General features: G+C 70.1%; 49 protein-coding genes and 3 tRNA genes (1 of these 52 running past the window's edge). 7 read left to right on the top strand and 45 right to left on the bottom strand.

Annotated elements, in window-relative coordinates:
- The 3 genes from VM938_09340 to VM938_09350 all read right to left on the bottom strand — a co-directional run.
- Window positions 1-351, bottom strand: a 351-nt coding sequence (locus tag VM938_09340) for a GTP-binding protein (GenBank protein HVF75243.1), incomplete at its 3' end; no start/stop codon positions are given.
- A gap of 33 nt (window positions 352-384) precedes the next feature.
- Window positions 385-461 (bottom strand) — tRNA-Met (locus tag VM938_09345).
- A gap of 11 nt (window positions 462-472) precedes the next feature.
- A tRNA-Thr gene (locus VM938_09350) sits at window positions 473-545 on the bottom strand.
- Between the two features lie 52 nt (window positions 546-597).
- Between VM938_09350 and VM938_09355 the strand changes: the two genes are divergently transcribed.
- Window positions 598-1,089 carry a GNAT family N-acetyltransferase gene (locus VM938_09355; protein ID HVF75244.1) on the top strand — a complete coding sequence of 164 codons (492 nt, stop codon included), beginning with the start codon at window positions 598-600 and terminating at the stop codon, window positions 1,087-1,089.
- Between the two features lie 61 nt (window positions 1,090-1,150).
- Here the strand turns inward: VM938_09355 and VM938_09360 are convergent, their stop codons facing one another.
- From VM938_09360 to VM938_09370, 3 genes are all read right to left on the bottom strand, one after another.
- Window positions 1,151-2,896, bottom strand: coding sequence for a CapA family protein (locus VM938_09360; GenBank protein HVF75245.1), 1,746 nt, complete (start codon window positions 2,894-2,896; stop codon window positions 1,151-1,153).
- Between the two features lie 71 nt (window positions 2,897-2,967).
- A complete protein-coding gene (locus VM938_09365) occupies window positions 2,968-3,453 on the bottom strand; it encodes an inorganic diphosphatase (GenBank protein HVF75246.1) in 486 nt (161 codons plus the stop codon).
- Window positions 3,444-3,932: a methylated-DNA--[protein]-cysteine S-methyltransferase gene (locus VM938_09370; GenBank protein HVF75247.1), complete on the bottom strand. Its 489-nt coding sequence runs from the start codon at window positions 3,930-3,932 to the stop codon at window positions 3,444-3,446. Before VM938_09370 ends, VM938_09365 begins: the two co-directional genes overlap by 10 nt.
- 31 nt (window positions 3,933-3,963) lie before the next feature.
- On the opposite strand from VM938_09370, the gene VM938_09375 reads away from it, so the two are divergent.
- Window positions 3,964-4,983, top strand: coding sequence for a heparan-alpha-glucosaminide N-acetyltransferase domain-containing protein (locus tag VM938_09375; GenBank protein ID HVF75248.1), 1,020 nt, complete (start codon window positions 3,964-3,966; stop codon window positions 4,981-4,983).
- A gap of 25 nt (window positions 4,984-5,008) precedes the next feature.
- Here VM938_09375 and VM938_09380 read toward each other — a convergent pair whose 3' ends face one another.
- The gene (locus VM938_09380; protein ID HVF75249.1) at window positions 5,009-13,735 is read right to left on the bottom strand and encodes an Ig-like domain-containing protein; all 8,727 of its coding nucleotides are present in this window, start codon (window positions 13,733-13,735) and stop codon (window positions 5,009-5,011) included.
- Between the two features lie 259 nt (window positions 13,736-13,994).
- On the opposite strand from VM938_09380, the gene VM938_09385 reads away from it, so the two are divergent.
- On the top strand, window positions 13,995-14,276 hold the full coding sequence (locus tag VM938_09385) for a hypothetical protein (protein HVF75250.1): 282 nt from the start codon (window positions 13,995-13,997) through the stop codon (window positions 14,274-14,276).
- Here VM938_09385 and VM938_09390 read toward each other — a convergent pair.
- The 7 genes from VM938_09390 to icmF all read right to left on the bottom strand — a co-directional run bounded on the left by VM938_09390 (window position 14,269) and on the right by icmF (window position 27,314).
- Window positions 14,269-14,643 carry a GNAT family N-acetyltransferase gene (locus VM938_09390; protein HVF75251.1) on the bottom strand — a complete coding sequence of 125 codons (375 nt, stop codon included), beginning with the start codon at window positions 14,641-14,643 and terminating at the stop codon, window positions 14,269-14,271. The two genes, VM938_09385 and VM938_09390, sit on opposite strands and share 8 nt — an antisense overlap.
- Before the next feature lie 104 nt (window positions 14,644-14,747).
- Window positions 14,748-15,437 carry a hypothetical protein gene (locus tag VM938_09395; GenBank protein ID HVF75252.1) on the bottom strand — a complete coding sequence of 230 codons (690 nt, stop codon included), beginning with the start codon at window positions 15,435-15,437 and terminating at the stop codon, window positions 14,748-14,750.
- 2 nt (window positions 15,438-15,439) lie between these two features.
- Window positions 15,440-15,967, bottom strand: coding sequence for a tail fiber protein (locus tag VM938_09400; GenBank protein HVF75253.1), 528 nt, complete (start codon window positions 15,965-15,967; stop codon window positions 15,440-15,442).
- A 7-nt stretch (window positions 15,968-15,974) separates the two neighbouring features.
- Window positions 15,975-16,445, bottom strand: a complete 471-nt coding sequence (locus tag VM938_09405) for a tail fiber protein (protein ID HVF75254.1) — start codon at window positions 16,443-16,445, stop codon at window positions 15,975-15,977.
- A 38-nt stretch (window positions 16,446-16,483) separates the two neighbouring features.
- A complete protein-coding gene (locus VM938_09410; protein HVF75255.1) occupies window positions 16,484-16,996 on the bottom strand; it encodes a tail fiber protein in 513 nt (170 codons plus the stop codon).
- 15 nt (window positions 16,997-17,011) lie between these two features.
- Window positions 17,012-23,965 (bottom strand): Ig-like domain-containing protein, encoded by a 6,954-nt coding sequence (locus tag VM938_09415; protein HVF75256.1) that lies wholly within the window; start codon window positions 23,963-23,965, stop codon window positions 17,012-17,014.
- 154 nt (window positions 23,966-24,119) lie between these two features.
- Entirely contained in the window at window positions 24,120-27,314 is a 3,195-nt protein-coding gene (gene icmF, locus VM938_09420) for a fused isobutyryl-CoA mutase/GTPase IcmF (GenBank protein ID HVF75257.1), read from the bottom strand.
- Between the two features lie 64 nt (window positions 27,315-27,378).
- Between icmF and VM938_09425 the strand changes: the two genes are divergently transcribed.
- Window positions 27,379-27,864 carry a MarR family transcriptional regulator gene (locus tag VM938_09425; protein ID HVF75258.1) on the top strand — a complete coding sequence of 162 codons (486 nt, stop codon included), beginning with the start codon at window positions 27,379-27,381 and terminating at the stop codon, window positions 27,862-27,864.
- On the opposite strand, the gene VM938_09430 is transcribed toward VM938_09425, so the two are convergent.
- Genes VM938_09430 through VM938_09460 form a run of 7 tightly spaced genes read right to left on the bottom strand, consistent with a single transcriptional unit; the run spans window position 27,827 to window position 33,234 of the window.
- Complete coding sequence (locus VM938_09430; protein HVF75259.1) at window positions 27,827-28,636, bottom strand: hypothetical protein; 810 nt, start codon at window positions 28,634-28,636, stop codon at window positions 27,827-27,829. The two genes, VM938_09425 and VM938_09430, sit on opposite strands and share 38 nt — an antisense overlap.
- Window positions 28,633-29,421: a SagB/ThcOx family dehydrogenase gene (locus VM938_09435; GenBank protein ID HVF75260.1), complete on the bottom strand. Its 789-nt coding sequence runs from the start codon at window positions 29,419-29,421 to the stop codon at window positions 28,633-28,635. The genes VM938_09430 and VM938_09435 overlap by 4 nt, the downstream gene beginning before the upstream one ends.
- Window positions 29,418-30,548, bottom strand: a complete 1,131-nt coding sequence (locus tag VM938_09440) for a YcaO-like family protein (GenBank protein ID HVF75261.1) — start codon at window positions 30,546-30,548, stop codon at window positions 29,418-29,420. The genes VM938_09435 and VM938_09440 overlap by 4 nt, the downstream gene beginning before the upstream one ends.
- A complete protein-coding gene (locus tag VM938_09445; protein ID HVF75262.1) occupies window positions 30,545-31,144 on the bottom strand; it encodes a hypothetical protein in 600 nt (199 codons plus the stop codon). Before VM938_09445 ends, VM938_09440 begins: the two co-directional genes overlap by 4 nt.
- On the bottom strand, window positions 31,141-31,734 hold the full coding sequence (locus VM938_09450) for a hypothetical protein (GenBank protein HVF75263.1): 594 nt from the start codon (window positions 31,732-31,734) through the stop codon (window positions 31,141-31,143). The genes VM938_09445 and VM938_09450 overlap by 4 nt, the downstream gene beginning before the upstream one ends.
- Entirely contained in the window at window positions 31,731-32,468 is a 738-nt protein-coding gene (locus tag VM938_09455) for a TOMM precursor leader peptide-binding protein (protein HVF75264.1), read from the bottom strand. The genes VM938_09450 and VM938_09455 overlap by 4 nt, the downstream gene beginning before the upstream one ends.
- Window positions 32,452-33,234: an RDD family protein gene (locus VM938_09460; protein HVF75265.1), complete on the bottom strand. Its 783-nt coding sequence runs from the start codon at window positions 33,232-33,234 to the stop codon at window positions 32,452-32,454. The genes VM938_09455 and VM938_09460 overlap by 17 nt, the downstream gene beginning before the upstream one ends.
- Before the next feature lie 30 nt (window positions 33,235-33,264).
- Between VM938_09460 and VM938_09465 the strand changes: the two genes are divergently transcribed.
- Window positions 33,265-34,122 carry a hypothetical protein gene (locus tag VM938_09465; GenBank protein ID HVF75266.1) on the top strand — a complete coding sequence of 286 codons (858 nt, stop codon included), beginning with the start codon at window positions 33,265-33,267 and terminating at the stop codon, window positions 34,120-34,122.
- On the opposite strand, the gene VM938_09470 is transcribed toward VM938_09465, so the two are convergent.
- From VM938_09470 to VM938_09505, 8 genes are all read right to left on the bottom strand, one after another.
- A complete protein-coding gene (locus VM938_09470) occupies window positions 34,100-35,317 on the bottom strand; it encodes a DUF58 domain-containing protein (protein HVF75267.1) in 1,218 nt (405 codons plus the stop codon). The genes VM938_09465 and VM938_09470 overlap by 23 nt on opposite strands.
- Before the next feature lie 2 nt (window positions 35,318-35,319).
- The gene (locus tag VM938_09475) at window positions 35,320-36,294 is read right to left on the bottom strand and encodes a MoxR family ATPase (protein HVF75268.1); all 975 of its coding nucleotides are present in this window, start codon (window positions 36,292-36,294) and stop codon (window positions 35,320-35,322) included.
- On the bottom strand, window positions 36,287-37,414 hold the full coding sequence (locus VM938_09480; GenBank protein HVF75269.1) for a DUF4350 domain-containing protein: 1,128 nt from the start codon (window positions 37,412-37,414) through the stop codon (window positions 36,287-36,289). Before VM938_09480 ends, VM938_09475 begins: the two co-directional genes overlap by 8 nt.
- On the bottom strand, window positions 37,411-38,352 hold the full coding sequence (locus VM938_09485; GenBank protein ID HVF75270.1) for a DUF4129 domain-containing protein: 942 nt from the start codon (window positions 38,350-38,352) through the stop codon (window positions 37,411-37,413). The genes VM938_09480 and VM938_09485 overlap by 4 nt, the downstream gene beginning before the upstream one ends.
- Window positions 38,349-39,116, bottom strand: coding sequence for a hypothetical protein (locus VM938_09490; GenBank protein HVF75271.1), 768 nt, complete (start codon window positions 39,114-39,116; stop codon window positions 38,349-38,351). Before VM938_09490 ends, VM938_09485 begins: the two co-directional genes overlap by 4 nt.
- Before the next feature lie 45 nt (window positions 39,117-39,161).
- Entirely contained in the window at window positions 39,162-39,617 is a 456-nt protein-coding gene (locus tag VM938_09495) for a YdeI/OmpD-associated family protein (protein ID HVF75272.1), read from the bottom strand.
- Window positions 39,617-40,198 carry a DUF3105 domain-containing protein gene (locus tag VM938_09500; GenBank protein HVF75273.1) on the bottom strand — a complete coding sequence of 194 codons (582 nt, stop codon included), beginning with the start codon at window positions 40,196-40,198 and terminating at the stop codon, window positions 39,617-39,619. The genes VM938_09495 and VM938_09500 overlap by 1 nt, the downstream gene beginning before the upstream one ends.
- A gap of 1 nt (window position 40,199) precedes the next feature.
- Window positions 40,200-40,281, bottom strand: a tRNA-Tyr gene (locus VM938_09505).
- 29 nt (window positions 40,282-40,310) lie between these two features.
- On the opposite strand from VM938_09505, the gene VM938_09510 reads away from it, so the two are divergent.
- Entirely contained in the window at window positions 40,311-40,799 is a 489-nt protein-coding gene (locus VM938_09510; protein ID HVF75274.1) for a YajQ family cyclic di-GMP-binding protein, read from the top strand.
- Between the two features lie 6 nt (window positions 40,800-40,805).
- Here VM938_09510 and VM938_09515 read toward each other — a convergent pair whose 3' ends face one another.
- The 3 genes from VM938_09515 to VM938_09525 all read right to left on the bottom strand — a co-directional run bounded on the left by VM938_09515 (window position 40,806) and on the right by VM938_09525 (window position 43,788).
- On the bottom strand, window positions 40,806-42,086 hold the full coding sequence (locus tag VM938_09515; GenBank protein HVF75275.1) for a M23 family metallopeptidase: 1,281 nt from the start codon (window positions 42,084-42,086) through the stop codon (window positions 40,806-40,808).
- Between the two features lie 197 nt (window positions 42,087-42,283).
- Window positions 42,284-43,144, bottom strand: a complete 861-nt coding sequence (locus VM938_09520; GenBank protein ID HVF75276.1) for a M48 family metalloprotease — start codon at window positions 43,142-43,144, stop codon at window positions 42,284-42,286.
- Window positions 43,141-43,788, bottom strand: a complete 648-nt coding sequence (locus VM938_09525) for a TetR/AcrR family transcriptional regulator (protein HVF75277.1) — start codon at window positions 43,786-43,788, stop codon at window positions 43,141-43,143. Before VM938_09525 ends, VM938_09520 begins: the two co-directional genes overlap by 4 nt.
- Before the next feature lie 45 nt (window positions 43,789-43,833).
- On the opposite strand from VM938_09525, the gene VM938_09530 reads away from it, so the two are divergent.
- Window positions 43,834-44,286: a hypothetical protein gene (locus VM938_09530; protein HVF75278.1), complete on the top strand. Its 453-nt coding sequence runs from the start codon at window positions 43,834-43,836 to the stop codon at window positions 44,284-44,286.
- Here VM938_09530 and VM938_09535 read toward each other — a convergent pair.
- The 13 genes from VM938_09535 to nuoB form a co-directional block, all read right to left on the bottom strand.
- Window positions 44,277-44,768: a hypothetical protein gene (locus VM938_09535; GenBank protein HVF75279.1), complete on the bottom strand. Its 492-nt coding sequence runs from the start codon at window positions 44,766-44,768 to the stop codon at window positions 44,277-44,279. The two genes, VM938_09530 and VM938_09535, sit on opposite strands and share 10 nt — an antisense overlap.
- The gene (acs, locus tag VM938_09540; protein ID HVF75280.1) at window positions 44,769-46,715 is read right to left on the bottom strand and encodes an acetate--CoA ligase; all 1,947 of its coding nucleotides are present in this window, start codon (window positions 46,713-46,715) and stop codon (window positions 44,769-44,771) included.
- A 63-nt stretch (window positions 46,716-46,778) separates the two neighbouring features.
- Window positions 46,779-47,735 carry an SAM-dependent methyltransferase gene (locus VM938_09545; protein ID HVF75281.1) on the bottom strand — a complete coding sequence of 319 codons (957 nt, stop codon included), beginning with the start codon at window positions 47,733-47,735 and terminating at the stop codon, window positions 46,779-46,781.
- A gap of 146 nt (window positions 47,736-47,881) precedes the next feature.
- The gene (locus tag VM938_09550; protein ID HVF75282.1) at window positions 47,882-49,363 is read right to left on the bottom strand and encodes an NADH-quinone oxidoreductase subunit N; all 1,482 of its coding nucleotides are present in this window, start codon (window positions 49,361-49,363) and stop codon (window positions 47,882-47,884) included.
- A 4-nt stretch (window positions 49,364-49,367) separates the two neighbouring features.
- Window positions 49,368-50,885 (bottom strand): NADH-quinone oxidoreductase subunit M, encoded by a 1,518-nt coding sequence (locus VM938_09555; GenBank protein ID HVF75283.1) that lies wholly within the window; start codon window positions 50,883-50,885, stop codon window positions 49,368-49,370.
- Between the two features lie 13 nt (window positions 50,886-50,898).
- Window positions 50,899-53,034 carry an NADH-quinone oxidoreductase subunit L gene (locus VM938_09560; GenBank protein HVF75284.1) on the bottom strand — a complete coding sequence of 712 codons (2,136 nt, stop codon included), beginning with the start codon at window positions 53,032-53,034 and terminating at the stop codon, window positions 50,899-50,901.
- An 8-nt stretch (window positions 53,035-53,042) separates the two neighbouring features.
- Window positions 53,043-53,342, bottom strand: a complete 300-nt coding sequence (nuoK, locus tag VM938_09565) for an NADH-quinone oxidoreductase subunit NuoK (GenBank protein HVF75285.1) — start codon at window positions 53,340-53,342, stop codon at window positions 53,043-53,045.
- A 2-nt stretch (window positions 53,343-53,344) separates the two neighbouring features.
- Complete coding sequence (locus tag VM938_09570; protein HVF75286.1) at window positions 53,345-53,836, bottom strand: NADH-quinone oxidoreductase subunit J; 492 nt, start codon at window positions 53,834-53,836, stop codon at window positions 53,345-53,347.
- 10 nt (window positions 53,837-53,846) lie between these two features.
- The gene (locus VM938_09575) at window positions 53,847-54,308 is read right to left on the bottom strand and encodes an NADH-quinone oxidoreductase subunit I (protein HVF75287.1); all 462 of its coding nucleotides are present in this window, start codon (window positions 54,306-54,308) and stop codon (window positions 53,847-53,849) included.
- 18 nt (window positions 54,309-54,326) lie between these two features.
- Window positions 54,327-55,352, bottom strand: a complete 1,026-nt coding sequence (gene nuoH, locus VM938_09580) for an NADH-quinone oxidoreductase subunit NuoH (protein ID HVF75288.1) — start codon at window positions 55,350-55,352, stop codon at window positions 54,327-54,329.
- A gap of 31 nt (window positions 55,353-55,383) precedes the next feature.
- The gene (locus tag VM938_09585; protein ID HVF75289.1) at window positions 55,384-56,556 is read right to left on the bottom strand and encodes an NADH-quinone oxidoreductase subunit D 1; all 1,173 of its coding nucleotides are present in this window, start codon (window positions 56,554-56,556) and stop codon (window positions 55,384-55,386) included.
- Window positions 56,553-57,302: an NADH-quinone oxidoreductase subunit C gene (locus tag VM938_09590; GenBank protein HVF75290.1), complete on the bottom strand. Its 750-nt coding sequence runs from the start codon at window positions 57,300-57,302 to the stop codon at window positions 56,553-56,555. The genes VM938_09585 and VM938_09590 overlap by 4 nt, the downstream gene beginning before the upstream one ends.
- On the bottom strand, window positions 57,286-57,671 hold the 3' portion of the coding sequence (nuoB, locus tag VM938_09595; protein ID HVF75291.1) for an NADH-quinone oxidoreductase subunit NuoB. 118 nt of this gene lie beyond the right edge of the window; the window shows 386 of its 504 coding nt (coding positions 119-504); its start codon lies beyond the right edge, outside the window — the gene reads right to left on this strand; it ends in the stop codon at window positions 57,286-57,288. Before nuoB ends, VM938_09590 begins: the two co-directional genes overlap by 17 nt.

Consider the following 57,671-nt stretch of genomic DNA (forward strand, 5'->3'; position numbering starts at 1 on the left):
GGGCATGGGGCCGTCGGCCGCGCTCACCACCAGGATGGCGCCGTCGACCTGGGCGGCGCCGGTGATCATGTTCTTGATGTAGTCGGCGTGGCCGGGCATGTCGACGTGCGCGTAGTGCCGGTTGGGCGTGGCGTACTCGACGTGGGCGATGTTGATGGTGATGCCGCGCTGGCGCTCCTCGGGGGCCTTGTCGATCATGTCGAAGGCCGTGAACGAGTTGCCCTCGTTCGGGTAGCGCTCGGCCAGGGTCTTGGTGATCGCCGCGGTGAGGGTCGTCTTGCCGTGGTCGATGTGGCCCATCGTGCCGATGTTGAGGTGCGGCTTGTTGCGCTCGAACTTCTGCTTCGCCATATGTCGTCGTTCTCCCGAGGAAAGTGGTGCGGGTGGTAGCGGCGGTCGGACTCGAACCGACGACCACACGATTATGAGCCGTGTGCTCTGACCAACTGAGCTACGCCGCCAAGAAATACCGAGCCCTCTGTGGGAATCGAACCCACGACACCAGCCTTACCATGGCTGTGCTCTGCCGACTGAGCTAAGAGGGCGCGACCGGACATGATAGCGGCGGCCGGCCGAGGGGCGCCTAGGGTCGATCGGATGGACGTGGCGGTGCGCTTGGCCGGGCTGGAAGACGCCGAGGCCATGCGGGAGATCTACAACCGGGAGGTCGCCGGCTCGACGGTCACCTTCGACCTGGTGCCTCGCACGGCGGAGGAGCAGCATGCGTGGCTGGCCGAGCACGCAGGCGCCCACCCCGCCATCGTGGCCGTCGACGGTTCGCGAGTGCTGGGCTTCGGGTCGCTGACGCCGTATCGGTCGCGGCCTGCGTACTCCACCACGGTCGAGGACTCGGTCTACGTCGACGAGTCGGCCCGGGGGCGTGGCGTGGGGCGACTGCTGCTGGCCGAGTTGGTGCGGCTGGCCGAGGTGCACGGGTTTCACGCCGTGATGGCGCGCATCGTGGGCGGGCACGAGGTGTCGATCGCCCTGCACGAGGCGTGCGGGTTCGAGGTCGTGGGCGTGGAGAAGGAGGTCGGGCGCAAGTTCGGCCGGTGGCTCGACGTGGTGCTGATGCAGCGCCTGCTCTAGAGGTTGCGTAGGAATCGCGCCGGAAAACGGCGCGATTCCTACGCAACTTCGGCGGTGGGGGTCAGCAGCGGCCGGCGCCGGGGGTGAGGCTCGCCACGTGGCGGCGGATGTCGTCGGCGGTGGCGCCGCCGACGGGCTGGGGGCTGCCGTTGCCGTCGATCAGCGCCGGTGTGATCTCGTGGCCGACGACGCCGTCGGTGCCCAGCTCGACCGACCACAGGGCGGTGCGGTTCGAGGGCGACTGGTTGTGGTACCAGACGAAGTTCCCCAGGCTGTAGTCGATGATCCCCCGGCCCCGGCGCTCGATGCCCTGGAGGACGTGGGGGTGGCCGCCGGCCACCACGTCGGCGCCCGCGTCGATCAGCCGCAGGCTGAAGTCGCGCTGCTTGGCCGTCGGGCAGTCGGCCAGCTCGACGCCTGCGTGCACCATGACGACCACATGGTCGGCGTGGGCCCGGGCGTTGCGCACGGCGTTGACGGCGGCGTTGACGTCGTAGGCCGAGGCCACGCCGGGGCTGCTGTCGGTGGCTGCCCATCCCGCTTGCACGACCTGGCTGAAGCCGAGGAAGGCGACCGTGCCGCCCGGGGTGGTGACGATGGCGGGGCGGTAGGCCTCGGCCCGGTTGGCGCCCGCGCCCACCACTTGCAGCCCGGCGTTGCGGCTGTGGTTGATGGTCTCCAACAGGGCGCCGTGGCCGTAGTCGAGGCTGTGGTTGTTGGCCAGGTTGACCACGTTCACGCCTGCGGAGCGCAAGCGGTAGACGAGCTCGGGCGGCGATTGGAAGGTGTACTGCTTGGAGGCCGGGCTGCCCGATGAGCCCACCGCGGTCTCCAGGTTGGCGATGTTGGCTTCGTTGGCCGCGAAGTACGGGCGCATGCCGGCCAGCGGGTCGCCGCCGCGGGCCATGTGGGCGGCCACCCGGCCCACGCCGTGCACGTCGCCGGTGAAGCCGATGCGCACGGCGGCGGCCACGGCGAGCACGTTGTAGCCGTTGCCGGTGGGGCTGTTGACGATCACCGCCGCGGTGCGACCGGCGCCGAGCTTGCCGACGCCGGAGCCGTGGAAGGGGGCGTCGAAGGAGAACACGCCGCCGTCCGACGCCAGCAGCCAGTAGCCGGTGGGTGCGGGCGTCATGGAGACGATGGGGCGGTTGAGGCGCTGCCCGCCGGTCGAGCCGTGGAAGGGGGCGTTGAAGGCGAAGATGCCGCCGTCGGAGGCGACCATCCAGTAGCCGGTGCCGGTCGGATGCGCCGCCATGCCGACGACCGGGCGGTTGAGGGGCTTGCCGCCCATGGAGCCGTGGAAGCCGGCAGTGCCGAAGGTGAAGATGCCCCCGTCGGAGGCGACGAGCCGGTAGCCGTTGCCGTCGGAGGTGGCGGCCATGCCGACGATCGGCTGGTTCAGCGGGGTGCCGCCCATCGAGCCCAGAAAGCGGGCGGTGCCGAAGGTGAAGATGCCCCCGTCGGAGGCGACGAGCCAGTAGCCGTTGCCGTCGGGCGTGGCCGCCATGCCGACGACCGGGCGGTTGAGGGGCTTGCCCCCCATGGAGCCGTGGAAGCGGGCCGTGCCGAAGGTGAAGATGCCGCCGTCGGAGGCGACGAGCCAGTACCCGCTGCCGTCGGCGGTGCGGGCCATGCCGACGATGGGCCGGTTGGGGCGGAGGTCGGACGGGTTGCCCGGCGCTTGGGCGTCGCCGAAGGCGAGCACGGCGGGGCCGGTGGTGGCGCCGGAGGCCGAGTTCCCGATGCCGGGCAGGGCCAACAGGGCGGCGAGCAGGACGAGGCGGGCCCAGCGGCTGGAGGTCACCCTGCCGAGGATACGGTTCTGGTCCGTAAATCCGGCACGTACGTGCCGGATTTACGGACCAGAACGGTGGGTCAGGCGGGGGGTGGGTAGGCGGCGCGGGCTTCGGCCACGGCAGCTTCGGCGGCCTCACGGCCCTCCCACCCGCGGGTCTCGGTGGCCTTGCCCGGCTCCAACTGCTTGTAGACGTCGAAGAAGTGGCCGATCTCGTCGAGCAGGTGGGGCTGCAGGTCGCCGATGTCGTACACGCCCGCCCAGCGCGGATCGGTGGCGGGCACGCACAGGAGCTTGGCGTCGGCGCCCTTCTCGTCGCGCATCCAGAAGACGGCGACGGGGCGGGCCAGGATGTGGCAGCCGGGGAACGTGCGCTCCTCAAGCAGCACCATGGCGTCGAGGGGGTCGCCGTCGTCGGCCAGCGTGTTGGGCAGGTACCCGTAGTCGGCCGGGTACTGGGTGGCGGTGAACAGCATGCGGTCGAGCCAGATCTCGCCGGTGTCGTGATCGGCTTCGTACTTGTTGCGCGATCCCTTGGGGATCTCGACGACGACCTCTATCTCCATCGGCGCACACCTTCCAGTTCGAGGAGCTGCAGCTTCATGGGGAGGCCGAAGGCGTAGTGGCCGACGGCGCCGTCGGTGCGCACCACCCGATGGCAGGGGACGGCCACCGGCACCGGGTTGCGGCCCAGCGCCGAGCCGACGGCCCGCACGGCGGCGGGACGGCCGATCTCCTGGGCGATCCAGCCGTAGGGACGCACCTCGCCGAACGGGATCTCGCCCGCCGCGGCCAGCACGTCGCGGGCGAAGGGGGTGAGGCCGCGCAAGTCGACGTCGAGCTCGACGTGCTCGCCCCGCAGGCGGCGGTCGAGGGCGTCATGCAGGTCGGCGGGCAGCCGCTCGACCGGCGTGGGGGTGCGTCCGCCGAGGCGGGGCACCAAAAGGTCGGGCGGCGCGATCCCGGTCACGCCGCCGCTCCCCCACGACACGAGCAGCGTGCCCACCGGCGTCTCCCACGGGGCGCACTGTTCCACGGCTCCCATACAACTCCCTTTCGGCGGGTACGTCTCGCTCGTGCTGGTCACTCGGGCCCCCGAGCGCCTGCGGCGGCTGACGTCGCTCGACGTGCTTCGTGGTGCCACGGTGGCCCTCATGATCGTGGTGGAGAACCAGGGCAGCGGCGAGCACCCCTTCCCCGGGGCCGGGCACGCGGCGTGGAACGGGTTCACCCCGGCCGACTTGGTCTTCCCGCTCTTCCTCTTCGTCATGGGCGCCTCGCTGGCCCAGTCGGTCGACCGGCTGACGTGGGCCCGGGCGCTGCGGCGCACCGCCGTGTTGTTCTTCCTCGGGCTGGTGCTGAACGGGCTGGGGCGGGTGCCCCTCGACTCGCTCAAGTTCTTGGGGGTGCTTCAGCGCATCGCCCTTTGCTACCTGCTCACCGTGGCCGTGGTGAAGCTGCTGCCGCCCCGGCGCCAGTGGCAGGTCGGCGCCGGCGTGCTGCTGGCGTGGTGGGCGTTCCTGTCGCTGGGGCCCCTGACGCCCGAGGGGAACATGTCGGGGTGGCTCGACCGGTTGCTGCTCGGCACCGAGCGCCTGTACGGCGACGGGTCGTACGACCCATCGGGGTTGGCCTCGACCCCCGCGGCGGCCGTCAACGTGCTGGCGGGCTTCTGGATCGTGCAGTGGCTGCGCCAGGAGGGCCGTGGCTTCGTGGCCCGGGTCGGCGTGTTCTGCGTGGGCAGCGGCCTGCTGTGGGCGATCGTGTACCCGGTCAACAAGCGGCTCTGGACGAGCTCGTTCGTGGTGCTGACGGTCGGGCTCTCGGCGCTGGCCTTGGTGGCGGTGGGCGAACGCCACCGTTTCGCCTGGGCCTTCGAGGTCTTCGGCCGCAACGCCATCGTGTTGTACGTGGCGTCGGAACTGGTCTCCGACGTGCTCAAGGACACCGGTGCCCGCGACTGGCTGTACCACCACCTGTTCGTGCCCTGGGCAGGCCTGCACGTCGGCTCGTTGGCCTACGCCTTGGCCTTCGTGGGCCTGTGGTGGCTCGTGCTCTACGGCATGTGGCGACGCCGCTGGTTCGTCAGCGTGTGAGCGAACCGGCGACGCCGCCTAGGCACTACAGGACTGTGACACTGCGCACGATCTCCATGGTGCTGCCGCCCGCGTTGGTCACGATGAAGGTGATCGTGCGGTTACCCGGCAGCATCGGGAGGTCGGGCTGCCACGACCAGGTGGCCGACGGCGTGCCGCAACTGGGGCAGGTGACGTCGGCATCCGACGGCGTGCCGTTGTCGATCTTGACCTCCACCTTGGCCACGTTCACCCCGGGCAGGCCGCCCGTCGCCGACCCGGTGTAGGTCGGCAGCGGGTTGGTCTCTGTAGCCGGGGTGGCGCCACCCGAGAGGGTGGGCGACACCACGGTCTCACTGGCTGCCGTGTTGCCGACGGCATCGGCCACGCCGCTGACCAAGGTGACCGCCACCCGCTCGCCTTCGGTAGGCGAACCGGAGAGGGTGAGGGTGGCCACGGTGCCCGAGCATGCCACCGAGGTCACCGACTGCGGACGGGTGGTGGTTGTGCCGCTCACCGTCTTGTTGAACGAGGCGGCGAACTTGGCCGACGTGCAGACGACGGCCTCGCTGAAGTTGGCGGTGACGGTGGTGCGGCCCACCTGGCCACCCACCGTCGTGAAGTCGGGCCTGGTGCCGTCGTAGGTGACGCTGTTGTCGCCGGTCGACGCCGCGTTGGCGTTGCCTGCCTCGTCGGTAGCCACGCCCGCGGGCACCGTGGCCGTGACGGCCCCGTCGCCCGTGATGGGAACCACCACCTTGAACTCGGTGCCGTCGGTGCCCACCGGGGTTAGCGTGGGCGTGCCTGCCGGGCCGGACGTCTGGATGTCGCCGACCACGAAGCCGACGGCCTTCTCGGTGAAGACCACCTTGAACTCGGCGGACGCCACGTTGGTCGGGTCGGCCTGGCCGGTGGCCTGGTCGACGGTAACCGTGGGCGCCGTTGTGTCGCGCACCGTGGTGAACGGGCCCGCGGCCGAGCTGGCGTTGCCGGAGCCGTCCTCGGCGGCGCCCGCGGCCACCGAGACGACGACCGTGCCGTCCTGGTTCATGCCGGTGACGCTCACGGTGTACGTGTCGTCGTCACCGGTGACGCTGTGGTCCTTCATCAACGCCAGTTCGCTGAACGCCGTGCCCGAAACGGTCACGTCTTCCTTGGTGAAACCGGAGACGGGCTCGTCGAAGGTGACGGTGAACACGATGGGACTGGCCTTGGTGCGAGCGGCGCCGGTGATGGTAGGCGTCGGCACGTCACGGTCGACGGTGACGGTCTGGGCGGCGCCCAGCAGGTTGCCGTTGCCCGCACCGTCGACGGCCACCCCTGCGGGGACTTCGAGGATTACGGTGCCGTCGGTCGTCACGGGGACGGCCACGTCGTACGTCTTGGCGTCGGCGCCCTGGGTGATCGTCGGCGTGCCGCGGGTGGCGTTGCCGGTGAGGGTGAGGTCGCCGGGCACGTCGTCGAAGTCGGTGACGTCCTCGGCGAAGGTCACGGTGAACCGGGCCGAGCTGCCGTTCTCGCTGGCGTCGACGGCAGCCACGCTGGTGGCCGGGCCGACGCTGTCGCGGGTGACGGTGTTGTCGGTCGAGGTCGAGGCGTCGCTTCCGTTGCCTGCCTCGTCGACTGCTGCGCCCGCGGCGAGCGACAGCTTCACCTCGCCTTCGCCGCTGACCGGGATGGTCACGGTGTAGTTGGCATCGCTGCCCGTCAGGGTCGGTGTGCCGAGGGTGGCGATCGAGCCCGTGGTGTCGAGGTCGGCAACCGTCAGCCCCGTCACCTTCTCGCCGAAAGCAATGGCGTACTTCACCGACGAGCCGTTGGTCGGATCGGCCTGGTCGGCTGCTTGCTCGACGCTCACGGCCGGGCCATCGGTGTCGCGGGTGGCGGTGAACGGACCGCCCGCGGTGTTGCCGTTGCCGGCTGCGTCAGTCCCTGCACCTGCGGCCACGGAGACGACGATGGTGCCGTCCTTGTCCATGCCGGTGACGTCGAGCGTGTAGACGTCGTCTGCGCCGCTCACGGTGTAGGACTTGTTGAGGCTTGTGGCGTTGAAGGCGGTGCCTTCCACGGTGATGTCGTCGTTGGCGATGCCGGTGACGTCCTCGCTGAAGGTCAGCGTGAATGTCACGGTGGCGGCCTTGGTGCGGACGGGCCCGGTGATGGTCACCGTCGGTGCGGTGCGCTCCACCGTGACCTGCGGGGTCTCCAGGGCGGCCGTGTTGTCGTTGCCCGCGACGTCCTTGGCCGCGTTGGCGGCAACCGTGAGCGTGACCGTACCGTCGGCGGTGACCGGCACCGACACGTCGAAGACGATGTTGTCGGTCGAGGTGATCGAAGGCGTGCCACGGGTGGCGCCGCCCCCGAGCACGAGGTCGTCGTTGCCGAAGCCGGTGACGGCTTCGCTGAAGGTCACGGTGAACTCGGCGGCCGAGCCGCTGGTGATGGCGTCGTCGGCAGCGACTGACACCGACGGCGCCGCGACGTCGTAAGTGATCGACTCGTCGCCCCCGCTGGATGCGGCGTTGTCGTTGCCTGCTTCGTCGGTGGCCACGCCTTCGCCGATGCTCAGCGTCACCGGGCCGGAGGCGGTCACCGGCACAGCGACCTCGAACACCGAGGCGTTGCCCGAAGGCGTGATGGTGGGTGCCGCCGAGTTGCCCGACACGGTGAGGTCGGCGGCGGTGAATCCGACGACCACCTCGTTGAAAGTCACCACGAAATTGACCGGCGAATCCTTGGTTGGGTCGGCCTGGCCCGCCTTCTGGGTGACCGTCACCGTGGGATCGGTCGTGTCACGCACGACGGTGAACGGGGAGGAGGCGGTGCTGGTGTTGCCTGCGACGTCGCTGCCCGCGCCGTCCTTGACCGTGGCCACGATCGTGCCCTCACGGGTCATGCCGGTGATGGCGACGTTGTAGTGACGGGCGTCGACGCTGGTTACCTCGGCCTTGCGCAGCGCCTCAACCTGGAAGGCGGTGCCGCTCAGCTCGATGTCGTCGGCCGCGATGCCGGTGACGTCTTCGGTGAACTCGAGGGCCAGCGTCACCGTCTCGGCGTTGCTCCGCGCCGGCCCCGTGACCGTGACCGTCGGGCGCACGTTCTCGATCACGAGGGTGCGGGTAGCGGCAGGCGAGGTAACGGTGGCGTCGTCGACGGCCATGAAGCGGAACGTGTGGGTGCCGTCCGCCAAGGGCGCGGTCGGCGTGTACGACCACGTCGCCGAGGCCGTGTTGCAGTTGGTGCACACCACGCCTGCGGTCGAATACGGGCGGGTGCCGACCGACACCATGACCCGCGTCACCAGGCCGTCGAGGTCGGACGCCGTACCGGTGTAGGTGGGCGTGGTGTCGTTGGTCCTGGCGTTGTCGGCCGGCGACGAGGCATCGACGGTGATCGCCGGGGCCAGGCTGGAGTCGTTGCTGCGCTGGGTGGGCGCGGCCACGTTGCCCGCCAGGTCGGTGACGGTGCCGGTCAGGTTGATTACCACTTGATCGCCGTCCTGCGGCGTCTCCGACAAGGTGAGGGTGGCGTCGTTACCCGAGCACGACACTGCGGTGACGACGGCGTTCTCACCGCCCACGGTGATGGCGAAGTCGTCGTCGTCGATCGTCGAGCACAGCATGGCTTCGCTGAAGTGGGCCACCACATTCGGGTCGGCGGCGGGCGCCGAGATCCCGTCGAAGGTGGGCGGGGTGTCGTCGTAGGTCACCGAACGGTCGGCGGACGTGGAGGCGTCGTTGCCGTTGCCTGCGTCGTCGGTCACCTTGTCGACAAGCACCTGGAGGAGCACCACGCCGTCACCGGTCACGGGGACTGTCACGGTGTAGGCGGGGGCGTTGGCGCTGTCGATGGCGACGACGCCGAGGGTCGCGGTGGTGCCGGTGAAGTCGAGGTCGTCGGTGCCGAAGCCGGTGACGTCCTCGGTGAAGGTCACCGCGTAGGTCACCGGGCTCACGTTGGTGGGGTCGCCTGCACTCGACTGCTCCACGGTCACGCCCGGACGCCCGAGGTCGACGTTGAGGTCACGGGTGCGGGTAGCGGACGCTTCATCGAGCTCGTCGACCGCCCGGAAGACGAACGTGTAGGAGCCCGACGCCAACGGCGTCGTCGGCGTCCACGACCACGTAGCGGACTGCGTGCCGCAGTTCGTGCAGGTGACGCCGGCGGTGGAGAACTCGCCCGTGCCGACCTTGACCTCGACCTGCTTCACCTTGTTGTTGCCATCGGTCGCCGTGCCGCTGTAGGTGGGCGATGCGTTGTTGGTGAGGGAGTCGTCGGCCGGGCCGGCGGTGATCGACAGCGTCGGGAGCTGGTTGGTCACCACGGTGTGCGACACCGGGGCGTCGGCCTCGTTGCCTGCCGTGTCGGCTACCTCGCCGATGAGGGTCACGCGCACGGTCTGGCCGGGCGTGGGCGCAGTGCCCACGGTCAGGGCGACGGCGCCGTCGGTGCACGGGGCAGCCGAGATCGGGGTGAAGACGCCGTTGACGGTCACGGCGAAGTCGTCGGACGTGGCCGTGGCGCAGTCGAGGGCCTCGCTGAAGACAGGCACGACCGTGGTGCTGCCGTTGGTGGCGCTCACCGACTCGAAGGCCGGCTTGGTCCCGTCGTAGGTCACCGAACGGTCACCGGTGTCGGGCGACGCCGTGTTGGGGTTGGTCGCCGCGTCGGCGGCGCCCCCCGCGGCGATGCTCGCGGTCACGGTGCCGTCCTCGGTCAGCGTGACGCTGACCTCGTAGGCGGCCCCTGTGCCGCTGACCACGGGGGTGTCGTGGGCAGCGCCGGCGACGGTCACGTCGGTGGCGTCGAACCCGGAGACGTCCTCGCTGAAGGTGACGGTGAACTTCACCGTTGCTGCCGTCGTCGGGTCGGCCTGGTCGCTCTTCTGGGCGATGGTGACGGACGGGGCGACCTGGTCGACGGTCACCGCGCGGGTCACGGCCGGGTCGGTGGCCTGGCCGTCGTTGTCGACGGCGACGAAGGTGAGGTTGTAGGTGCCGGGGGTGAGGGCGGTGGTGGGCGTGTAGGACCACGTGGGCGAGGCGGCGGGGCAGCCTGTGCAGGTCACGCCTGCCGCGCTCGGCTCAGCGCTGTCGATGCCGACCAGGACGGCCGAAACGGTTCCGTCGGTGTCGGCTGCCGTGCCCTTGTAGGTCGGGGTGGTGCTATTCGTCGCCGTGGCCGGGCCTTCGGTCACGGTCAGCGTCGGCAGCCCGTTGGTGGTGTCGGTCTTGGTGGTCGGGACGGCGGCGATGTTGCCCGCCTCGTCGGTCACAACGCCCACCAGCGTGACCGAGACGACGGTCGACGGGGTGGGAGCGCTCGCGAAGGTCAGCTCGATGGTGTCGTCCTCGGTGCCTGTGCAGTCGACACCCTCGACCACCACGGGCGTGGTGCCGTAGGCGGCAGTGAAGTCGACGGCGGCAACCGTCGAGCACAGTACGGGCTCCCTGAACATCGCGGTGGCCAGCTTGCTGCCGCTGGTGGCGGTGACAGCGGTGAAGGCCGGGTCGACGTTGTCGAAGGGAATGGTCTCGGTGTTCGACGCCGTGTTCTTGTTACCGGCGGCGTCCGAGGCGCGGTCGACCAGGACGGCGAGCGTCACATCGCCCTCGCCGGTGGCGGGCACGGTCACCTTGTAGACGGAGGTGCTCGTGGAGGAGACGGTGGCGGCGCCGTTGGCGGCCCCCCCGCCCACGGCCACGTCGTCGGCTGCGTCGAAGCCGGTGACGGCCTCGTTGAAGGTGACGGTGAACTCGACCGGCGAGTCGTTCGTCGGGCCGGTGCCTTCGGCACGGGCCACGGTCACCGACGGGCGCGTGATGTCGTAGGTGACGGTGGCGGGCGACGTCGACCCGTTGTTGGTGTTGGCGGCGTCATCGGAGGCGCCGCCTGCGGGAACTGCGACCGTCACGGTGCCGTGGCTGGTGACGGGCACGGAGACCTCGTAGGTGGTGCCGCTGCCGGTCACCGACGGCGTGCCTGCCCCGGCGCCCGTCGCGGCGACGTCGGAGGCGGTGAAGCCGGTGACGGCCTCGGTGAAGGTGACGGTGAACAGGACCGGCGACGCATTCGTCGGGTCGGCCTGGCCCGCCTTCTTGCTCACGGTGACATCGGGCCGCGTGGCGTCGTACTCGACTGTGGCGGGCGCGGTGGAGACGGTGTTGGTGTTGCCCGCCGCGTCGGACGCGCCGCCTGCGGGGATCGAGGCGGTGAGGTTTCCGTCAGTGGTGACGGGAACCGACACCTCGTAGCTGCTGCCGCTGCCGGTCACGGTCGGCGCTCCGGCGCCGGCGCCCGAGGCGCTCACGTCGGCGGCGGTGAAGCCGGTGACGGCCTCGCTGAAGGTGACGGTGAACTTCACGGGCGAGGTGTTGGCCGGGTCGGCCTGGCCGTCGGCCTTGACGATGGTGACGCCGGGAGCGCCGGTGTCGACCAACAGGTCACGGCTGGCGACGACCGAGGTGCCGCCTTGGTTGTCGACGGCCCGGAAGGCGATTGTGTGGGCGCCGTCACCCAGCAACGTCAGGGGCGTATACGACCACGTGGCCGACGCGGTGTCGCAGTCGGTGCACGTCACGCCACTGGTGGCGAACTCGCCGGTGTCGACCTTCGCCTCCACGCGCTTCACGGTGCCGTCGCCGTCGCCGGCGGTGCCGCCGTAGGTCGGGGTCGTGTCGTTGGTGGAGCCGTCGTCGGCCAGGCCGCTGGTGACGGCGAGGACCGGCGCGTCGTTGGTGTCGACCGTGCGGGTGGTGTCGGCCACGGTGTTGCCCGCGGCGTCGGTCAAGGCTCCGAGGGCGCGGACGGCGACGGTGGTGTCGGTGCCGGGTGCTTCGCTCAAGGTGATCTCGACGGTGTTGTCGGTCGGCGCCGTGCAGGCGGCGGCAGTGACGGACTTGGGCGACTCGCCCACGGTGGCCTCGAAGTCGCCCGTGCCCACAGTCGAGCAGAGCAGGCTCTCGCTGAAGGTGGCGGTGACCGTCGGGCTGCCGGCGGTAGCGGCGATCGAGTCGAAGGTGGGACGGGTGGCGTCGTAGGCGACGGCGTTGTCGGTCGACGTCGACGCTGCGTTGTCGTTGCCTGCGACGTCCTTGGCGGCCGCGGCGGGAACGGTGGGCGTGACGGTGCCGTCGGCCGTGAGCGGGATGGCCACGTTGTAGGTGGTGCCGCTGCCGGTCACCACGGGGGTACCGCGGGTAGCCGTGTTGCCGCTGCCGGTGGCGAAGGTGAGGTCGGCGGGCGCGAAGCCGGTGACGGCCTCGCTGAAGACGACGGTGAACTCCACGGGCGAGGCGTTGGTGGGGTCGGCCTGGCCGGCCTTCTGGTTGATGGTGACGGTGGGCGCGGTGGTGTCGATGCGGACCGTGCGGGTGACCAGCGGCGAAAGCATCCCGCGGTTGTCGGTGGCTCGGAAGGTGAAGCTGTGCGACGGGCCGGCCGACAGCGCTGTGCTGCGGGTGTACGACCATGTGGCGCAGCTACCGGAGCAGACCTGGCTGTAGGGGGTGTTGTTGACGCTGACCTCGACCTTGGAGACCGAGCCGTCACTGTCGGAGGCCGTGCCGGAGTATGTCGGGGTGGCGTCGTTGCTGTCGGTGTTGTTGGCGGGCCCGGCCGTGACCGCGACGGTGGGCGGGGTGTTGACCGTGATGGTGACGGTGGCGAGGTTCCCGAAGTAGTAGGCGTCGTCGACGAGATAGGTGAAGGTGTCCGTGCCGCTGAAGCCGGAATCGGGCAGGTAGGTGAAGGAGCCGTTGCGGCCGAAGGCCTCAAGGGTGCCGTGGGCCGGCTCGTCCCACAGGGTGGCGCCGAGGGTGTCGCCGTCGGCGTCGCTGTCGTTGGCGAGCACGCCGGGCGCGGGCGCGGTGAGCCTCGTGCCGACGCTTGTGACATAGGCATCGTCCCGGGCTTCGGGGAGGTTGTCGAGGAAGGTGGTGGCGGCCATGCCCACCACCGGCTGGTTCAGCGGCTGCCCGCCGAGCGAGCCGTACGACTCCGCCTCACCGAACTCGTAGATCTCCCCGTCGGAACCGACCAGCCAGTACCCGAATCCCCACGGATCGGCAGCCATGCCGACGACGGGAGCGGCAAGCTCCTCCCCGCCCATCGAACCGTGGAAGTCGGTGCCGAAGGCGAAGATGCCGCCGTCGGAGGCTACGAACCAGTAGCCGTCACCGAAGGGATCGGCGGCCATGCCGACGATGGGCTCGTTCAGGTGGCTGCCGCCGATGGAGCCGAAGAAGGTGGCGTCACCGAAGGAGAAGATGCCGCCGTCGGAGGCTACGAACCAATAGCCGTTGCCGCTGTTGGTCGAGGCCATCCCGACGATCGGGCGGAACAGGTACTTGCCGCCCATCGAGCCGAAGAATCCGGCGTCGCCGAAGGTGAAGATGCCGCCGTCGGCTGCCACCAGCCAGTAGCCGTTGCCCGAGGGGGTGGCGGCCATGCCGACGATCGGCGAGTTGAGCGGGAGGCCGCCCATGGAGCCGAAGAAGCCGGCGTCGCCGTAGGTGAAGATGCCGCCGTCGGAGGCCACGAACCAGTAGCCGCGGCCGCTCGGCGTGCCCGCCATGCCCACGATGGGCTTGTTGAGCGGCTGGCCGCCGCGGGAGCCGTAGAAGCCGGCGTCGCCGAAGCTGAAGATGCCGCCGTCGGACGCCACCATCCAGTAGCCGTTGGCGGGCGCGGCGGCCTGCACGGCATGCGCCGGCAGGAGCCGGGCGCCCGCGACCAGCACGGTCGCCGTGAACAAGAGTGCAAGCGCGAGCACGCCACGCTTGGTGAATCGATGCGCCGCCGATCCCATCGAACCCATGTGTCTTCTCTCCGATGCCCTAGTTCCGCGTGTAGTGCTGCAACACCGGGGAAGGACGAGCCGCCCCCTGCATGTCGACGGCGCAGGCTTCACAAAGAGCTAGCCCGCGACGTTGACACGTGCGGCCTTATCGACCGAGGTGCGGCGCGTCTGACTCAATCGGGAAATAACTTCGGAAAACGTCCTCCACGGGAGCGTTTTAGGCTCTGTGTCCGTGCTGGCCGATCCCACTCCCGACACCTTCCGCCCCCATGTGGGCACGCCGTTCTCCATCGAGGTGGAGGGCGGAGACCCGCTCGTGCTGACGCTCGAGGAGGTGCAGGCGCACGCCGGCGGGCACGAGCAGCGGGCGGAGCCGTTCACCCTCGTCTTCAGTGGCCCGGCGGACCGGCAGGCCCCGCAGGCAACGCTTCGGCTGACCCACCAGGCCATCGGAGCGTTCGACCTCTTCATCGTCCCTACCGGCGTCGGCCGTTACGAGGCCGTTTTCAACTGAGCGGCAGCCGCTCCATTGCGAGGTATGCGCCGTCGTCGGCCACCACCTCGAAGCCCAGGCGGGCGTAGAGGCGTTGCGCCGGGTTCCACTTCCCCACCGACAGCGACACTCGCTTGCCATGGCCGATGATCCACTGGAGCAAGGCCCCACCGATCCCGTGGCCGCGATGCTCGGGAAGCAAGGCGACGTCGAGCACGTGCAGCGTGGTGTCGTCTTCGGCCAGGTACAGCCGGCCCACGGCAGCACCGCTGCGTTCGACCACGAGGGTCCTGGATTCGGGGAAGCGACGTCGGTAGTCAGCAGCTTGCGCGTCGAATTGTTGGTCGAAGAAGGCCAGGCGGGTGGGCTCGTCCCACGAGACCCCCATCAGTTCCGCCTCCCGGGTCGACCTGTATACGAGGCGCAGAAAGGGCTCGTCGGCAGGAGTCGCGTTCCGAAGGGCAAGACCGGCAGCCACGGCGGCTGCGGTTGTCATGCCGCGGCGACGGTGACGACGAGCGACGTGAGCCCGGCCCACGACGGATCGCCGGCGGGCGGCAGGACTCGCGAGCGCGCCCACGCCTGCCGGTCGAAGCCGAGGAGGTAGGTGCCGGGGCGCAGCTTCGGCAGCCCGCGGTCGCGGCCGCCGGTGAAGACCGCCGTCGACTCCTGCCAGTTGCCGCGGCCGCCGAGGCGGAAGGCCAAGCCGAGCGACGGCTCGTTCTCCACTGCGGTGACAAAGGAGGCGGGGCCGCTCCCAGCGCCACCCGCCTTCATCGTCCATGCGTAGAACGGCAAGGGCGACGATCCTGCGCCGCGAGGTGGCGAGACCAACGTGTCGAGCTGTGCCGCCTGCTCGACGGCCGCACCAGGGGTCAGGCTGTCGACGCGTACGGCTGCCAGCCCGCCGACGAGCTCCTTGGCGCCGCTGCGCAGCGACGAAGCCGGGGTGACGCGGGTGCCAGATGCGGTGAGCAGGGCGCGCGCCTCACCCAGGTCGAGGCCGGCGCTGCCTTCGATATAGCCGAGCGACAGGCGGGGGCCGTTCGCGGCAGCGAGACGAGCCAGTGCACCAGGGCGCGGGAGCCCGTTGGGGCCGAGCAGCAGGGCAGAGCCGAGGACGGCGCCCGTCCCGGTCAGGAAGGCACGGCGGCTGAGACCGGTCGGGGGGGCGTCGGTCATGGTCACGGCCTTTGCGGGAATATGCCTTGGAGGGCGATGCAGAAGTTGACGGTCAGGTAGGGCATCAAGTTGTTGTGCGGCAGGCTCGCACCGGCCAACGCCACGGCGCCCTCGTCGAGCGTCACAAGCGAGCCCCCTGAACCCGGGGCGTAGAGAAGCCCACCGCCGAAAGGACGAGCCAACAGGCGCGTCGCCGGGTCGTTGGACGCGCCGAAGCCGGCCATGGCCGCCTCCGTGTGCGCGTGGACGGGCATTTCGGATTGGAGCAGGGTGATGTAGGGCGAGCCACCGGTCTCACCGACCGTCCGTTGGCTCAAGCCCGATCCCGACCCGGCCGCCACGGGCACGCCGCCCTGCAGGTCGGGCAACGCGAACGTGCTCTTGCCGTCGCCGCCGTACATGGTGCCGAGCAAAGCGAAGAGGGCGGTGTTCTGCGACAACGGCATGAGCTGGCCGTTGCACTGTGCCCACCCGGTCGGAGCGAAGTTGAAGCCGAAGACACGGATCTCTGCGAGGAACGGATCTGACATGTCGCTCCTAGGTGGGTTGAGGGTAGAGGCCGTAGAACGAAATGATGAATGTCACGACCGTGAACGGCTGCATGTTCTCGTGCGGCTGGCTGCCGCCCGTGGGCAGGATGGCCGAGGGCGACATCGCCGTGGTCGTGCCCGGGCTCACGTAGAAACGCTTCGCCGCCTCGGCGGGGACGTTCCCGCTGACGGTGACAGTGTCGGCGACGCCCTCCGATGCCAGCAACGCGTGGTTGTGCACCGGCATCTGGTTGGTCGTCAACGTGACGCTCTCGACGCCCGCCATCTCGCCCATTGTCGGGACGGATGCCATGTGCATCGGCACCCGGCCGGAGAGGTTCGGCACCGCGAAGGTGGTCTCCCCGTCGCCCCCGTAGCGGGTGCCGATCAACGTGAACAGCGTCTCGTTCTCCGAAATGGGGTACAGGGCGCCGTCGCAGAACTCCCACCCCACAGGGGCCCAGTTCCCGGCGAACATGCGGATCTCTCCTACGAATGGTTGGCTCATGTGAGCTCCTAGTTCCGGCTCGGGAAGATGCCTTGGAGGGCGATGCAGAAGCTGAGGACGGTGTAGGGCTGGCGGTTCTCGTGGGGCTGGCTGCCGCCCGCGTTCCCCAATGCGTTGGGCGCCATGGCGGCCAGGCCGCTGCCGCCGTTGTAGGCGGCGCCGAACGTGGTGTTGTCGACCGTCGCCAGGAGGTTTCCGGTGGGAACGGCCGACGACGCCGGGTCGGACGTGCCCTGGGCGAAGTGGATGTGCTGCGGCAGCTCCTGCGTCGTCACCGTGTGAGCGGCCTCACCGCCGGCCGTCCCCTGCGCGAAGCCGGCCCCCACGTGCAACGGAACCTTGCTGCGCAGGTCGGGCAGGGCGAACGTCGTCTGGCCGTTGCCGCCGTACATGACCCCCAACAGGGAGAACAGCGCTTGGTTCTGGTTGATCGGCAGAAACTGGCCGTTGCAGTACGCCCACCCGCGCGGCGGGTAGTCGAAGGCCATGATCCGGATTTCGCCGAGGAACGGTTCACCCATTGCAATGCTCCTTGCTCATGGCGTTGTGCACGTGGTGCCGTTGGAGAACTCGGCGTCCGTGTTGAACAGGTTGCCGAACGTGGTGCCCGGGTTGAGCGAGTGGATGTAGGCCTGCGTCACGTCGCCCGTTCCGGACGTGTCCGGGCTCTCCTGGAACTTGAAGCTGCCGACGCCTCCGTTGTCCTGGAGGTAGATGTCGAAGTAGGTGCCGGCCGGCCCCGGCGTCCCGCTGACGCTGTTGCCGCTGACGGCAGCGCACGTGGTGTCGCCGTCGCCGTCGAAGTTGAAGATGCCGATCCCACCGACGAACGCCACAGCTCCGTTGCCGCTGTGCCCGCTGATTGTGTTGTTGCGCACGATGAAGTGGGCCGTGGACACCGAAGCCGCCGGGCTGTCGTCACCAAAGTTCGTGAGTTGGATGCCGTCGCCGCCTGCATTGGAGATCGAGTTGTTCTCGATGAGCAGACGGGTGTCGGCGGTCTCGTCAACGAAGCCGGTGATGGCATGGCCCGCCGGGTTCGTGAACGTGTTGTTGGTGATCGTTCCGCGGAGCAGCGAGTTGTCGTTGGTGTCCGTGCTCACCACGCCGTTGCCGCCTGCTCCGGTGAAGGTGTTGCCGTTCACCGTCAACACCGTCGTCGTGTTGTCCTGGCCGCTGGCGACCAGGCCGCCTGCGAACCCGGCCGCGCTGTTCACCGTGTTGCTGGTGAAGGCCACCGTGCTCGTGCCACTCCCAAGGCCGTTGGCGGCGCCCACCAGCAAGGAGTTGCCCTTGATGTTGGTGAACGTCGTTCCGTTGACCGTCGCCGTGATGGCGGATGAGCCGTCCGGGGTGAACTGGATGGCCTGGCTGGCAAAGGTGCCGCCGACGCTCGAGAACGTGGTGCCACCTGTGACGTTGACGGTGACGTTGGTGTTGTTGTTCTCGACCAGCAGCAGCGTCTCGGTGGCGTCGCTGTAGGTGCCGCCGGTGATCGCCAGCGTGCCTGCCTGGTTCGACAGGTAGACGCCGTGCTCGTTGTCGGCATCACCTGCGCCCGCCACCTGGGCCCGGGTGAGGGTCAGGTTGGTGACGGCCGAGCCGCGGATGCCGTGCCCGTTGGCGTTGGTGACGTTGACGTTGGCCAGCGACACGTCGCGCGTGTTGGTGAGCGAGATGCCGTCGCCGCTCGTGTTCTGGATGGTGCCGCCGGAGCCGAGCGTGGAGCCCGTGCCGGTGACCGTGAGGTTGCCGGAACTCCCCGTGCTGTTGAGCACGATGCCGTTGGTGGCGCCGTTGGCCGAGATGCTCTGGAACGTCAGGTCACTGGCGCCGATCGTGGTGTTGACCACGTTGAGGGCCGTGCCGGTCGTGCTCGACAGGGTGTTGGTTGCGCCTACCACCGTCACCGTGCCGCCGCCGGTGGCGGCGAAGGCCGGGCTGGTGGCCGAGGTGAGGTTGACGCCGCCGTTGAAGGCGATGGTGGCGCCCGTGTTGGTGGTCAGCGAGACGCCGGCACCGGTGGTGTCACTCACGGCGCCGTTGAACGTCACCGTGCCGCCCGTCTTGTTGGCGATCGACACCGTCGTGCCGGTGGCATTGGCCACCGTGCCTGCGTAGGTGAAGGTGCCGGTGCCGCTGACGACCTGGAAGCCCTCCGCCGCCGCGCCCGAGAGGGCGCCGGTGCCGAGCGAGGTCGGCGTGGTGGTGTTCACCGCGGAGAGGTACACGTTGTCGGTGCCCCCGCTCGACGTGGTGGAGACGAAGTCACCGGTGATCGTGCCGGTACTCAGGCTCAGCGCCTGCCCCGCGCTGTTGAGCACCACGTCGGCGGCGCTGCCGACGCCGGTGGTGAGCGTGCCGAAGGACGTGCCCGTGAGGGCGTTGGCCCCCGTGAGGGTGAGGCCGCGAACGACGTTGTCGGTGCCCAGGGTGACCGTGGACTGCACGGTCGGGTTGGTCCCGTTCACCGCGGGGCGGGCAACGGTGCCCGCGGGCGGGGTGATGCCCATGAGGTCGTCAAACGACGTCGCCTTGGCGCCTGCACCGACCAACCACTCGTTGTTGGGAAGCGAGATGCCCGCGGCGTAGGTGCCCGAGTGCACGAAGACCCGGTGGCCCGCAGCGTCGACCGTGGCCACCTTGGTGAGGGTGGCGAAGGGTCGGGTGAGGGTGCCCGTGCCCGTGGTGTCGTTGCCCGAGGCAGCATCGGCGTACCAGATGACCGGGCCGCTCACTGTGAAGGTGATGGTCTGCGGCGCACTGGCCACACCCGGCGCCGGGTGCCCGCTGTCGACCACCGTGTAGGTGACCGTGTAGTCACCCGTGCCGCCTGCGGGCGGCTCGAAGTCGAAGCTGCCGTTGGCGTTGTCGACGTTGGAGATTGTGCAGCCGACGCAGCCTGCACCGGCCGTGACGCTGCCGAGGGTGTACGTCGGGGACCATGCCGCATCACCGGCGACGTCGTTGGGGTCGGTGGCGCCTGCGAGCAAGCCGGAGATCGACCGCTTCATGTTGGTCTCCACGTCGAACGACTTGGCCGCCGCCACCGGGGCGTCGTTGACGGGGTTCACCGTGATGGTGAACGTCTGGGCGTCACTGGTGTCGTCGCCGCCGTTGGCGGTGCCGCCGTTGTCGGAGAGCGAGATCGTCACCGTGGCCGACCCGTAGATGTTCGGTGCCGTCGTGTAGGTCAGGGTGCCCGTGGGGGTGACGCCGGGCTGCACCGAGAACAGGGCGTTGTTGTCGTTCGAGGTGGTGAACGAGAGGGTCTGGGCCGACTCGTCGCCCGGACCCTTGCTGATGGCCGAGGCCCAGTTGCTGATGCTCTGCGCACCGGCGTCTTCGTTGACCGTCTGGTCGGAGCCCTTGGTGAAACTGGGGGTGTCGTTGACGGCGGTCACCGTGATGGTGAACGTCTGGGTGGCGCCCGTGTCGTCGCCGCCGTTTGCCGTGCCGCCGTCGTCGACCGGCGTGACCGAGACCGTGGCCGAGCCGTTGGCGTTGGCTGCGGCCGTGTAGGTCAGGTCGCCCGCGCTGTTCACGACAGGCAGGGCGGAGAACATCCCGTCGTTGTCGGTCGTCACCGTGAAGGTGACGGCCTGGACCGATTCGTTAGCCGGGCCTGCGCTGACGGCCGTGGCCCACCCGTTGACCGTCTGCGCCCCCGCGTCCTCGTTGACGGACTGGTTGTCGCCCTTGGTGAAGGTGGGCTCGTCGTTCACCGGGTTGACGGTGATGGTGGCGGTGGCGGGGGCCGAGTCGATGGTGCCGTCGTTGACGGTGTAGGTGAAGCTGTCGCCGCCGTTGAAGTTGGCGCTGGGCGTGTAGGTCACCGTGGCCGTGCAGGTGCTGGGCGTGTTGGTGTCGCAGCTGGTGCCGCTCGGCACGGTCACGAGGCCGTTGGAGGCCGTGCCCGCGGTGAACGTCAGCGCGTCGCCGTCGGCGTCGTGGCCGGTCAGGGTGACGGGGATGGCGCCGCCGTCCTCGTTGCCACTGGCGCTGGTGGCGTCAGCGGTCGGGGTCGCGTTCGGGGGCATGACGTTGATCGTCACCGTGCCGGAGTCGGTAGCAGTCCCGTCGCTCACGTCGTAGGTGAAGGTGTCTGTGCCGGTGAAGAACGTGCCGGGGGCGTAGGTGAACGAACCGTCGGGGTTCAGCGTGACCGTGCCGTTGGCGGGGTCACTGGCGTTGCCGGCAGTGAGCGCCTGGCCGTCGGCGTCGGTGTCGTTGGCGAGGACGCCAGGCGCGGCCACTGTCAGGTTCGTGTTCTGAACGCCCGCGTAGGGGCCGTCGTCGACGGCCACCGGCGCGTCGGCGATCGGGTTGACCGTGATCGTCACGGTGGCGATGTTGCTGTCGAGGCCGCCGTCGTTGGCCTTGTAGGTGAACGTGTCGGCGCCGTTGAAGTTGGGATTGGGCGTGTAGCTGAAGGAGCCGTCGGCGTTGAGGGTGAGGGTGCCGTTGGCGGGCCCGTTGACCAGGACTGCGGTGAGGGCGTCGCCGTCGGCGTCGGTGTCGTTGGCCAGCACGCCGGGAGCGACGACGTTGCGCGTCACGTCCTCGTCTGTGGCATAGGAATCGTTCGTCGCCACCGGGGCGTCGGCCACCGGCGCCACCGTCACGGTGACCGTGCCCGAATCGGTGAGCGTGCCGTCCGACACCGTGTAGTCGAACGACGCGATGCCGGTGAAGTTGGCTACAGGCGTGAAGGTGAACGAGCCGTCGGGGTTGCCGGTAACGGCGCCGTTGACCGCGTTGCCGAAGGTCGTGGCGGTGAGCGGGCTGCCGTCAGCGTCGGTGTCGTTGCCGAGCACGCCCGGTGCGGTCACGACGAGCGGGGTGTCCTCGTTGGTGTTGTAGGCGTCGTCGGCAGCCACCGGGGCGTCGTTGACGCTGTCGACGGTCAGGGCGACGGCGCCGGTGTCGGAGCCGCCGTTGCCGTCGGCCACCGTGTAGGTAAACGCGTCCGGCCCGTTGTAGCCGGCGGTCGGGGTGTAGGTGAACGACCCGTCGGCGTTGAGTGCAAGGGTGCCGTGGTCGACGTCGTCGAGCACGGTTGCCGTCAAGGTGTCGCGGTCGGCGTCGCTGTCACCGAGCAGCACGCCCGGAGCAGCGACGACAAGCGGGGTGTCCTCGGCGACGTTGTAGGTGTCGTCGTCGGCCACGGGAGCGTCGTTGACCGGGTTCACCGTGAGGTTCACGGTGGCCACGTTGCTGTCGCTGGTGCCGTCGTTGGCCTTGTAGGTGAACGAGTCCCCGCCGGCGTAGTCGGCGTTCGGCGTGTAGGTGAAGCTGCCGTCGGCGTTCAGTGCCAGCGTGCCGTTGGCCGGGCCGGTGCCCAGCACCGCGGTGAGCGGACTGCCCTCGACATCGCTGTCGTTGGCCAGCACGCCGGGGGCGACGACGGCGAGCGGCGTGTCCTCGGCCGTGTTGTAGGCGTCGTTGACGGCCACGGGGGCGTCGTTGACGGCGTTGACCGTGAGGGTGACAGCGCCGACGTCGGTGCCGCCGTTGCCGTCGGCCACGGTGTAGGTGAAGGCGTCGGGGCCGTTGTAGTTGGCGGTCGGCGTGTAGGTGAACGAGCCGTCGGCGTTCAGCACCAGGGTGCCGTGGTCGACGTCGTCGAGGACGGTGCTCGACAGGGAGTCGCCGTCGACGTCGCTGTCGCCGTCGAGCACGCCGGGAGCGTTGCCGGTGAGCGGAGTGTCCTCGTTGGTCGAGTAGGAGTCGTCGTCGGCCACGGGAGCGTCGTTGACCGCGGTGACGGTCAACGTGACAGTGGCCGTGTTGCCCTCCGCGGTGCCGTCGTTGGCCTTGTAGGTGAAGGAGTCGGCGCCGTTGTAGTTGGCGTTCGGCGTATACGTGTAGGAGCCGTTGGGGTTGAGGGTCAACGTGCCGTTGTCGACGTCGTCCACCAGCCCGGCCGTCATGGGGCTGCCCTCGACGTCGCTGTCGTTGGCCAGCACGCCGGGGGCGGGAACGTTGAGAACAGTGTCCTCATCGGTGCTGCCGACGTCGTTGACGGCGACGGGGGCGTCGTTGACCGCGGTGACCGTCAAGGCCACCGTCACGGTGTTGCTGTCGGCGGCGCCGTCGTTGGCCTTGTAGGTGAAGGAGTCGGCGCCGTTGTAGTTCGCGTTCGGGGTGTAGGTGTAGGAGCCGTTCGGGTTGAGCGTCAGCGAGCCGTTGCTCGGGCCGGCCACCAAGACGGCGGTCAGCGGGTCGAGGTCGATGTCGGCGTCGTTGGCGAGTACGCCGGGAGCGGCGACCACCAGCGCGGTGTCCTCGCTCGTGGCACCTGTGTCGCCCACGGCCACGGGGGCGTCGTTGACGCCGCCCACGTTGATCGTCGCCGTCGCCGTGTCGGAGGCGTCGTTGCTGTCGGTGGCGCGATAGGTGAACGAGTCGGTGCCGTTGGCGTTGGCGTTCGGGGTGTAGGTGAACGAGCCGTCGCCGTTGAGGGTAAGGGTGCCCTTGGTCGGGCCTGTCACCAACGAAGCCGTCAGCGGGTCGCCGTCGTCGTCGGTGTCGTTGGCCAGCACGCCTTCTGCGGCCGACTTGGTCAGGACGGTGTCCTCGGTGGCGCTGTAGGTGTCGGCGTTCGCCACGGGAGCTTCGTTGGCCAGGCCGAGGATGGCGATGAGCGGGCGGGGCACCTTGGTGCCGCCGAGCGACCCGGCGAAGGGAGCGTCGCCGAAGGCGAACACGCCGCCGTCGGCGCCGAGCAGGTTGTAGCCGTCGCCGGTGGAGCTGGGGGCGGCGTCGGTGATGGGGGCGTTCAACTTCATGCCGCCCAGCGAGCCGTAGAAGGTGAAGCCGTTGAAGGTGAAGATGCCGCCGTCGTCGGCGATCAAGGCGTAGCCGGGGCCTTCGTCGGCCATCATGATCTCGACGACCGGGCCGTTGAGCTTTGTGCCCGCCATGGACCCGCCGAAGCTGGTGTTGCCGAAGGTGAAGACACCGCCGTCGCCTGCGGTGAGGATGTAGCCGTCGTTGGCCTTGTTGAGGGCGCCGTCGACGATCGGCTTGTTGAGCTTCATGCTCCCCAGCGAGCCGCGGTAGGGGGCGTCGCCGAAGGTGAAGACGCCGCCGTCGGCGGCGAAGAGGATGTAGCCCCCGCCCGTGCGGGTGACGTCGACGCCCACGATGGGGGCGTTCAGCTTTGTGCCCGCCAGCGAACCGAAGAACGGCGCATCGCCGAAGGTGAACACGCCGCCGTCGGACGCAGCCATGACGTGGCCCAGCCCGGTGGGCGTCGATTCGGCATCGACGATCGGTGCCCGCAGCTTGGCGCCCGACAGGCTCCCCGCTGCTGCGGCATCACCGAAGCCGGTGGTGACGCCCGCGTTGTCGACCAGCACGTAACCGCGCTGGGCCGCCGAGGCCTGGACCGTCCCTTCGGCTGCGGTTGCCGGTGAGCCGAGGCCCGCCAGCGCTACCAGCATCCCGAACGCCAACACGAGCACCGCTCGTACGCGCGTCGACACAGGAATCCCCCCACTGCAAACGTTGTCCGCCACGATCTGCCTTCCGTTGTCCCCCGGTAAACATCGGACGGTACACGCAGAACTGAAGGACGAGAAGGACTAAACGGACAGGACTACGCCTGTCGTAGTCATCTACGCACTGCGATGACCGGCCTCACACGTTGCGGCGGTAGCGGCCTCCGACCTCGAAGAGGGCGCCCGTGATCTCACCCAGCGAGCACACCCGTACGACGTCCATCAGCACCTCGAAGAGGTTCTCCCCGGCCAACGCGGCCTGCTGCAACCGCTCCAGGGCGGCGGGCCGTTCGGCGGTGTGCCGGGCCTGGAACTCCCGCAGCCGGCCCAGTTGGCCCTGCTTCTCCTCCTCGGTGGAGCGGGCCAGTTCGACGACCTCAGGCGTGGTGTCGCCCTTGGGGTTGAGGAAGGTGTTGACCCCGACGAGAGGCAGCGAGCCGTCGTGCTTGCGCTGCTCGTAGAGCATCGACTCGTCCTGGATGCGACCGCGCTGGTAGCCGGTCTCCATGGCCCCCAACACGCCGCCCCGCTCGCTGATGCGCTCGAGCTCGGCCAGCACGGCCTCTTCCACCAGGTCGGTGAGCTCTTCGACCACGAACGACCCCTGCAGCGGGTTCTCGTTCATGGCGAGGCCCCACTCCTTGTTGATGACGAGTTGGATGGCCAGGGCCCGGCGCACCGACTCGCCCGTCGGCGTGGTCACCGCCTCGTCGTAGGCGTTGGTGTGGAGGCTGTTGGCGTTGTCGTAGATGGCGCACAGGGCCTGCAGGGTGGTGCGGATGTCGTTGAACGCCATCTCCTGGGCGTGCAGCGACCGCCCGCTGGTCTGCACGTGGTACTTCAGCTTCTGCGAGCGCTCGTTGGCCCCGTAGCGCTCCTTCATGGCCACGGCCCATATGCGCCGGGCCACCCGGCCGATGACCGTGTACTCGGGGTCCATCCCGTTGGAGAAGAAGAAGCTGAGGTTGGGGGCGAAGTCGTCGACCTGCATGCCCCGGCCCAGGTAGGCCTCGACGTAGGTGAAGCCGTTGGCCAGGGTGAAGGCCAGCTGCGTGATGGGGTTCGCGCCCGCCTCGGCGATGTGGTAGCCGGAGATCGACACCGAGTAGAAGCGACGCACCTCGTGGGCCACGAACCACTCCTGGATGTCGGCCATCATCCCCAGCGAGAACTCGGTGGAGAAGATGCAGGTGTTCTGGCCTTGGTCCTCCTTGAGGATGTCGGCCTGCACCGTGCCCCGCACGTTCTTCAGCACCCAGGCCCGCACCTCGGCTGCGTCCTCGGCGGTGGGCGGGCGGCCGTTGTCCTGCTCGAAGCGGTCGAGCCGCTGGTCGATCGCCGTGTTGAGGTACATGGCCAGGATGGTGGGCGCCGGGCCGTTGATCGTCATCGACACCGACGTCTTGGGATCGCACAGGTCGAACCCGCCGTAGAGCACCTTCATGTCGTCGAGGGTGGCGATCGACACGCCCGAATTGCCCACCTTGCCGTAGATGTCAGGGCGTTCGTCGGGGTCGAAGCCGTAGAGGGTGACCGAGTCGAAGGCCGTCGACAGGCGTGTGGCGGGCAGCCCCTCGGCCAGCAGGTGGAACCGCCGGTTGGTGCGGAACGGGTCGCCCTCCCCCGCGAACATGCGGGCCGGGTCCTCCTCCTCGCGCTTGAGGGGGAAGACGCCTGCGGCGAACGGGAAGCGGCCGGGCACGTTCTCGCAGCGCAGCCACCGCAACAGTTCGCCGTGGTCGGCGTAACGGGGCAACGACACGCGGGAGAGGTCCGTTCCGGCCAGCGATGTGCGCTTGGGCACCGCCGCGTACTCGGCCACCACGGCGTCCCAACCCTCGAGCAGTGATCGAGAGTGAGGGTCGAGGGTCGCCGCCAACTCGGTTTCCAGTTGGTCGAGGGCGTCGACTTCCGCACCCCGCTCCACCAAGGCTGCCCGGGTCTCTCGCACCTGTTGCAGGCGGCGGGCAATGTCGACCTGCTCGGCCGTCTCCGCGTGGTAGGCCCGCACCGCCTCGGCGATCTCGGCCAGGTACCGGTTGCGGTTCGGCGGCACCACGACCTCGGCCCGCGACGACACCTTGCTCTCGACAACCGGCAGCGTGCCCGCCGAGGTGCGCAGGCCGTGCTCGGCCAGGCGCCCCCGCAGGTGCTGGTACAGCGCGGTGACGCCGTCGTCGTTGAAGCGGGCGGCGATGGTGCCGAAGACCGGCAGGTCGTCGAGTGCCACGTTGAACTGCTCGCGGTTGCGGGCGACCTGGCGGCGCACGTCGCGCAGGGCGTCCTCGGCGCCGCGCCGCTCGAACTTGTTGATGGCCACGGCATCGGCGAAGTCGAGCATGTCGATCTTCTCCAACTGGGAGGCGGCGCCGAACTCGGGCGTCATCACGTAGAGCGACACGTCGACGAAGGGCACAATGCCCGAGTCGCCTTGGCCGATGCCCGGGGTCTCCACGACGACCAGGTCGGCCCCGGCCGCTTTGCAGGCGTCGACGGCGTCGGCCAGCGCCTCGGGCACCTCGGAGGCGGCGCCCCGGGTGGCCAGCGAGCGGAAGAAGGCCTGGGGCGTGTCGATGCTGTTCATGCGGATGCGGTCGCCCAGCAGCGCCCCGCCCCCCTTGCGTCGGGTGGGGTCGATGGCCAGCACCGCGATGCGCAGCTTGTCCTCCTGGTCGAGGCGGAAGCGCCGCACCAGTTCGTCGGTGAGCGACGACTTGCCCGAGCCGCCGGTGCCGGTGATGCCGAGTACGGGCACGTTGCGCCCGGCGGCGGTGGCTGTGACCTCGGCCCGCTGGGCCTCGGGCAGGACGCCGGCCTCCAGGGCGCTGATGACGCGGGCGAGGGTGGGGCGGTGCCAGCCGTAGAGGGGGTCGAGCGAGGCGGGCAGGTCGGCGGCAGGCGGTAGGTCGCACTCGCGGATCATGGTGTTGACCATGGCGGCCAGGCCCAGGCGCTGGCCGTCGTCGGGCGAGAAGATGCGGGCCACGCCGTAGGCGTGCAGCTCGGCGATCTCTGCCGGCACGATCACCCCGCCGCCGCCCCCGTAGACCTTGACGTGGCCGAGGCCCTCGTCCCGCAGGCGGTCGACCAAGTACTTGAAGAACTCCATGTGCCCGCCCTGGTACGACGAGATGGCGACGCCCTGCACGTCCTCGTCGACGACGGCGGCCACCACCTCGTCGACCGAGCGGTTGTGGCCGAGGTGGATGACCTCGGCCCCCTGCGATTGGAGGATGCGCCGCATGATGTTGATGGCGGCGTCGTGCCCGTCGAACAGCGCCGCGGCGGTGACGAAGCGCACGGGGTGAACGGGCCGGTGGAGCTCGGCAGTCATGCCGACCAGCGTACCCATTTCCAAGAGTGCTCATTGAATGTGCGCTCTTAGTACTCTGTTGCCCGTGGCCTTCGACCCCATCCACGAGGCTCGGCAGCAGTGGGAGGCGCATCGGCTCGACGAGCCCATCGCCATGGCGGCAGCCACCTCGGTCATGCGGGCCCAGCAGTTGGTGTCGACCGCGGTGGAACGGGCGCTGCGGCCCCACGGGCTGTCGTTCGCCCGCTACGAGGTGCTGATGCTGCTGTCGTTCACCCGCAAGGGGTCGCTCCCCATGACGAAGATGGGCGACCGCCTGATGGTGCACCCGACGGGCATCTCCAAGCTGGTCGACAAGCTGGAGGACGACGGCTTGGTGCAGCGGGTGCCCGACCCCGGCGACCGGCGCCGCACCCTCGCCACCATCACCCCTGCGGGACGGCGGTTGGCGGCCAAAGCCACCAAGGCGGTCACCGCCGTGCGCTTCGGCGTCGACTTGGGCGACGAAGAGCTCGAGCGGTTGATCGACGGGCTCACCCACCTCCGCCATGTGGCGGGCGATTTCGACTGACCGGTTGGAGGCGGCCGGTGAGCCGCACCACGCCTGCGCTGAACTCCCGGTCGAGCTCGGCCTGCCGCGCCGGGTCCGCCACGATCACCTCCACGACGACCTGGCCCCGTACTTCGTCGACGGCGCCGCTCAAGAACTGTGACCCGAGCCGCTCTGTGAGGCGATGCTGGATTGTGCGCAGTTCGGTCCGGGACTTCTGGTCACGCTCCACCAGGCACAGCGGGCCTGGGAACGTGCGCCGGATGTCCTCCTTGACGCGGGCGCCTGCACCAGGCCGCACGACGACGTTCACGGCCCGCGGCTCGTAGGTGACCCAGAGGGCGGCAACATCGGGGTCGCTTTGGAGGCCGGGGTCGCCCCACTCCTCGAACGACGCCGTGGGGTCGATGGCCTCCGGTGTGGGGCACGCGGGCGGGAAGGACGAGGCGCCGCTCGACGGGGTGCCTGCAGCGGGCGGGTGGTCGAGGACGGCCGTCACCGTGAAGGCGTGGCCGTCCCAGGTGCCGCGCAGGTTGACGTCGGCCCACGTCACCCCGGCCTGTGTCTCCTTCTGCGGCGCCTTGGCCCAGTGCCAGTTGCGCACCGGTGGGCCGCCGCAGCCGGGCGGGAGCGAGGCCAGGATGGGGCCGAGGCAGAGCACCGGCCCGTGCCCCTCGGCCTCCAGCACCATGGCGGCGGCCTCGTACTCCTCGCCTTTGGGGATCACCGCCGAGTTGCCGTTGCAGGCGCCCGTCACCATGGCCACCAGGATGGCGGCCGACCACCTCCTCATCGCCCGCCCCTCCGGAAGTTGCGGAGGAAACGTGCCGTTTTCCGGCGCGTTCTGTACGCAACTTCGGGGTGGAGGCCGCAGGCGTAGCCGAGGGCGACGAGGACGGCCGGGTCGTCGAGGCCCAGCAACCGCTTGACCGTACGGTCGTAGGTGCCGCCGAGCTCGCAGCCCGCCAGGCCCGAGGCGCCCAGGCGCAGGGCCAGGTTCTGGGCGGCGTGGCCGACTTCGACCAAGGCGAAGCGGCCGCCTCGGTTGCCGTATTTGGCCTGCATGGCGCCGGGGTCGAGCACGAAGAGCACGACGACCTGCGGCGCGCCGGTGAGGGCCATGCCCCCCAGCGGCTCCTGCACCTCCGCCCACGACGGCGCCGGCCCGACGTCGGTCAGCCCGTGGGTGTCGGGTTCGTAATGCACGGCCCGCCCGTCGAGCGGGTGGTCGACGGCCAGCAGCAGGGCGAAGACCTCGAGCGGGTACAGCCCGCCCGCCGACGGCCACGCCCGGCGCCGAGCGGCGCCGTCGGCGAAGGCGCTGAAGACGGCACCCAGCGCGTCGGCGGGCAGCGGGCCGGGGGCAAAGTCCCGTGTCGAGGCGCGGGCGGCCTGAGCCTCGGCCAGCGCGTCGGTTGGTCGCGGCAAGGCATGGTCGGCCGCCGCGTAGGTGAACCGGCCCGGGTAGTCGGACGGCGGCACGGCGTCGTTGATGCGTTCGCCGAAGGCAGGGCCGGTGGCAGGCGACAGTTCGCTCGCCAACCAGAAGTCGCGCCAGGGCGTGAGCTCGTCGGTCATCCCAGCGGGTGCGGTGCCGGGTTGGGGAACACCGTGCTTGTCGCCTGCGGGTACCGGCGCGCCATGTCGGGTGCGGTGCCGCCTAGGTGGGGCCGGCGGTGGTCGCCGTGGATGGGGACGAGGTCGGGGGCCAGCGCCCGCACCACCCGCAGGCCCACGGCGGCGGCATCCACGGTGGTGAGGTCGCGGTAGTAGGTGTCGACACCGTTGGCAGCCAACGTGGTGGCCAGGTGGTGGAGCTCGTCGGCGGGACGGCCGACCACGGCGGCGTCGGGCGGCCGCTCCCCGACCGGGCCGCCCCACAGCGGCAGGTCGGCCCACCGCTCGGGGTGCAGGGTGTAGTAGGCGGCGTGGCGGTCGAAGTCGGTCACCTCGTCGGGCTCCAGTCGCAGCCCCGGATAACGCGAGCGGTACATGCCCGCGAAGATCACGCCTTGCGCCCATTCGGCATACGCCTTCTCCACCGCATCGTCCCACCGGGCGCGGCAAGCGAGGCCCAGCGACAGGCGGGGCCGGCCCCGCTGGGGCAGGTTCCCGGCCACCGCGGCCACCGGGTGCGGGCTGTAGGCAGGGGTGATGTCGAAGCACACGGCGTCGCCGCCACGCGCCCGCACCGGTCCGGCCAACCGCTCGGCCAGTGGCACTTGGCGGGCGGCCACGCCGTGCAGCCAGGTGACCATCAGGGCGTCTCGCTCGACCAGTTCCTGCACGGCCCGCAGCAGGGCGCGCAACGGCGAGCCGTCGGCGGCCAGGCCCGACGAGGTGGAGACGGTGCTGCGGGCGGGGTCGAGGGTGACGAGGGAGACGGGCGCCGCCCACGCGCTGCCGTCGACCACCGAGTAGACGTCGGTGGTCGGGCCGCCGGCGTCGAACGGGAGCCGGCTGGTGGCCGAGGCAGGCGGCAACGCGCACACCACAGCCACATACCGCTCGACCGCTTCGGCGATGGCCGCGCAGCGGGCGGCCACGGGATCGCTTGACACGCCGCCTGCGCTGGAGTCGCCGGTCACCGGCGTCAGCGTCGCCACCCGGTTGGCGAGGGGGAGATCGGCCAAGGTCACGGGGATGTCGCCGACATCGGCCACCAGTCCGTGGCGCCAGCCCACTGCCTGGTCGAGCAGGGTCATTCCTCGCTCGACGGTGGCCGGGGCAACGGCGGGGGCGGGCTGCCCGGCCGTTGCGGGGCTGCGGGGCCGCTCGGGCCTCCCCCGCCCTCGTGCAACTGCCGGGTGTGGAACCTGACCACGCCGACGCCCGCCAGGATGCCGACGATGGCGTAGCCGATGCCCGCGGTGGCGAGGATGCCGAAGGCGCCCACCACCACCTCCACGGCGAACGCCGCGAGGAACGCCACGGTCGTGGTAATCGAGCGCACGCCTTGGCCGAACGGGGCGTAGGCCACCCCCAGCACCGCCACCAGTGAGAGCGCCACGGCGACGAGCACGAAGGTGAGGTCTTGGGAGGCGCGCGCCGCGACGATGCCGACCAGGACGGCCACTACCGGGGCCAGCCCGGCCAGCATCTTGGAGGTGGTGACCCGGTCGCGCGGCACGGCCGGCGCTTGGCGGGCCATCAGTTCGACCCGCATGGGGAGCACGATCGACGACGTGATCAAGGTGCTGACGCAGCAACAGCAGCAGCAGCACGAGCAGCACGTCGGCGTGGCCGCCATCGGCGTGTCGCGCGACGGGCGGAACTGGTCGGGCATGCGCACGAGGTTCACGAGGGGTCACCGTTCGAAGGCGGGCGCGGGACGGGAGGAGGCGCTGGTGCATCGACGGCCTGAAAGGCCGGTCGGGTTCCCGCCAATTGCCGCCGGTGGAAGTTGACGACGACGACGGCGCCGAACACGGCGACGGCGAGATAGCCGATGCCGGCGGTGGCCAGGATGCCGACAAGGCCGACCGTGAACTCGGCCACGAAAGCCGCAGCCAACACCGCCGTCACCTTCAGGGAACGCAGCGGCGAGCCGAACGGCGCGAACACAACGGCCAGTGACGCCATCGTCGCCACCAACAAGACGGCCGTGAATGCCGCAGGTTCTCCCCACCGCCAGACGACGAGCAGGGACAGGGCGAAGGAACCCAGCGGGGCGGCGACCGCCACTGTCTTCGATGTCGTGACGCGAGCCGGGGCGACGGAAGGCGCCTGCCGGGCGAGGAGCTCCACGCGCATGGGCAGGACGATCGACGCGGTGATGACCGTGCTCAGGCAGCAGCAACAGCAGCAGCACGTCGGCGTGGCCGCCATCGGGGTGTCGCGCGACGGCCGGAACTGATCGGGCATGCGCACGGCGGCGCCGGTCGGCGTCATGCCCACGGCAACGACAGTCGGCCGTCGTCGGGCCAGTCGGCGCACACCGCGCAGGCCGACGAGCGCCACAGCGGCTCGCGTCGCGTCGCGAACGTCAGCAGGTCGAAGGTGACGGTGGCGTTGACGAGCGGCGCTCCCCCGTCGTGTTGGTTGGCGAGCAACCGGCGCGTCAACGCGGCGGCGAGGGCGGCGTCCGCCGCGGCGCGGGGCTCGGCGGGCGGCTCGGGGTCGCCCCAGCGGGTGCCCACCCGGCCGGCCAAGCAGGCGAGGCAGGCCGTGTCGCCGGGCACCACGTGGGGGCCGAGCACGATCGAGTGGTGGAAGGCCACGTCGCAGAGCACATGGGGCGAGCGCAGGTCGGCGGCCACGTCGATGAGCGCCCGCAGTGGGGCGTTGGTGCGCAGCACGATCGTGAGGTCGGCCACGCCGTCGGCCGCACCGAGGGCATCGGCGAACGCGGGCAACGGGGAGCCGACGACCACGAGGCCGACCGAGGTCGGCGCGGCCGACAACGCTGCGGGCCGCAACGCACCGAGTCCCGCCAAGTGCTCCACCACCGGGCGGGCTTCGGCGGGCACGTCGGCGGGGGGCGCGTCGCTCCAGTAGCGCGCCACCACGTCGGCCACCGAGGCGGGCACGTCCTCCAACAGCCACACGGCGTCGGCGCCGGCCGTCACCACCAAGTGGCCTTCGTCGGCGACGACGCGCCAGGCCGGGTCACCGACGAGCGCCATCGTCCTCCTCGGCGCCGGACAGCCGACCGAGCACGGCGCCCTCCAACAGTGCTTCCGACGGCAAGTCGGTGGGCGCGCCGACCAGCTTGGGGCCGACGCGGCGAGCCAGTTCGTCGGCGGCCCACGTGCGCAGCCCGGGCGGCAGGGTGGCCCGGCGTTCGAGGAAGCGGCGCACCGCCCGCAGGTCGTCGTCGGCCAAGCCCGCGGTGTCCCAGATGCGGGGGTCGACGGTCGTGCGCGACGCCGCCCATCCCAGGGCGGTGGCGGTGGGCGGAGCCAACGCCGCCGTATCGACGGCGATCTGGCGCACGACGACCGTGCCCGCTGCCAGGTCGCCGAGGCGTTGGCCCCGGTCGCTCACCACGGCAGCGGCCAGGCCCACGCCGTAGGGGAAGGGCAGGGCATCGACGACGCGCAGCACGTTGCGCACGAGCAGAGCTTGGGCGGTGAGCAGGCCGCCGTCGCCCGCCACCACTCGCAGGCCGAGCAGGGTCTTGCCCGGCGTGGCGCCCGCGAACAGCAGCTCGCTCGCCAAAGGCAGGCCGACCACCACGGCGAGCACGGCGAAGGCCGGACCGGAACCGAGCCACCAGGACGACAGCTCGCCCTGCCACATGGCGAGGCCGCCGGTCAGTGCGAAGATGGCCATCGTGCCGAGCGCGAGATCGATGGCCGCCGCCAGCGCTCGGGAGGCAACGCCTGCGATGCGAAGCTCGACGTGGGCACCTTCGGCCAGGCGCAGCACCAACCGCGATTCGAGCCCCACGCGATGACGGTAGCCGGTCAGGTCCGTACGGTGGACGAGTTCCGAGCCGCTCGCGCCGACGCGTGGGCCGAGCTCGCTCGGCTCACCACGGCGACCAAGCGGCGCCGCGGCGACCAGGTGCTCCGCCTGTCGCGCCTGCACCGGGAGGCGGTGGCCGACTTGGCGCTGGCCCGGCGGCGCTGGCCCGGCGAGTCGCTGGTCGACGCGCTGGAGGACTTGGTGGCGGCGAGCCATGCCGAACTTTTCGCTCCGGGGCGAAGCGAGCCCGACCGACTGGTGGCGTGGCTGCGGCGGGGGTGTTGGGAGGCGATGGCCGAGTCGTTGCCGTGGGCGCTGGCTGCCGTTGCCGTGCTGGCCGTCGCCGCCGTGGGGGGCGTGGCCGCGGGCGCCGACGTGGCCCCGGTGGCGTTGCGGCGCGACATCGTCGAGGGCGCGTGGACGTTGCCCGTGGGGCCGTTGGCCGCGGCGTTGGCCTTTGCCGCGGCGTGCGCAGGGCTCGTGCCCGCCGCGGTGGTGCTCGCCTGGGTGGGATTGGAGTCGGGGGCCACGGCGGCCGCCGCCTGGCAGGCAGGCGACGAGCGCACGGCGGCGGCCGTCGCGGTGGCGGCGTTGCCGTTGGCGACGGCCGTGGTGTTTGCCACCGCCGCGGGGGCGTCGGCCGGGTGGGCCGTGGTGCGCGGCGAGCGCGGCGAGGCGACCCGCCGCTTGGCCCTCGGCGCCCAGGTGCTGCTCACGTTGGTGCCGTTGCTCGTGGTGGGCACCGTCGTGCGCGACGCCGCCCGTACGTCGCCGGAGACGGCCGCCGCCATTGCTGCCGTCCTCACTCTGGCGTGGTGGACCGCGGTACTGACGCGAGGCTCCGCAGTCAGGCGCGGGCGCGGGTCTTGAGGTCGAGGTAGCCGGCGCACGCCGCGGCAGTCAGCCGTTCCGGTGACGCCGCCACCACCCGGGCCGCAGCCCGGCGCAGCATGGCTGCGGCCCGGTCGCGTTCCTCCAGCAACGACGCAGCCGCAGCGGCTCGGTAGGCGGCACGGCCACCCTCGGCACCAGCCGCCACCATGGCAGCCAGCATCGGGTCGTCGGGCGCCACGACGAGCACCTGATGGCGCCGGCTGAGCACGGGCACGGCCCGTTGCAGGGCGGCTGCGGCAGCGTCGTCGACCAAGTCGGTCAACACGATGGCCACGGCCCTTTTGGTGGGCAGGGCGCGGAAGGCAGTCTCGAAATCGCTGTCGACCGACGTGGCCTCGATGGCGGCCATGGCCGCGGCCACGGCGCGGCCCCCGCCTGCCCTCGGCGCCAGGCGCACGAGGGGCCGGTCGGCGAAGGCGATGAGGCCGCAGCGGTCCCCCACCGCGTCGACGGTGAGCGCCAAGGCGGTCGCCGCGTCGACCGCAACATCGAAGACGGTGGGCGCAGGCGGCGGGCCGGTGACGGCGGTCATCAAGCGGCCTGCGTCGAGCAGGATCACCACGTCGCGCGACTGCTCCAGTCGGAACTGGTTGACCACCGGGCGCCCGGCCCGAGCCGACGCCTTCCAGTTGACGAGGCGCACGTCGTCGTCGGGTTGGTAGTCGCGCAACGACTCGAACGACGTGCCGAGGCCCAGCGGCCCGCGTGCCCGCCCTGACTCCTCGTCGAAGGTGGCCTGCTGTGCGGCGCGGGCCAAACGGCGAGCAGCCAGCACGTCAGGGTGCACGACGAGCTCGGCTGGGGCGGTGACCGGGCCGGTCCACTGGCCCAAGCCGAGGCGGCCCCGGCACCGCGCCACCACCGGTGGGAGGACGTGTCGGCCGCGGCGTCGCGCGGTGACGGTCGTGCCGTCGACGTCGAGCGCTTCGGTACCGGGTTGTGTCACCTCGCCCGTCCCCTCGACCAGCAGCCGCAAGGCGCCGGGCACGCCGCGCACGAGGAATGGCGGCGCGGTGCGCGTCACCCGAGGGCGGGGCGCTTGCAGTGCATCTATCGCGGCAGCAGCGACCACGGCGATGACCGCGACGACGCCGAGCACCGGTGCCACCAAGCACAGGACGGCGGCCGCGGCCACCAGCGCCGCGCACCGGCCGGTGGGCTGGACGGGCACGATCAGCGGGGCACGGCCACGTCGGCCAAGGCCGCCTCGACGGCGTCGACGGTGGTGTAGCGGTCGAACTCCGCCTCGGGCCGCAGTTGCAGGCGGTGGGCCAGCACGGGCACCGACATGGCGGCCACGTCGTCGGGGGTCACGTAGTCGCGGCCGGCCAGCGCGGCCGACGCCTTGGCCGCGGCCAACAGGTGCACGGCGGCGCGGGGGCTGGCCCCGAGGGTGGCGCTCGGCAGCCTGCGGGTGGCCTGCACGATGGCTGTCACGTACTCGAGGATCTCGTCGCTGGCCTCGGTGGCCTCGACCGCCTGGCGGGCCCGACGCAGGACGGCGCCGTCGGCCACCACCTCCACGTCGTCGAGGCTGGCCACTTCCACGCCGAGGTGGGCCAGGCGCAGCATGGCCATCTCCGCTTCGGGTTCGGGGTAGCCGATCTGCACCCGCACGTGGAAGCGGTCGAGCTGGGCCTCGGGCAACGGGTACGTGCCCTCGTACTCGACGGGGTTCTGGGTGGCGATCACGAAGAACGGGTCGGGCAGCGCGTGGGTGGTGCCGTCGACCGACACTTGGCGTTCCTGCATGGCTTCGAGCAGGGCGGCCTGCGTCTTGGGCGGCGTGCGGTTGATCTCGTCGGCCAAGAGCACGTTGGTGAAGATCGGGCCGGTGCGGAAGCGCAGTTCCTCGCCCCGCAGCACCGAGGTGCCGGTGAGGTCGGACGGGAGCATGTCGGGGGTGAACTGGGCCCGGCGGAAGTCGAGGTCAAAAGCTCGGGTGAAGGCCCGGGCCAACAGGGTCTTGGCCACGCCCGGCACGCCTTCGAGCAGGACGTGCCCGCCCACCAGGGCCGCCGCCAGCAGCCGGTCGACGGCTTCGCTCTGGCCCACCACCACTTTGGCGACCTCGTCGCGCAACCGGTCGCGCAAGGCGCCGAGGTCGTCGGACGTACGGGGCTTTCGTCGGGAGCGGGGTTCAGGCATCACGTTCCTTGGGTCGAGGAGGTTCGAGGCGGGCGCAGGCGGCCATTACGCGGCCTGCGGCGGTGGCAGCAGCACGGTCGTCGCCACCGGTGGCGAGCACGAGACGCACGTCGTCGTCGGGGAGGCCGAGGCGGGCGGCGGCGGCCCGCAGTTCTTCGGCCGGCGCGGAGGGAGGCACGCCTGCGGCCGCGGCGATGGCGCGGCGCGCCGCGGCCCGCACGGCGCTCGCCGCTTCGTGGCGGGGGGCGGCTGCCAAGCGTTCGGCCACCGCATCGGCGTGGGCGCTGCGGGGGTGGTCGACGTTCGTGGCGGTGGCTGCGGGTGCCGAGCGGCGGCGGGCGAGCAGGGCGAGGAGGGCGGCCAGGAGGAGGACGGCGAGGGCGAGCTGCCAGCGGGCGGGCAGGGCGGCCAAGCCGCTCGGGGCGCCGAAGCCGTGGAGATGTTCGAGGAACACCACGTCGCGTTGCACGCCGCCCGCCGCGGCCACGGCGAAGGCGGCGTTCTCCCGGGCGCCCAGCAGGTAGTTCTGGAACACGGCGTCGTCGCTGACCACCACGATGCGGCCGCTTCCCAACGTCGCCACCGCGACCAGGGTGACGCCGTTGCACCCGAGGATCGGCAGCGCCCGACCGGTATAGGCGTAGCCCGCCTCTCCGCTCGATTCGACGTAGGCCACCCCCGCGGTTTCGGGCACCGTGGCCAGCGGGCGGCACGCCACGAGGCTGCCGCCCCGTTGCAGCGAACCCACCAGCGGCTGCAGCCACTCGTCGGCCTTCTCGTCGCCTGCCACCACCAAGCGGCCGCCGGTCTCCACGAACGAGCGCAGGGCTCTGACCTCTTCGGGCTCGGGCCGCTCGCCGCCGAGGATGACGACGGTGTCGGCCGGGTCGGGCCGCTCCACGTCGACGGGAATGCGCTGGCGGCGCACGTCGTGGCCGCCCCGTTCCAGCAGCCGCGCGTACGACCGGGCGCCGCGTTGGCCGGCGGCGTACGACGACGACTCGGGGCCGCGGGGCGGCCGGCGCAGGAGGGTGACGACGACGAAGCCGACTTCGAGGGCGAGGGCGATCGACACGGCCACGGCCACCGTGCGCCAGACGGCCTTCTTGTCGGCCGTCACGGTTTGGAGGCACCGACGATGTCGGCGAAGCCGGCCTTGATGCGCTCGACGTCTTCGGGCGAGGGCGGGCGGCGGCCGTAGACGATCTCGTCGAAGGTGGCGCTGGCTTGGCCGAAGGCGCGGCGGTTGCGGCCCTGCGCCAGGCGGCGGGCGATCCACGACGACGGGAGCGACTCGTCGTAGGCCACAAGGCCCGCCCGGTCGAGGTCGAGCAGGCCGGCGACGAAGGCCTCTCGCACCCGGGCTTCGAGGTCGTCGTCGACGGGACCGGTGCGGCGGCGGGTGCGAGGTGCGGCGGCCGCTTCGCCGGTCGTCGATGCGGGGTCGCGGGGCTTGCGGCGCATGGCGTAGGCCGCTGCCGCGGCGGCGACGAGGAGGAGCAACAGCAGCAACGGCCACGGCAGGGCGGCGCTCTCGGTGTCCTCGATGTCGTCCTTGGTCACCTCGGCGGCGGCTTCCGACGGCGGGACCGTCGGGGCCGGTTGCGCCTCGTCGCCTTGGTCCGTGCCGCGCCCCGGGCCGGTGACGGGACCACTGCCGCTGCTCGGCGCGCCGCCGTCCGGTGCGCCGCCGCCTGCTGCGCCCGTTCCGGTGCCGGCGCCCGAGCCGGACCCTGCGCCAGTGCCGGTGCCAGTTCCCGCGCCGGAGCCCGCCGCACCGCCTGGTTCGCCTCGGCCGCCGGAGTCCTGCAAGGTGAAGGTCGCCGGGCCACCGTCGCTCGGGACCGGCTGCGACAACGCCTCCTGCCGCCCCGCCATGTCGTTCGGCGTGGCGGGCGCCACGAACCTCGACGGGCCACCCGCCAGGACATCAGGGCAGACCGCATCGAGGCCCGGTCGCTCCGGCGCCGCCTCTCGTGCCCGCACCATCGGCACCACGAGCAGCGGCACGAGCACTACCGCCAAAGCGGCAGCGAGCAACGCAGCGCGCGACCTCATGCCGCGGCCGCCGGCGTCAGCAGGTAGAGCAAGTCGAGCGCCTCCTTGCGGATGCGAGCGTCGACATAGGCCGCCATGCTCACCGCTGCGAACAACGGGATTACGAGCACGCAGACGGCAAGCTGCGCAGCGGCCACGCCGACCAACAACGGCGCATCTCGTCCGCTGCCGATGACCGAGGCCACCACCACGGGCTGCACCAGGATCAGCACCAGAGCAACCACCAGTGCCAGCGCCGCCAGTAGTGCGCCGAGGTGGGCGGCGCGGCGGTCGAGCGAGAGGACGGCGGCGCGGCGCACGGCGTTGCCCGGGGAGATGCGTTCGAGGACCATGGCGGGCACGGCGGGCACGAGCCCCAGGGCAGCCCAGACCCCGGGCACCACGAAGGCGAGGGTGAGCACCGCCACCTTGACCCCGCCCGTGAGCCACAGCCCGACCACGGCGGGGGCTCGCCGCCACGTGGTGCGAATGGCCGGTGCCGCCGCCGGCGTCCCGCCGAACCAGTCGTCGCCCACGACGTGCACGCACCCGGCGTGGGCCAACGCCAACCCGATTGCCAGCACCACGACGCCGACGACGGTGGTGAGCGGCGTCCCGACGGCGAGCACCAGCCAGAAGAGCGCACTGGCGGGCAGGGCGAACGCCAAGGCAACTGCGGCCAGGACGAGGAACGAGCGGCGACAGGCGGCGACGGCGACGTCGGCCAACTCCATGGCCGAGCGGGGCCGGAGGTCCCGTTCCTCAGGAGGCGCGCCGGCGGGCATGGTGCGTCCATTGTGGGACATCCACGGCGGCGCCGTCCGGCGGGATCAGCGCTGGCCGCGTCCTTCGGCCAGGCGAGCCACCGCCTGCTCGATGCGGCGCTGTCGCGTCTCGGGCTTCTTGGCGCTCTCGATGCCTTCCACGAACCACCGCTGTTGGCTGTACGACAGCCCGGCGAAGAACGCCTGCGCCGTCGGTTCGGCGGCGAGTGCCGCTGCGAAGTCGTCGGGCACCGCGACCTCGCGCACATCGGTGTCGAGTTCGAGCGACACGTCCACTTCGTGGCCCGCCGCCACGCCGGCCTTGGCCCGCACCTCCGCGCTGACGCCCAAGAGGAACCGTCCGCCCATCGAGCCCACGCTCGACCGGTAGGTGTAGCCGTTGACAGTGGCTTGGACCTTGGGGCGCTTGCTTTGTCCGAGCGCCTCCACCACCGCGGCCGGCACCTCGATGCCCGTGGCCGACTTGCCGTGGGATTCGATCACCGCCCGGAAGGCGGGCATCAGACGGGGGCGCCCTTCTCCGGTGCGTCCTTGTCGGCGTACGTGCGCACGAAGTCGGCGAACACCTGCCCTGACACACGACGGCAGCGCTGCGTGTGCCCCCACGCGGTGAGCACGACGTGGCGCCCGTCGGCGAACGCGGCCCGGTTCCAGGGCACGACGACGAAGCGGTTTGTGGGAACGGCGTCGGCCACCTGGCGCAGCACCTCGACCTCGTCGCCGGGCAGCTCGCGGTCGTACCAGGCCACGACGATGCCGTGCTCCAGGTCATGCACCGCCCGCTCGGGCGGCGGGTCGACGTCGCGTTCGTAGAAGCGAGGAGTGATGCGCAACGTCTGGGCGTGGTGCTCGCCGCTGTCGGGCGGGACGACCGGCCAGTCGAGTGTGCCGGTGCGGTGCGGCGGGCCCTGGGGCACGGGACGCGTGCTCGCCACGGGCAGGCAGTCGGCCGCCGCGGGCGTGGCCCCCACGGTCGTGAGCTCGACCGGGACCTCGACGGGGGCGTCGTCGTCACCGAAGACGACGCCGACCACGACGAGCACCACCACCACGCCGACGACGGCGAGCAGGACCTTCTTCAAGTGGGCCGGGGAGGATTCGAACCTCCGAAGGCGATGCCGGCAGATTTACAGTCTGCTCCCTTTGGCCACTCGGGCACCGACCCTTGGAGCCGGTCAGGATAGCTTCTCCCGCATGCCCACCTTCGACGTCGTCTCCCAGGTAGACATGCAAGAGGTCCGCAACGCGGTCGACCAAGCCGCCCGCGAGGTGACCACCCGCTTCGACTTCAAGGACACCGGCTCCTTGATCGAGCTCAGCGGCGACGAGATCCGGCTGGCGTCCTCGACCGAGGACCGCCTTCGAGCGCTCACGCAGGTGCTCGAAGAGAAGCTCGTGCGCCGCAACGTGTCGCTCAAGTCGCTCGACCGAGGCAAGGTCGAAGAAGCCACCAAAGGCACCGTGCGCCAGACCGTCAAGCTGAAGGCGGGCATCTCGTCGGACGAGGCGAAGAAGCTCAACGTCTTCATCAAGAACCTGAACCTGAAGGGCATCTCGTCGCAGACCCAGGGCGACCAGCTCAGGGTGTCGGGCAAGAAGCGCGACGACCTGCAAGCGGTGATCGCTGCCCTCAAGGGCGAAGACTTCGGCCTGCCCCTGCAGTTCGAGAACTTCAGGGATTAGGTCGGGTCAGCGAAAGGCCGGCGGGCCGTAGCCGAGGGCGGCCTGCAACGCCGGTGCCGTCAGCGGCTTGAAGACGGTCGCCGCCCACTGCTGCTCGGCGGCGTGGGCGCGCAACTTCTCTTCTTCCTCACGGGCCAGCACGGCATAGTCGACCTCGTCGGCCATCGCGAACGCTTCGGCTTCGGCCAGCCGCAGCGCCCCGCCTGACGGGCTGGCCGACGACGCCCACAGCAACTGGGTGCGGGGCGGGCCGGACGGAGCGGCGAACTGGCTGCTGCCCCCGTCGGCCAGGCGCCGGGTCAAGCCGGTGGCGATGATGGCCCTCGGCCGGCCCGCCTCGGCCTGGGCGATGACCTTGGGCACGTTGGCTAACGCCTCGGCCACCCACGCATCGAGCAGCGGCTTGGGCGGCGAGGGCGGCAACTGCGTGCCCATGGGCACCGTCAGTTGGTGTGTTGTGGTGACCGCCTTCTTGCCCTTGCCGGTTGTGACCGTCTTGGTCGGGGCCGGGTGGTACTCGTAGTGCACGTGGGGAGAGGTGCCCTTGGCGTTGCCGCTCGTGCCGTTGTAGCCGACGACCTCACCCGCCTTCACTGCTTGGCCGGTCACCTGTCCGGGCACGAACCCGGTGAGGTGGGCGAGGTAGTGGTACGACCCGTTGGGCTCGTACACGTAGGCGGCCAAGCCGCCGATGGAGCCGTTGCTCTGCTTGAGGATGCCGTCGACGGGCGAACGCACCGGCGTGCCTTCGGCGGCGAAGATGTCGGTGCCCTCGTGGAAGTGGAACGACGGCACGAAGCGGGGGAAGTACCAGTCGTCGCTCCACACCGCCTCACCACCGACGGGGAAGCGGCCGAAGCCGAGTTGCACCGCTTCCGCCTCGGTGAAGCCGAGGTCGAGCAGCGGGCGCAGGGCGGCCAACAGCTGGCGGGTGTTGTTCGACGGCGTGCGCTTGATCGAGTTGATGACGGCCTGGGCGTCGGGCGGGATGACGCCCCCGCTGCCTGCGTCGGGGCCGTCGCCACCCCCGGGGGGCGGGGCGGTGGTGGGACCGGGGGACGTCGACGGAGGAGGCGCGGTGGTCGACGTCGGGTTGTTGCCCCGGGTGGTCGGGGTGGTGGACGGCGGCGGTGCGGTGGTGCTCGACGTCGACGGCGGGGCCGTGGTGGTCGTCGGCAGCGTCGGCAGGGGCTCGTCGACCTGGGCGCGTGCCGTCCCCGCGGCGACGACCGCCAGGGCGGCGGCAGGTACGGCGAAGGCCAGGAGCCGGGAACGGAGGCGCGTCATCGTCTGTATAGGAGTTCCGGTTGACGGACCCTCAATCCTGCCCGACCAGCCGCTGGGGAAGCCGGCCGGGCAGGAGACTGGGGCCCACGAGCCTGCACCGACAGGTGCAGGCTCCATTCAACAGAGCTGCCTGTTTCGGCAGCAAAGCTGCCGAAACGAACCTTCGGCGCACAACGGCCAATCCGTCCGCTCGGACATCAATGCCGCCACTCTCCGGCCCGCAGGCGGGCCACTCGATCGGCCGTCGACGGGTGGGTGGTGAAGAGCTTGGCGAAATGGATGTGCCTGCCCGTAAGGGGGTTGACGATGTACTTCTGCGCCTGGGCGGGCTGCACCGCCATGGGGATCTGCTTGGCCGCCGCCTCCAGCTTGAGCAGCGCCCGGGCCAGAGGCTCGCCCTCGCCGATCAGGCGGGCGCCGGTGCGGTCGGCTTCGAACTCACGGCTGCGGCTGAGGGCCATCTGCAGCAGGCCAGCGGCCATGGGAGCGAGGATGGCCAGGGCGATGAGGGCGATGGGGTTGGCGCCGCCCTCGTCGTCGTCTCCCCCGCCGCCACCCCACATGGCACCCCACATCAGCATGTTGCCGATGAAGCTGATGCCGGTGGCGATGGCTGCGGCCACCGATCCGATGAGGATGTCGCGGTTGCCCACGTGGCTGAGCTCATGCGCCAGCACGCCACGCAGTTCGTCCCAATCGCAGACCTGGAGGATGCCCTGGGTGACGGCCACCGCGGCGTGCTGCGGGTTGCGGCCGGTGGCGAAGGCGTTGGGCTGCAGGTCGGGGGTCACGTAGAGGCGGGGCATGGGCATGCCCGCCTTCATGGCCAGCTCCCGCACGATGCGGTGGTACTCCGGCATCTCCGCCTCGGTGACGGGCACGGCGCCTGCCGCCCGGATGGCGAGCTTGTCGGAGAACCAGTAGGAACCGCCGACCATGGCCAGGCCGAGGCCCAGGCCGAGCATGGCGCCCGCCCGGCCGAACATCGACCCGATCATGACCATGAGGCCCGCCAGGCCGGCCAACAGGATGTAGGTCTTGAACGTGTTCTTGTTCATTGCATCTCCTGGAACGCCGCGAGGGGTGCGAAAGTTCCCGCCCCAACGTAGGTGACGAGCATGCGGGTGACCTCCTCGGCGAACGCCGTGGGGTCGAGGTCGTCGGGGTGCGACGACACGTACCGGTGGGTCAGTGACTCGACGGTGGCGACCAACACCCATGCGGCCAGATCGGGGTCGGGGACGTCGACGGTGGGGTCGGCGGCCAAGGCGGCGGCGACGGCGGCCACCACGTCTCGTTCGAGGGCGTGGAGCTCGGCCAGCAGCTCGGGCGGGCGGGGCGCTTCCTCGAACAGCACCTGGTGCAGGCGGGGCTCGCCGGCGTGGTTGGCGACCATGGCGTCGACCAGCGCGGCGATTCGTTCGGGCAGCGGACGGCCCGCCACTGCGCTCAGCCGCTCGGCCACATGGGTGGCGCCCTCGGCCACATGGCGCCGCACCAGTTCCACCAGGATCGAGTCCTTGTTGGGGAAGTACTGGTACAGCGAGCCGACCGACAGTGTCGCTTCCTCGGCGATGCGGTTGGTGGTGCCTGCCGCGTAGCCGTGGCGGGCGAAGACACGAGCAGCGGCATCGAGGATGCGAGCGCGCGTCTCTGCGGACCGTTGTTGCTTGGGCTCTTTGCGGGGTGCGAGTCGGGGCATGAAAGCGAGTAGTCCTATGCGAGCTATTGCTCGTATTTTACCGCCATGCAGACCATCACCGTCACGTCGGAGCTCGAAGCGTCCCCCGGGCGGGTATGGGAGGCGGTGCAGTCGCCGGTGACGTTCGTCTACGTGGTGCGGGGGTTGTTCGGGGTGCCGTTACTGGCAGGCCGAAGCGACAAGGTGCAGCCGGGCGAATCAGGCAAGGGGTGGCTGTTCCTCTTCCACGTCGTCCCGTTCTCGCGGCACACCATCAACATCGTGGAGATCGACCACGACACCATGACGATGCGCACCAACGAGCACGGCGGCATGATCCGGGCCTGGAACCACACGCTCCACGTCGAGCCGCTGGGGGCGGGGAGGTCGCGCTACAGCGACACGGTGGAGATCGACGCAGGGGCGCTGACGCCGGTGGTGTGCCGGGTGGCGACCGGCATTTACCGCTACCGCCATCGCCGATGGCGCAAGCTGGTGCGCAAGCACCTTCAGTCGTAGTAGCCGGAGTGGATGTAGACGCAGGGAATGCCTTCGGCCCGGAACATGTCGCGGTTGCGGCGGTCGTCCTCGAAGGCGAGGCGCAGGTCGAACCCGTACGTGCGCAACTCGCTGACGGTCCCCTGCTTGAACGAGCGGGCTGCGCTGTAGTCGCCGAAGTCGCGCATGATCAGCAGGTCCCACCGCAGCTCGTAGCGCTTGAGCCACGACAGGGTCTGCGGTTGCACCCGCAGCGGGCGGCCGGTGAGCAGCACGATCTGGAGGGCGGGGTCGAGGAGGGCGAGGACACAAGCCACGTCCTCGATGAGCGGGTCGTCGCCGCATGCGTCGAAGAAGGCGTCCCAGTTGCGCCGTCCCGGGCCTTCGAGGAAGTGCTGGCGTGTGGCGGCGTCGGACAGCACGCCGTCGATGTCGAACACCACGGCACCGCCCGGGTCCACCGCCCCGTCGCGCCATTCCCAGTTGTGCGGGGTAAGCGGCACTCAATCTTCCTGCGGGGCGGTGGCCGCCCGCTTCTTGATCTCTTCGACCACGTTGGGGTCGGCCAGGGTGGTGGTGTCGCCCAGCTTGCGGCCCTCGGCCACGTCGCGCAGGAGGCGGCGCATGATCTTGCCGCTGCGGGTCTTGGGCAGGTCGTCGGTGAACACGATGGTCTTAGGCCGGGCGATGGCGCCGATCTTGGTGGCCACGTGCTTGCGCAGCAGCTCGCCGTGCTCGTCGCTCGGAGCGTTGCCGCCCTTGAGGGTGACGTAGGCGATGATGGCCTGGCCGGTGGTCTCGTCGTTGGCACCGACGACGGCGGCCTCGGCCACGGTCGGATGGTCGACCAAGGCGGACTCCACCTCGGTGGTCGACACCCGATGGCCCGACACGTTCATGACGTCGTCGACCCGGCCCAGCAGCCACAGGTAGCCGTCGTCGTCGAGCTTGGCGCCGTCGCCTGCGAAGTACCGGCCCTCGAAGCGGCTCCAGTAGGTCTCGTGGTAGCGCTGCGGGTCGCCCCAGATCCCCCGCAGCATCGACGGCCACGGGCGGGTGAGGGTGAGGTAGCCGCCGCCGACCTGCACCGGGTTGCCGGTGTCGTCGACCACCTCGGCCCCGATGGCGGGCAGGGGGAAGGTGGCCGACCCGGGCTTGGTGGTGGTGAGGCCGGGCAGCGAGCTGATGAGGATGGCGCCCGTCTCCGTCTGCCACCAGGTGTCGACCACCGGGCAGCGGTTGCCGCCGATGTGCTCGGCGTACCACATCCATGCTTCGGGGTTGATGGGCTCGCCCACCGAGCCCAGCAGCTTGAGCGAGCTCAGGTCGTGCTTGGCGGGCTCGTCGGTGCCCCACTTCATGAACGTCCGGATGGCGGTGGGTGCCGTGTAGAACTTCGTCACCTTGTAGCGCTCCACGATGTCCCAGAAGCGGTCGCGCCCGGGGGTGTCGGGGGTGCCCTCGTAGACCACGCTGGTGGCGCCGTTGGCCAGCGGCCCGTAGACGATGTAGCTGTGGCCGGTGACCCAGCCGATGTCGGCCGTGCACCAGTAGACGTCGCTGTCGGGGTGCAGGTCGAACACGTAGCGGTGGGTGAAAGCGCACTGCAGGAGGTAGCCCGCGGTGGCGTGCATGATCCCCTTGGGCTTGCCCGTGGTGCCGCTGGTGTAGAGCAGGTAGAGCAGGTCCTCACTGCCCATGCGCTCGGGCTCGCATGTGGGGGCGGCAACGGCCATGAGCTCGTCGTACCAGTGGTCGCGGCCTTCGGTCATCGCTACGTCGCTGCCGGTGCGACGCACCACGACGACGTGCTCGATGGTGGGTGACCCGGAGACCGCTTCGTCGGCGTTGGGCTTGAGCAGGCTGGGCGCCCCCCGGCGGTAGCCGCCGTCGGCGGTGACGAGCACCTTGGCCTCGGCGTCGTTGATGCGGTCGCGCAGGGCCTCGGCCGAGAAGCCCCCGAACACCACGGAGTGCGGGGCGCCGATGCGGGTGCAGGCCAGCATGGCGACGATGGCCTCGGGGACCATCGGCATGTAGATGTTCACCCGGTCGCCGCGTGTGACGCCGAGGCCCTTGAGCACGTTGGCGAAACGCTGCACCTCGTCGAGCAGTGCGGCGTAGGTGATGGTGCGGGTGTCGCCCGGCTCGCCCTCCCAGTGGAAGGCCACCCGGTCGCCCCGGCCCGCCTCCACGTGGCGGTCGAGGCAGTTGACCGAGACGTTGAGGCTGCCGCCTTCGAACCACCGGGCGAAGGGCAGCTTCCACTCGAGCACGGTGTCGAAGTCGTCGTACCAGTCGAGCAGCTCACGGGCCTGGTCGGCCCAGAACTGCTGCCAGTCGGCCTCGGCCGCGTCGTGAAGCGACCGGTCGGTGAGCAGGGCCTGGGCCACGAACTCCGGGGACGGCGGGAACGTGCGCTCTTCCGAGTAGTACGCCTCGATCGTCATGCCGCGGAGCCTACGCGCGGCCCGAACTGTGAGCCGAAGCTCCCGCTCAGCGGGCACTTTGGCTCAGGGAACGCGCCACTCCAACACGCGGAAGGCGCCGAGCCCGGCGGGGTCGAGCAGTGCCGGCGCCTCGTTGGCCCGGCTGCGGTGGCGCAGCGCCTCCAGGTCACCGAGGTGCGCCCGTTCTTGCCACGCCGCCTTCGCCGCATCGACGAGGTCGTCGATGCCGTGGGCCTTGAGGAACTCGGCCTGCGTGCGGTCGAACGTGGGCGACGGGCGCAGCTGGTCGACGGCGACATCGCACGTGACGTCCTGCGAGCCGGGCGCCTCAAGCGGGTCGCCGCCACGCCCGTGGGCGCGGTACGTGCGCAGGAAGTCGCGCCCCACCATGGCGGCCGTGGTGTCCGCGTAGTCGACCACGACGACCCGGCCCCGGGCCACGGCGGCCAGCGCGCTGCGCAGCCACTCGCGGCACCGGTGCTGGATGGGGATGCGGGCGCCGTCGTGGGGGTCGGGCACCAGCCGAGCAGCCTCTTCGGCCAACTCCGGCGACGCCGGCACCAGCACCTCCACGAAACGACCGCCGTCCTCCCCTACCCGCACCTCGCACCAACGCCCGTTGGCGAAGGCCAACAGCAACGGCGGGAGGTTGTCGAGCAACTCGTTGGCGAAGACGACGCCGATCACGGGCTGGGCGGGCAGCTCCGACAGGGAGCAGAACAACGGGCCGGTGGCGGGCACGCCGACGAGCTCGTCGTCCTCTGTCTCGGTGGGGCCGAGCACCCACGGCGGGGGTTCCAACGGCACCACGCCCGCCTGCTGCTCGCGCAACGCCTCGGAGCGTTCCACCAACACGTACCGCAACGCCGGGGCGCAACGGGGCGCGGCGTCGAGGATCGACCGGGCCAGCGTGCCGGTGCCCGCGGCGGCCTCGACCACCACGAACGGGTCGGGCCTGCCCAACTCGTCCCACCAGACGTCGAGGGCGCGAGCCAGCACGGCGCCGAACAGCCCGCCCACCTCAGGCGAGGTGAGGAAGTCGCGCCGTCGTCCTGCCCCGCCGCCCGCCGCGTAGAAGCCGCCTTCAGGCGAGTACAGGGCGAGGTCGAGGTAGTCGGCGAACGACAGCGGGCCGAGGCGGTGGACCCGCTCGGCAACTACCTCGATTAACGGACGAGGGATGCCAGGTCCCCGAGCTTTGCGAAGCGCTCTGGATCGACGCCCATGTAGACGACGGCCACCACGGTGAGGGCCAGCGCGGCGCCGAGCGCGGGTGGCACCCGGATCGGCGTGCGGTCGTCGTCGGGGACCGGGTTCATCCACATCTGCCGGGCGATCGACGCGTAGTAGAAGAGCGAGATCACCGAGTTCACGCCGACGATGACGCCGAGGATGATCGCCGGCGTGGTGCCCGCGTCGACCGCCGTGCGGAAGATGAGCAGCTTGGCGAACCAGCCGCCGAACGGCGGGATGCCGGCCAACGAGAACATGTACGCCGTCATCACCACGGTCAGCACCGGGGCGTACTGGAAGAGCCCGCCGAACGAGCTGATCTCCCCCGAGCGGGTCTTGCGGGCCACGGCGATCACGACGGCGAAGGCGCCCAGGTTCATGGCCGCGTAGATGATGAGGTAGACGATCGTGGCGGTCTGGGCCGAGGCCACGGCTCGCATGCTCTCGCCCGCCACTGCCAAGGGCACGAGGATGTAGCCCGCCTGCGCCACCGACGAGTAGGCGAGCATGCGCACGATGTTCGTCTGGCGCAGGGCGATGAGGTTGCCCACGGTCATGGTGGCGGCGGCGAGCACCCAGAAGATCGGGCCCCATACGTCGTAGCGGCCGAGGAAGCCCACGAACACCAGCTGCATGAGGGCGACGAAGCCCGCCGCCTTCGACGCCACCGAGAGGAAGGCGGTCACCGGGGTGGGCGCGCCCTCGTAGGTGTCGGGCGCCCAGAAGTGGAAAGGCACGGCGGAGACCTTGAAGGCGAAGCCGACGATGACGAAGAAGATGCCGACGGTCACGATGTGCACGCCTTCGCCGTGGCGGCTCACCAGTTCGCCGATGCGGGCCAACAAGGTGGAGCCGGTGAACCCGAAGATCAACGACATGCCGTAGAGGGTGACGGCCGAGGACAGCACGCCGAGCAGGTAGTACTTCAGCGACGCCTCTGTGCTCTTGATGTCGCGCTTGCGCCACCCCGCCAGCATGTAGGCCGGGATCGACAGCAGTTCGAGGGCCACGAAGATGCTGATGAGGTCGCGCGACGACGAGATCACGACCATGCCGAAGATCGACGACAGCAACATCGTCGAGTACTCGCCCTCCCAGTAGTCGCCCTCGCCGATGTAGTCGGCGCTCATGAGCAGGACGACGTAGCCGGTGATGATGAACAACGCCTTGAGGACCAGGGCGAAGTCGTCGACGACGTAGGCGCCGCCGAACATCGAACGGTCGGTGCCGTCGACGGCCAGGGTGACGATGGGGATGAGCGAGCCCAGCAGGCCGATGCCCGCCAACTGGGTGACGACGAACTTGCGGGTCTCGTCGACGATGAGGTCGGCCAGCAGCACGACCACGAGCACGCCCACGACGACGAGCTCGGGCGCCAGCGCGTGGTAGTCGAGCTGCGGGGCTGTGAACGGCATCTGGTTAACCGGCTCCGAGTGCGGCGGTCACGGCCTGCACGGCGCCGTCGGTCACCCGGAACAACAGGTGGGGGTAGACGCCGAGCACCACGATGAGGGCGAGGATGGGCGACCAGGCGAGCCACTCCGGCGTGTGCACGTCGTGGATGTGGGCGTCGGCGAACTCTTCCTTGGGCTCGCCGAAGGCAGTGCGCTGGAACATCCACAGCAGGTAGCCGGCGGCCAACACGGTGCCGATGGCGGCGACCACCATGTAGACCCGGAACACCGCCTCGTTCAGGCCTGCGCCCGGGTTGTAGGCCGAGAGGATGGCGGGGAACTCGCCCCAGAACCCGGCCAGGCCGGGAAGCCCGAGCGACGCCATGGCGCAGAAGCCGAGGATCCAGCCGAGCTTGGGCGCCTGCACCAGCAGGCCGCCCAGGCGGTCCATCTCACGGGTGTGGTAGCGCTCGTGGATGGAGCCGGCCAGGAAGAACAGCATGCCGGTGATGAGGCCGTGGGCCACCATGCCGAAGATGGCGGCGTTGATGCCGTACGACGTCAGCGTGGAGATGCCGAGCATCACGAAGCCCATGTGGGCCACCGACGAGAAGGCGATGAGCCGTTTCAAGTCACGTTGGGCCAGGCATCCGAGCGCGCCGTAGATGATGCCGATGACCGAGAGCAGGCCGATCCACGGCGCCCACGCCTTGGCTGCCTCGGGCAGGATCGGCAGGGCGATGCGGATGAAGCCGTAGGTACCGAGCTTCAGCAGCACGGCGGCCAGGATCACCGAGCCCACGGTGGGGGCCTCGGTGTGGGCGTCGGGCAGCCAGGTGTGGAACGGGAACATCGGCACCTTGATGGCGAAGCCCATGAACAGCCCGGCGAAGATGAGGATCTGGGTGTTGCGGGCGATGCCGCCGCCGTTGGCCACAAGGGTCGGGATGTCGAAGGTCTCACCGCCCTTGAAGTACAAGGCGAGGAAGCCGAGGATCATCAGCGCCGAGCCGAACAAGGTGTAGAGGAAGAACTTGATCGAGGCGTACTGGCGGTTCTCGCCGCCCCACACGCCGATCATGAAGTACATGGGCAGCAGCACCAGTTCGAAGAAGACGAAGAACAGGATCAGGTCTTCCGACACGAAGGTGCCGTTCATGCCCGTCTCCAGGACGAGCATCAGCATGAGGAACGCCTTGGGGTTGTGCGGCTCGGGGAAGTGGTCCCAGCTGTAGATCACGCACAACACGGTGATGAACATCGACAGGAGCAGCAGCGGCAGCGAGATGCCGTCGAGGAAGACGTGGTAGCGGCTGTTGATCACGTCGATCCACGCCTTGTCGACCTCGAACTGGGCGTCGGCCGAGCGGGCGTAGTCGAAGTTCACCATGATCCACACGCCCACCGCTGCGGTGACCAAGGTGGTGAGCAGGGCAACGCTCTTGATCGTCGCCTCGCTCTCCTTCGGCACGAAGGCAAGCAGGGCCACGCCGACCAGCGGCAGGAACACCGCCAGGGTCAAGGCCCACGAATGCATGTCCATGTGTCTGCGTCTCCTAGCCGGAAGTGAGGACGAGGGTGAGGCCGATGACGGCGACCGCACCGAAGAGGACCGCCGCGTAGTTCTGCACGCGGCCGGTCTGGATGGTGCGCAGCGCGGTGCCGCTCTCCTCGGCGCCGACGCCGGCACCGTTGACGGTGCCGTCGATGAGGCCTTGGTCGATGTACTTGTAGATGAAGCGGCCCAGTGCCCGCATGGTGATGCCTGCGGCGTTGACGATGCCGTCGAGCACGTGCTGGTTGGTCCAGTAGGCGGCCCGGGCCACGGGGCCCTTGATGCCGTTGACGATGACCCCGGTGTAGAGGTGGTCGAGGTAGTAGCGCTGGTCGAGGAAGCGGTACACGCCCCGCGCGGCGCCGCTGCGCTCGGTGAGCCGGTGGGGGCCGAGGTTGCGCCAGTAGTAGAGGGCGGCCACCGCGATGCCGGCGGCGCCGGCGATCGACCCGATGATCGCCGTGGTGATGGAGAAGTCGTGGTGGGTCACCACGTTCGACACGAAGGCGGGCTCGAACCACTCGGTGAACTTCAAGACGCCGGGGGCGTTGAGGAAGCCCGTCACCACCGCGAGCGTGGCCAGGATGATCAGGGGGACGGTGATGAGCTTGGGCGACTCGTGGGGGTGGTGATGCGCTGCCGCGCCGCGGGCCTCGCCGAAGAAGGTGAGGTAGACGCAGCGGGTCATGTAGGCCGCGGTCATAAAGGCGCCCAGGAGCCCGATGTACATGAAGGCGTCGTAGCCGCCTTCGCCCGCGCCCAGCAGGATCTCGTCCTTCGACCAGAAGCCCGCCAGCGGGAACACGCCGGCGAGGGCCAGCGAGCAGATGGTGAAGGTCCAGAAGGTGATCGGCATGTGCTTCTTCAGCCCGCCCATGTCCTTCTTCATGTCGAAGCTGTGGTGCGAGCCAGAGTGGGCCACCGAGCCGGCGCCGAGGAACAGGCCCGCCTTGAAGAAGGCGTGGGTGACGACGTGGAAGACGGCCGCCGTCCAGGCGCCGACGCCGAGGGCCATGACCATGTAGCCGAGCTGGCTGACGGTGGAGTACGCCAGCACCTTCTTGATGTCGGCCTGCACGAAGGCCAGGGCCGCGGCGATGAGGATGGTGAGGCCGCCGACCATGGCGACGGGCGAGTAGCCGTCGCCTGCGCCGATCTCGAAGCCCTGGAAGAACACGCCGTAGAGGCGGGCGATGAGGAACACGCCGGCCACGACCATGGTGGCGGCGTGGATCATGGCGCTGACCGGGGTGGGGCCGGCCATGGCGTCGGGCAGCCAGGTGTGCAGCGGGAACTGGGCGCTCTTGCCGATCACGGCCAGGAGCAGGGCGGCGGCAGCCACGGTGAGGGCGCCCTGGCTCATGTGGCCGGCCAACGCCTCGTTGTTGATGTGCATGACGTCGAACGACTGGCCCGCCAGGAAGAACAGCATCGACACGCCGACGAGCAGGCCGATGTCGCCGGTGCGGGTGGTGAAGAACGCCTTGAGGGCAGCGTTGGAGTTGGCCTGGTCCTCCCACCAGTGCCCGATCAGCATGAACGAGCAGAGGCCCATCATCTCCCAGCCCAGGATCATCTGGAGGGTGCTGGGGGCGACCACCAGGATGAACATGCCGGAGGTGAACAGGCTCAGCGCCGCGTAGTAGTGGGTGAAGCGGCGGTCGCCGTGCATGTAGGCCATCGAGAACAGGTGCACCAGCAGCGAGATGATGCTGACCATCACCAGGATGGCGACCGACAGGCCGTCGATCAGCGAGCCGAAGGTGACCTCGACGTCGCCGTTCTGCCACCACAGGAACTTGCGTTCGACCGGGGCTCGCTTGAGCTCCTCGTCGCCGCCCTGCGCCTCGCCGCCGTGCGCGTCGGCCGCGGGCTTGCCGTGGTCGTCCTCGGCCGGCGCGCCGTGGTCGTCTTTCGCAGGTGCGCCGTGGCCCGCGTCGGCGCCGTGGTGGGCGACGGGAACCGTTCCCTCGGTGCCGATCCACTGGGTGGCCACCGCCAGCGACAGGCCGAGGCTGAGGAGCAGGGCGAGGATGCCGATCTCGGCGCCCTTCTTGGGCAGCTTCTTGCCGAAGAAGAGGATGAGCCAGAACGAGGCGACGGGGACGAGCGGAATGACCCAGGCGTTGCGCAGCATGTCGTCCGTCAGCCCTTGAGGAGGTCGGCCTCGGCGAGGTCGATCGAGTGTCGGTTGCGGTACATGAGCAGGACGATGGCAAGGCCCACGCCGACTTCGGCGGCGGCCACGGCGATGACGAAGAGGGCGAAGACCTGGCCGGCCACCGTGTCGTGGAAGGCGCCGAAGGCGACGAGGTTGATGTTGACGGCGTTGAGGATCAGCTCGATCGACATGAGCACGAGCACCGCGTTCTTGCGGGCCAGCACGCCGTAGACGCCGACGCAGAAGAGGAAGGCGGCCAGGAAGAGGAACTGGTTCAGGTACATCCCTAGTCCCTTCTCGCGATCACGACGGCGCCGATGAGCGCGGCCAGGAGGAGGATGGAGATGACCTCGAAGGGGATCACGTAGTCGCGGAAGATCGACAGGCCGACCTCGGCCGAGGTCTGCGGCCGGCCGGGCGGGAGCTTGGTGTCCTCGAAGCCGTCCCAGAGGATGGCGCCGAGGAAGCCGAGCAGGGCGACGGAGACGAGGGCGCCCACGAAGCGCTGGTCGTTGTCGAGGTCGTTCTCTTTGCCGATGCGCGCCCGGGTCAACATGATGCCGAAGAGGAAGAGCACGATGATGGCGCCGATGTAGACGAGCACCTGCACGACGGCGGTGAACTCGGCGGCCAGCAGCACGTACTGGGCGGCCACGCCCGCCAGCACGACCACCAGGTAGAGGGCGGCGTGCACGACGTTCTTGGTGGTGACCACGCGGATCGCCGCGATGCCCATGGCGGCCGCGATGACGTAGAAGATGATGTTCTGAGCCAGCACCCCGGGCTCCTTACTTCTTCTTCTTCACTTCGGCGCCCACTTCGAGGGGCGGCGGCTCGGGCACGGTCTTCATCCACTCGCCGAGGCGGTCCTTGTCGTGGAGCAGGTCGGCGATCTTCACCTCGGAGTACTCGAACTCGGGGGTCCAGAAGAGGGCGTCGAACGGGCACACCTCGACGCAGATGCCGCAGTACATGCAGAGCGAGTAGTCGATGTCGAAGCGGTCGAGCTTCTGCACGGTGCGGGGCTTGCCGCCTTCGCGGCGGGGCGGGGCCTTGTCCTTGTGGCCCTCGATGTAGATGCACCAGTCGGGGCAGCTGCGGGCGCACAGCATGCAGACGGTGCAGTTCTCTTCCTTGAGGGCGATGACGCCGCGCGCCCGGGTGGGCGGCGCCTCCTTGACGTGCGGGTACTGCACGGTGACCGCGGGGCGCAGCATGGTGCGCAGGGTGACGCCCAGGCCCTTGGCCATCCCTTTGCCGAAGGCCACTTAGAACACCACCTTGAGGATGCCCGTCGCGGTGATGTTCACCAGCGAGATCGGGATGAGGTACTTCCAGGCGATCGTCTGCAGCTGGTCCTCGCGCAAGCGGGGGAAGCTGAAGCGCACCCAGAAGATGAAGAAGGCGACCAGCATGATCTTGGCGCCGAGGGCGAAGGGCCCGACCACGTCGGCCAGCGTGCTGGTGGGGTCGATGCCGGGCACGGCCCAGCCGCCGAGGAACATGGTGGCGGCGATGGCCGAGAAGGCGAAGGCGGTGCCGAACTCGCCCATGAAGAAGAAGAGGAAGCGGAAGCCGGTGTACTCGGTCATGAAGCCGGCCACCAGCTCCGACTCGGCCACCGGCATGTCGAAGGGCGTCTGGCTCAGCTCGGCCTGGGTGGCGATGAGAAAGATGACGAAGCCGACGATCTGGGTGAGGAGGAAGGGGTTCCCGATGCCGCCCCAGCCGAAGATCTCGCCGTCGGTCTGGGCCCGCACGATCTGCTGCAGGCTCATGCTGCCCGCCTGGATGACGACGCCGACGACGGCCAGCACCATCGGTAGCTCGTAGGCGATGAGCTGGCCCGCGGCGCGCAGGGCGCCGATGAGCGAGTACTTGTTGGCCGAGGCCCAGCCCGCCATGAGCACGCCGAGCACGCTGAGGGAGCTGACGGCGAGGGCGAAGAAGATGCCGGTGTCGAGGTCCTCGACGATGAGGGTCGGCCCCGCAGGGATGACGACGTAGAGGAGGAAGGTCGACAGCAGCACGACCAGCGGCGCCAAGGCGAAGACGCGGCGGTCGGCCTTCTCCGGGAAGATGTCCTCCTTCTGGAGGAACTTCACGCCGTCGGCCACGAGTTGCAGGGTGCCGTGGGGGCCGGCCTCCATGGGGCCGAGCCGGCTCTGCATGTGGCTCATCATCTTCATGAGGAACACGTAGCCGAGGATCAGGGCGCCGGCCGGGATGATGGCGAGCACGACGCCGACCTTGATGGCGGTGGCTGTCCAGTAGGCCAGCTCGATGGCTACCACTGACGGTCCTCCGCGGTTCCGACAGCGGTGCTCATCGGTCGATGTCTCCGAGGATGAAGTAGAGGCTGGCCAGGATGGTGATGACGTCGGGGACGTAGACGCCCTTCAGCAGCCACGGCAGGATCGAGATGTTGTTGAAGCTGGGCGTGCGGATCTTGCAGCGGTAGGGGCCGAGGCCGCCCTGGCTGACGACGTAGTAGCCCATCTCGCCCAACGGGTTCTCGGTGTGCATCCACGCCTCGCCCGCCGGGACCTTGATGATGCGGGGGACCTTGGCCTGGATCGAGCCTGCGGGCAGGCCGTCGAGCAGTTGCTCGACGATGTAGGTCGACTCGCGGACTTCCTGCAGGCGCACCCAGTAGCGGGCGAAGGAGTCGCCGTCGGGGTGTGTCCAGACCTTCCAGTCGGCGTGCTTCCAGGCCAGCGGGCTGTCCTCGTCGCGGCGGATGTCCCAGTCGACGCCGCTGGCGCGGATGTTGGCGCCCGACAGGCCGTACTCCAGGCCCACGGCAGCAGGGATGACGCCGATGCCGCGGGTGCGGGTCTGGAAGATCTCGTTGCCCATGAGCAGGTCTTCGATCTCGTCGCAGAAGGCCCGCTGGCGCTTCATGGCGCCCTTGCACTCGTCGATCCAGCCCTTGGGCAGGTCTTCCTTGATGCCGCCGATGCGGTCGAAGTTGGGGTGGAAGCGTCCGCCGGTGGCGGCCTCCATGAGGTTGAGCAGGTACTCGCGGTCACGGAAGGCGAAGAAGACCGGCGTGATGGCGCCCAGCTGCACGCCCATGTCGCCGAGGAAGAGGCCAAGGTTCGCCTGGCGGGCCAGCTCGAAGAAGATGGTGCGGATGTACTGCGCCCGGGGCGGCGCCTCGACGCCCATCAACTGCTCGGCGGCCAGGATGAACGGCACCTCGTTGGCGAAGTGGCCGAGCCAGTCGATGCGGTTGATGAGGGTGGTCACCTGCGGGTAGGTGCGGACCTCGCAGAGCTTCTCGTAGCCGCGGTGCATGTAGCCGCACACCGGTTCGGCCCACACCACCTGCTCGCCGTCGAGGCGGACGACGATGCGCAAGGTGCCGTGGGTGGCAGGGTGCTGGGGGCCGAGGTTGAGGGTCATGCCCTCGGTCTCGAGCTCGACGTTGATGCGGGCGTCGGCCGCCTGCCCGCCGATGTAGGCGGACTTCTGCCAGTCGGTGGTTACCGTCATCCGGCGTCGCCTCCTTCGGTGCCGGCGCCTTCGCCTTCGCCCTCGGGCTCGCCGGGCATGGGCTCGACGTCGACCAGCCCCGGCCACGGCTTCACCTCGCGGGCCAGCAGCGGGAAGTCCTTGCGGAGGGGGTGGCCCTCGAACTCGCCGGGCAGGTAGATGTGGCGCAGCGACGGGTGGCCGGCGAAGTCGAAGCCGTACATCTCCCAGGTCTCGCGCTCGTGCCAGTCAGCGCCGCGGTAGAGCTCTGTGATCGACTCGACCCGGGGGTCGTTGTCGTCGAGGTCGGCCTTGAGGGTGATGCCGACGTGGCGCCTTGTGTCGTAGAGGCGGGCGAACACCTGGAAGCGGGTGTCGCCGCCGGCCACGCCTGATTGCACCGCCGTGGGGATGTCGGTGGTCTCTTCGTCGTCGGTGCCCTGCTTGCCCGCCTCGTCGTCGGTGTCCCACACCTTCTCGCCCGACAGGGTCGGGTTGGGGAGCCAGTCGAGCCCGGAGAGGAAGCAGAAGTAGTCCATGTGCAGCCGGGTGCGGCACACCTCGACGGCGCGCTTCCACGAGTCGGTGGCGACCCGGACGGTCAGGTCGCCGCCCGCCACCTCGCTGGCCACGACGGCATCGCCGAGGGCCTCGGTCAGTGTGGCGAGGAGGCCCTCGCGCAGTTCGTCGCGGGGGGCGGGGGCCTCGGTTTCAGCCTCGGCCTCGGCCGCGGCCTCTGCCGGAGGGGCGTCAGCTTCCGACGACAATGGGCTCACCCCTCCAGCGCTCGGCCATGTCCTCGTTCTGGATGCGCTCCTGCAGGAGGACGATGCCCTCCAGCAGCGCTTCGGGCCGCGGCGGGCAGCCGGGCACGTAGACGTCGACGGGGATGATCTGGTCGATGCCCTTGGTGACGGAGTAGCTGTCCCAGTAGGGGCCGCCGCAGTTGGCGCACGAGCCCATGGAGATGACGTACTTGGGGTCGGGCATCTGCTCGTAGAGCCGGCGGATCGGCACGGCCATCTTGTCGGTGACGGTGCCGGAGATGACGACCAGGTCGGCCTGGCGGGCGCTGGCCGGGAAGGGGATGACGCCGAGGCGCATGACGTCGTAGCGGGGCGAGCCGAACGCGGCGC

The organism is Acidimicrobiales bacterium (assembly GCA_035536915.1).
GTDB lineage: Bacteria > Actinomycetota > Acidimicrobiia > Acidimicrobiales > JAHWLA01 > JAHWLA01.

Coding starts and splice junctions, on each gene's coding strand:
- VM938_09355 (HVF75244.1), top strand. CDS start 598: ATGGACGTGGCGGTGCGCTTGGCCGGGCTGGAAGACGCCGAGGCCATG.
- VM938_09365 (HVF75246.1), bottom strand. CDS start 3,453: ATGGAGATAGAGGTCGTCGTCGAGATCCCCAAGGGATCGCGCAACAAG.
- VM938_09370 (HVF75247.1), bottom strand. CDS start 3,932: ATGGGAGCCGTGGAACAGTGCGCCCCGTGGGAGACGCCGGTGGGCACG.
- VM938_09390 (HVF75251.1), bottom strand. CDS start 14,643: ATGGGGGTCTCGTGGGACGAGCCCACCCGCCTGGCCTTCTTCGACCAA.
- VM938_09395 (HVF75252.1), bottom strand. CDS start 15,437: ATGACCGACGCCCCCCCGACCGGTCTCAGCCGCCGTGCCTTCCTGACC.
- VM938_09400 (HVF75253.1), bottom strand. CDS start 15,967: ATGTCAGATCCGTTCCTCGCAGAGATCCGTGTCTTCGGCTTCAACTTC.
- VM938_09405 (HVF75254.1), bottom strand. CDS start 16,445: ATGTTCGCCGGGAACTGGGCCCCTGTGGGGTGGGAGTTCTGCGACGGC.
- VM938_09410 (HVF75255.1), bottom strand. CDS start 16,996: ATGGGTGAACCGTTCCTCGGCGAAATCCGGATCATGGCCTTCGACTAC.
- icmF (HVF75257.1), bottom strand. CDS start 27,314: ATGACTGCCGAGCTCCACCGGCCCGTTCACCCCGTGCGCTTCGTCACC.
- VM938_09430 (HVF75259.1), bottom strand. CDS start 28,636: ATGAGGAGGTGGTCGGCCGCCATCCTGGTGGCCATGGTGACGGGCGCC.
- VM938_09435 (HVF75260.1), bottom strand. CDS start 29,421: ATGACCGACGAGCTCACGCCCTGGCGCGACTTCTGGTTGGCGAGCGAA.
- VM938_09440 (HVF75261.1), bottom strand. CDS start 30,548: ATGACCCTGCTCGACCAGGCAGTGGGCTGGCGCCACGGACTGGTGGCC.
- VM938_09450 (HVF75263.1), bottom strand. CDS start 31,734: ATGACGCCGACCGGCGCCGCCGTGCGCATGCCCGATCAGTTCCGGCCG.
- VM938_09455 (HVF75264.1), bottom strand. CDS start 32,468: ATGGCGCTCGTCGGTGACCCGGCCTGGCGCGTCGTCGCCGACGAAGGC.
- VM938_09475 (HVF75268.1), bottom strand. CDS start 36,294: ATGCCTGAACCCCGCTCCCGACGAAAGCCCCGTACGTCCGACGACCTC.
- VM938_09485 (HVF75270.1), bottom strand. CDS start 38,352: ATGAGGTCGCGCGCTGCGTTGCTCGCTGCCGCTTTGGCGGTAGTGCTC.
- VM938_09490 (HVF75271.1), bottom strand. CDS start 39,116: ATGCCCGCCGGCGCGCCTCCTGAGGAACGGGACCTCCGGCCCCGCTCG.
- VM938_09495 (HVF75272.1), bottom strand. CDS start 39,617: ATGCCCGCCTTCCGGGCGGTGATCGAATCCCACGGCAAGTCGGCCACG.
- VM938_09510 (HVF75274.1), top strand. CDS start 40,311: ATGCCCACCTTCGACGTCGTCTCCCAGGTAGACATGCAAGAGGTCCGC.
- VM938_09515 (HVF75275.1), bottom strand. CDS start 42,086: ATGACGCGCCTCCGTTCCCGGCTCCTGGCCTTCGCCGTACCTGCCGCC.
- VM938_09520 (HVF75276.1), bottom strand. CDS start 43,144: ATGAACAAGAACACGTTCAAGACCTACATCCTGTTGGCCGGCCTGGCG.
- VM938_09525 (HVF75277.1), bottom strand. CDS start 43,788: ATGCCCCGACTCGCACCCCGCAAAGAGCCCAAGCAACAACGGTCCGCA.
- VM938_09530 (HVF75278.1), top strand. CDS start 43,834: ATGCAGACCATCACCGTCACGTCGGAGCTCGAAGCGTCCCCCGGGCGG.
- acs (HVF75280.1), bottom strand. CDS start 46,715: ATGACGATCGAGGCGTACTACTCGGAAGAGCGCACGTTCCCGCCGTCC.
- VM938_09550 (HVF75282.1), bottom strand. CDS start 49,363: ATGCCGTTCACAGCCCCGCAGCTCGACTACCACGCGCTGGCGCCCGAG.
- VM938_09555 (HVF75283.1), bottom strand. CDS start 50,885: ATGGACATGCATTCGTGGGCCTTGACCCTGGCGGTGTTCCTGCCGCTG.
- VM938_09560 (HVF75284.1), bottom strand. CDS start 53,034: ATGCTGCGCAACGCCTGGGTCATTCCGCTCGTCCCCGTCGCCTCGTTC.
- nuoK (HVF75285.1), bottom strand. CDS start 53,342: ATGTACCTGAACCAGTTCCTCTTCCTGGCCGCCTTCCTCTTCTGCGTC.
- VM938_09575 (HVF75287.1), bottom strand. CDS start 54,308: ATGGCCAAGGGCCTGGGCGTCACCCTGCGCACCATGCTGCGCCCCGCG.
- VM938_09585 (HVF75289.1), bottom strand. CDS start 56,556: ATGACGGTAACCACCGACTGGCAGAAGTCCGCCTACATCGGCGGGCAG.